Genomic DNA, 57671 nt, shown 5'->3' on the forward strand with positions numbered 1-57671 from the left:
GCCGTCGTCCTTGGTTCCGCTGCTTCGCGGCGGGATGCTCTCACCCGCCCGTCCGTTGCTGGCGGCTGCGCGGGGTGGGGGTCCCGGGGTGTCTGTCTCCGCGCGGCTGCGGGGCGTCGTCCTTGGTTTTGCCGCTTCGCGGTGGGATGCTCCCGCCCGCCCGTGCACTGGTGACCGGGCGCGGACGGTCCCGTCGCCGCGCGCCACCGCCGCGGTGGACGGCTCCACCGCCTCGTACCGTCGTACCGGTAATCCCCCCGCTCGTCAGTCGGTACGGGGCTCCTCGGGGGGCGTACGCGACAACTGCACCTGCGGGGCGGGGGGTTCGGGTGCGGGGTCGGGGGCCTCCTGGATGACGGGGAAGCGTCGGGGGGCCAGGAGCAGCAGCACGAGGAGGCACACGACCGCCGCGCCCGCCGCCCCCAGGTACACCGCGTCGACGGCCGCGTCCACCGCGCGCCGCAGCCGGTCCGTGTCCGCCACCGAGTCCGGGTCGTCGAGTGCCTCGGCCACCGTGTCGAGTGAGCCCGACCCGCCGAGGCGCGCGCTGAGCACCCCGTTGGCGACCGCCCCGAACAGCGCGGCGCCGACGGTCTGCCCGATCTGGCGGCAGAACAGTACGGAGGCGGTGGTCGTGCCGCGCTCCGCCCACCCCACGGTCGACTGCACGCCGACGATCAGGGGGAGTTGGAAGAGCCCGAGCGCGGCGCCGAGCAGCAGCATGAGCAGCGCGGGCTGCCAGGCGGAGCCGGGGTAGGGCAGGAAAGGGAAGGTGAAGAGGACGCACGCGGCGGCGCCGATGCCGAGCATCGCGGTGCGGCGGAAGCCGATGCGCCGGTAGACGTGCTGGCTGAGGGCCGCCGATACGGGCCAGCTCAGCGTCATCACGGAGAGCACGAACCCGGCGGCCACCGGCGCCAGTCCCAGTACCGACTGGGCGTACGTGGGCAGGAAGACCGTCGGCGCCACCATCACCAGGCCCAGTGCGCCGAGGGCCAGGTTCACGGCGGCGATGGTGCGCCGCCGCCACACCCAGCCCGGTATGACCGGGTCGGCGGCGCGCCGCTCGACGACCACGACCACGGCGACGCACGCCAGTCCCGCCGCGAACAGGGCGAGGGACGGCGCCGACAGCCAGCCCCAGGCGACACCGCCCTGCACGAGCGCGGTGAGAAGCACACCGCCCGCGGCGAAGACGGCGAGCGCGCCGGGCCAGTCGACGCGCCTCCACGCCCCTGCCCGGGTCTGGGGCGGCGGCGTCTCGCGCGCGGGTTCGTGGAGGTGGCGGACGATCAGCCACAGGGCGAGCGCGCCCACCGGCAGATTGATCAGGAAGATCCAGCGCCAGTCGGTGTACGCGGTGATCAGTCCGCCCACCGCGGGTCCCGCGACCGCCGAAGTCGCCCACACGGTCGACAGTTTGGCCTGTATCTTCGGCCGTTCCTCCAGCGGGTACAGGTCGGCGGCGAGGGTCTGGACGGTGCCTTGCAGGGCGCCGCCGCCCAGGCCCTGTACGACGCGGAAGGCGATCAGGGCGGCCATGTTCCAGGCGACGGCGCACAGGGCCGAGCCGAGCAGGAACAGGACGCAGCCGACGACCAGGACCGGTTTGCGGCCGAAGGTGTCGGAGAGCTTGCCGTACACCGGCAGGGTGACCGTCGCGGCGAGCAGATAGCCGGAGAACAGCCAGGAGAAGACGGAGAAGCCGCCGAGCGCGCCGACGATCTGCGGGACCGCCGTGGAGACGATGGTGGCGTCCAGGGCCGCGAGCGCCATGACGAGCATGAGCGCGGCGACGACGGCGCCGCGCCTGTCGGTGGCCTGTGCCATCCCCAAATTCCTTTCCCCCTGCACCTATTGCCTCGGGTCACTTTCTCACCGGGAGGGCTTCAGGGGGAGGGTGGAGGGCTTCTCGGCTGGTGGGGCGGGAGGTCGCGCGCCGGGAGGGTGGGGCGACCCTGAGAAACGCTCCGCCGGCGGGTGGAGAACCCCTAGGGGGTCCTCCGTACTACGGACAGGGCCACGGTGGTACCGACGGAGGACGAGACCCGCTGACCTGGTCCTTAGATTGGCTTTATGCCCGCAGGGCGGGGGCAGGGGCGCGGGGCAAGGAGACGAACCGCAGTGCCGGGGGTGGGGTTTTCCCCAGCAGAAGACTGCGCTGCGCACCAGGGCGCCGGGGGGCCTCGGCGACCAGAATCTTTCCTGTGAGTGAGCGGCGACGCGAACGGCATCGCAGCGGGCTCATCACATCACCGACATAGGAGACTTACCGTGACAACGGCTGTGACCACTCCCAGGCACGGGGGTACTGGAGGGCGTACGGCCGTGGCGGCTCGGGCACGCCAGGTCGTCAAGGCCTACGGCACCGGCGAGACCCGCGTCGTCGCCCTCGACCACGTCGACGTGGACATAGCCCGCGGCCGGTTCACCGCGATCATGGGCCCGTCCGGGTCGGGCAAGTCCACGCTCATGCACTGCCTCGCGGGCCTCGACAACGTCTCCTCCGGGCAGATCTATCTGGACGAGACCGAGATCACCGGCCTGAAGGACAAGAAGCTCACGCGGCTGCGCCGGGACCGGATCGGCTTCATCTTCCAGGCGTTCAACCTGCTGCCGACGCTGAACGCCATCGAGAACATCACGCTCCCGATGGACATAGCGGGCCGCAAGCCCGACCGCGCCTGGCTCGACCAGGTCGTGGACACCGTCGGTCTCGCCAGTCGCCTCAAGCACCGGCCGACCGAGCTGTCCGGCGGCCAGCAGCAGCGCGTCGCCGTGGCCCGCGCCCTCGCGTCCCGGCCGGAGATCATCTTCGGTGACGAGCCGACCGGAAACCTGGACTCCCGCGCCGGCGCCGAGGTCCTCGGCTTCCTGCGCCGCTCGGTGACCGAGCTGGGCCAGACCATCGTGATGGTCACCCACGACCCGGTGGCCGCCTCGTACGCGGACCGCGTGCTGTATCTCGCGGACGGCCGCATCGTCGACGAGATGTACGACCCCACCGCGGAGCAGGTCCTTGACCGCATGCTGCACTTCTCCGAGAACCACCCCCAGACCCCCGACTTCGACGCCCGGGGGCGCACGTCATGACCGTCCTCAAGACCTCGATGCGCAACTTCTTCGCGCACAAGGGACGCATGGCGCTCTCCGCGGTCGCCGTGGTCCTCTCGGTGGCCTTCGTGTGCGGCACGCTCGTCTTCTCCGACACGATGTCCGCCACCTTCGACAAGCTCTTCGCCGCGACGTCCGCCGACGTCACGGTCAAGCCGAAGAACGCCCCCGAGGCCGGCGACGAAGGCCCGAAGAACGGCAAGCCCGAATCGCTGCCCGCCTCCGCGATCGATCGGGTCCAGAAGGCCGCCGGGGTGAAGTCCGTCGAGGGCGGCGTCTCCAGCGACAGCGTCACGGTCGCCGACTCCAAGAACAAGAACATGGGCCCGACCAGCGGCGGCCCCACCCTCGCGGGCAACTGGACCAAGAACGAACTGCGGTCCATGGAGATCACCTCCGGGCACGCCCCGCGCGGCCCCACCGAGGTCATGGTCGACGCCGACACCGCCGACAAGCACGACCTGGAGCTCGGCGAGGAACTGCGCACCATCACGGCCAACGGCGACTTCAAGGCGAAGATCTCCGGCATCGCCACCTTCAAGGTCACCAACCCCGGCGCGGCCGTCTTCTACTACGACACCAAGACCGCCCAGCGTGAACTCATCGGCGCTAGCGGCCGGTTCACCCACCTGAGCGTCACCGCCGCGGACGGCGTCAGCGACGCGCAGCTGAAGCGGAACGTCACCGGGACACTGGCGGGCGACGCCGCCGCGTACAAGGTCAAGACGCAGAAGGAGAGCGCGGACGACGACCGCAAGTCCGTCGGCAGCTTCCTGGACGTCATGAAGTACGCGATGCTCGGCTTCGCCGGAATCGCCCTCCTGGTCGGCATCTTCCTGATCATCAACACCTTCTCCATGCTGGTGGCGCAGCGCACCCGTGAGATCGGCCTGATGCGCGCCATCGGCTCCAGCCGCAAGCAGGTCAACCGCTCGGTCCTGGTCGAGGCGCTGCTCCTCGGCGTCTTCGGCTCCGTCCTCGGCGTCGGCGCGGGCATCAGCCTCGCGGTCGGCCTGATGAAGCTGATGTCCGGCATGGGCATGGAACTGTCCACGAAGGACCTCACCATCGCCTGGACGACGCCCGTGGTGGGCCTCGCCCTCGGCATCGTCGTCACCGTCCTCGCCGCCTATCTCCCGGCACGCCGGGCGGGCAAGGTCTCCCCGATGGCCGCGCTGCGCGACGCGGGGACACCGGCCGACGGCAAGGCGGGCGCGGTGCGCGCTCTGATCGGCCTGGTCCTCACCGGCGCCGGTGCCTTCGGGCTCTACACCGCCGGGCAGGCGGACAAGGCCGGCGAGGGCTCGCTGTTCCTCGGCGGCGGTGTCGTCCTGACCCTCATCGGCTTCGTGGTGGTCGGACCGGTCCTCGCGTCCTTCGTCGTCCGGGTGATCAGCGTGGTGCTGCTGCGGATGTTCGGGCCCGTCGGCCGCATGGCCGAGCGCAACGCGCTGCGCAACCCGCGGCGTACGGGTGCCACCGGCGCGGCCCTGATGATCGGCCTCGCCCTGGTCGCCTGCCTCTCCGTCGTCGGCTCCTCGATGGTGGCCTCGGCCACGGACGAGCTCGACAAGTCGGTGGGCGCGGACTTCATCGTGCAGGGCGCCGGTGACAGCGAGAAGCCGCTCACCCCCCAGGCGGTGCGCGACCTGCGGAACGCGCCGCACACCGAGCACGTCACGCGGGTCAAGGATGTCCAAGTGAAGCTCACGACCCCGGCAGGCAGGACCGAGAGCGAAGCCCTGGTCGCCACGGACCCGACGTACACGCAGGATCTGCGCCGCCAGACGGTCTCCGGGAGCGTCGCCGGGGCCTACCGGGGGAACGCGATGGCGGTGGGCGAGGAGTTCGCCCGCAGGCACCACCTCAAGGTGGGCGACAAGCTGACGGTCGACTTCGACCACGGCAGGACGGCGAAGCTGACGTTGGCGGCCGTCATGTCCGACGACACCGCGTTCGACAAGGGCGCGATGTACACGAGCATCGCCACGGCCGAGCGTCATGTGTCCGCGGGGCGGATGCCGCTGGACTCGATGCTGCTCGCCTCGGCGGACAAGGGGCAGGAGGACGCGGCGTACAAGGCGCTGAAGGCCGCGGTCGCCAAGGACCCCGCCGTGCAGGTCATGAACCAGGCCGACTTCAAGGACGACCTGAAGGACCAGGTCGGCCAGATGCTCAACATGGTCTACGGCCTGCTCGGCCTCGCCATCATCGTCGCCATCCTGGGCGTGGTGAACACCCTGGCGCTCTCGGTGGTGGAGCGCACCCGCGAGATCGGCCTGATGCGGGCCATCGGCCTCTCCCGGCGGCAGCTGCGCCGCATGATCCGCATGGAGTCGGTGGTCATCGCCCTCTTCGGCGCCCTGCTGGGCCTCGGCCTCGGCATGGGCTGGGGCGCCACGGCCCAGAAGCTCCTCGCCCTGGAGGGCTTGAAGACCCTGGAGATCCCGTGGCCGACGATCCTCACGGTCTTCGTGGGCTCGGCGTTCGTGGGCCTGTTCGCGGCACTGATACCCGCGTTCCGGGCGGGCCGGATGAACGTCCTGAACGCGATAGCCACGGAGTAGTCCTCACCGGACGGGGAACGGGGGAGGACCGGGGCCGGGGGAATGTTCCCTTGGCCCCGGCCCTGATTCCCAGCCCGTCCGGCGTTTGAGGACGAGCCGCGAAGCGGCGACACGACCGCCCGGGGCCGAAGCTCCCCCGCGCCGAGGGATGCCTCGCGCCGAGGGGTGCCCGCACCCGGGGGTGCCCGCGCCCGGGGGGGCGCCCGCGTCGGGGGGTGCCCCCCGCCCCGCCGACGTACCCTGGGAGGCCCCCCGGCCCGCACACCGCGAAGGGCCGGGCCCTTCGCGTTGCCCGCATCGTTCTTAGCCCCGGACTGGATGCCTCTTCATGAGCCTGCACGGACTGCTGGACGCCGTCGTCAAGGACGCGGCCCTCGCCGAAGCGGTGAAGGCCGCGTCCGACGGCAACCGGCACCACATCGACCTCGTCGGCCCCCCGGCCGCCCGCCCCTTCGCCGTGGCGGCCCTCGCCCGTGAGGCCCGCCGCACCGTGCTAGCCGTGACGGCCACGGGCCGCGAGGCCGAGGACCTGGCGGCGGCGCTGCGCACGATCCTGCCGCCCGAGGGGATCGTGGAGTACCCCTCGTGGGAGACGCTGCCGCACGAGCGCCTCTCCCCGCGCTCGGACACCGTCGGCCGCCGCCTCGCCGTGCTGCGGCGCCTGGCGCACCCCAGCGCGCCGGAGGCAGGGGACCCGGAGACGGGACCGGTCTCCGTGGTCGTGGCGCCGGTGCGCTCCGTGCTCCAGCCGCAGGTCAAGGGGCTCGGCGACCTGGAACCCGTGGCGCTGCGCACGGGTGAGTCGGCCGACCTGAACGAGACCGTGCAGGCCCTGGCCGCGGCGGCGTACGCGCGCGTGGAGCTGGTGGAGAAGCGCGGCGAGTTCGCCGTGCGCGGCGGCATCCTCGACGTCTTCCCGCCCACCGAGGAACACCCCTTGCGGGTGGAGTTCTGGGGCGACGACGTCGAGGAGATCCGCTACTTCAAGGTCGCCGACCAGCGGTCCCTCGAGGTCGCCGAGCACGGCCTGTGGGCGCCGCCGTGCCGCGAGCTGCTGCTCACCGACCAGGTGCGGGGCCGCGCAGCCGCCCTCGCCGAACGGCACCCCGAGCTCGGCGAGCTGCTCGGCAAGATCGCCGAGGGCATCGCGGTCGAGGGCATGGAGTCCCTCGCCCCGGTCCTCGTGGACGACATGGAGCTGCTGCTCGACGTCCTGCCCGAGGGGTCGATGGCGCTGGTGTGCGACCCGGAGCGGGTGCGTACCCGCGCGGCGGACCTGGTGGCGACCAGCCAGGAGTTCCTCCAGGCCAGCTGGGCCGCGACGGCAGGTGGCGGCGAGGCGCCGATCGATGTGGGCGCGGCCTCGCTGTGGGGCATCGCGGACGTCCGCGACCGGGCCCGCGAGCTGGGCGTGATGTGGTGGTCGGTGAGCCCCTTCGCCGCCGACGAGAGCGCCGCGGACGGCGACGCGGACACCCTGAAGCTGGGCATGCACGCCCCGGAGACGTACCGGGGGGACACCGCGAAGGCCCTCGCCGACACCAAGGGCTGGCTCGCCGACGGCTGGCGCACGGTGTACGTCACCGAGGGCCACGGCCCCGCGGCCCGTACCGCGGAGGTGCTCGGCGGCGAGGGCATCGCCGCCCGCCTCGACGCCGACCTGGACGCGCTGACGCCGTCCGTGGTGCACGTGTCGTGCGGCTGCATCGACTACGGCTTCGTCGACCCCGCCCTGAAGCTCGCCGTGCTCACCGAGACCGACCTCACCGGCCAGAAGGCGGCCGGCAAGGACGGCACGCGGATGCCCGCAAGGCGCCGCAAGACCATCGACCCGCTCACCCTCGAAGCCGGCGACTACATCGTGCACGAGCAGCACGGCGTCGGCCGCTACATCGAGATGGTGCAGCGCACGGTGCAGGGCGCGACCCGCGAGTACCTGGTCGTGGAGTACGCCCCCGCCAAGCGCGGCCAGCCCGGGGACCGGCTCTACATCCCCACCGACCAGCTGGAGCAGATCACCAAGTACGTCGGCGGCGAGGCCCCCACGCTGCACCGCCTCGGCGGCGCCGACTGGACGAAGACCAAGGCGCGCGCGAAGAAGGCCGTCAAGGAGATCGCCGCCGACCTGATCAAGCTGTACAGCGCCCGGATGGCGGCGCCCGGCCACGTCTTCGGCCCCGACACCCCCTGGCAGCGCGAGCTGGAGGACGCCTTCCCCTACGTGGAGACCCCCGACCAGCTCACCACCATCGCCGAGGTCAAGGAGGACATGGAGAAGTCGGTCCCGATGGACCGGCTGATCTGCGGCGACGTCGGCTACGGCAAGACGGAGATCGCGGTCCGCGCGGCCTTCAAGGCGGTCCAGGACGGCAAGCAGGTCGCCGTCCTCGTCCCCACCACGCTCCTGGTGCAGCAGCACTTCGGTACGTTCTCCGAGCGCTACTCGCAGTTCCCCGTGAACGTGCGGGCGCTCAGCCGCTTCCAGAGCGACACCGAGTCCAAGGCGACCCTGGAAGGGCTCCGCGAGGGCTCCGTGGACGTCGTCATCGGCACCCACCGCCTGTTCTCCTCCGAGACCAAGTTCAAGGACCTCGGCCTGGTCATCGTCGACGAGGAGCAGCGGTTCGGCGTCGAGCACAAGGAGCAGCTGAAGAAGCTGCGTGCGAACGTCGACGTCCTCACCATGTCGGCGACCCCCATCCCCCGTACGCTGGAGATGGCCGTCACCGGCATCCGGGAGATGTCGACGATCACCACGCCCCCCGAGGAGCGGCACCCGGTCCTGACGTTCGTCGGGCCGTACGAGGAACGGCAGATCGGCGCTGCGGTCCGCCGTGAGCTCCTCCGCGAGGGCCAGGTCTTCTACATCCACAACCGCGTCGAGTCGATCGACCGCGCCGCGGCGAGGCTGCGCGACATCGTCCCCGAGGCGCGCGTCGCGACCGCCCACGGCCAGATGTCCGAGCAGGCCCTGGAGCAGGTGGTCGTGGACTTCTGGGAGAAGAAGTTCGACGTGCTCGTGTCGACGACGATCGTCGAGTCGGGCATCGACATCTCCAACGCCAACACGCTCATCGTGGAGCGCGGCGACAACTTCGGCCTGAGCCAGCTGCACCAGCTGCGCGGCCGGGTGGGCCGCGGCCGCGAGCGCGGCTACGCCTACTTCCTGTACCCGCCGGAGAAGCCGCTGACGGAGACCGCGCACGAGCGGCTCGCGACCATCGCCCAGCACACGGAGATGGGCGCGGGCATGTACGTGGCGATGAAGGACCTGGAGATCCGCGGCGCGGGCAACCTCCTCGGCGGCGAGCAGTCCGGGCACATCGCGGGCGTCGGCTTCGACCTGTACGTACGCATGGTGGGCGAGGCCGTGGCCGACTACCGCGCGTCCCTGGAGGGCGGCGTGGAGGAGGAGCCGCCCCTGGAGGTCAAGATCGAGCTGCCGGTGGACGCGCACGTCCCGCACGACTACGCCCCCGGCGAGCGGCTGCGTCTCCAGGCCTACCGCGCCATCGCCTCCGCGAACACCGAGGAGGACGTCAAGGCGGTCCGCGAGGAGCTCACCGACCGCTACGGCAAGCTGCCGGAGCCGGTGGAGAACCTCCTGCTCGTGGCGGGCCTGCGGATGCTGGCGCGGGCCTGCGGGGTCGGTGAGATCGTGCTCCAGGGCAACAACATCCGGTTCGCGCCCGTGGAGCTGCGGGAGTCCCAGGAGCTGCGCCTCAAGCGGCTCCACCCCGGCGTCGTCATCAAGCCGACGGGCCGGCAGGTGCTCGTGCCGCGCCCGAAGACGGCGAAGGTCGGCGGGAAGCCGCTGGTCGGCAGGGAGCTGCTCGGCTGGGTCGGGGAACTCCTGGCGTCGGTGCTCGGCCCGTGACAGGGGCCCGGCCCCGGTACCGCCTCAGGGAGTGCAGGCCGCCGCGATGGACAGGCCGTTCTCGTAGAGCTGGTGCTTGGTGATCCGGCCGTCCTCGACGGTCAGGCGCAGGGCGAAGGGGCCCTCGTAGGACTTGCCGGTGGCGCGCACGGTCCCCGACAGGTGCCCCATGAGGACGGCGTCGGGTCCTTCGACGAGGAAAGTGTCCACGGACGCCCGCGCGTTCTCCGCGACGGTGTGCCGGTTCAGGTCCGTGACCTGGGCGGCGCATTCGGCGGCGGTCGCGCGCGGGCGGATCCAGGGACACGCCGGGTTCTCGGCGAGCAGCCAGTCGACGCGGTCCGCGAACAGTGCCGTGAGCCGCTCGACGTCCCCGTTCATGCGGGCGGCGAGGAAGGCCCGGACGGTGGCGCGGGTGGCCCCGGCCTCGTCCTCGGCTCCGGATCCGGCTGCGGCCTCGGTGGGCCCGGTGACGTTCATGGTGTTCATACCGGCAGCTTGCCGCGCGGATGCGGTGGTGGTCGATTACGCCACGGGTAACACCCGTTCGGGGGAGTGGTGGCCCCGGCCGCTACCGTAGGGGCCGGTCCTGGGCGGGCCGGTCCTTGGGAGGGGAAGCTGTGAGGTTCGCGGGCACCACCACGCGAGGACGGTCGGCGGCGGAACGGGCGACGCGAGGGCGGTCGGCGCGGGGCAGGTCGGCGGGGCGGCGCGCGGTCGCCGGCGTCGCGGCCGCGCTGGTCCTGCTCGGCGGAGTGTCGGGCTGCATGAGCGACGACGACGGCAAGGACGGCGCCCGCAACGGCGGCGACACGGGCGGAGCCCCGGGTTCCGGCGCGCGGGGCGGTGCCGCGCTCGCCGCCGTGGACTCACTCACCGTCAAGGGCCGTGCCCCGAGAACGGGTTACGACCGCGCGCGGTTCGGCAGCCCCTGGGCCGACACCGACTCCAACGGGTGCGGCACCCGGGACGACATACTCAAACGGGACCTGGACGGCGTGAAGTTCCGTGGCGGCGACTGCACGGTGGTGTCGGGCACCCTGGCCCCCGACCCGTACACCGGCAAGGACGTGGCGTTCACGCGCGGCCGCAGCCGGGTCGACATCGACCACGTCGTGGCCCTCTCCGACGCCTGGCAGAAGGGCGCGGGCGGCTGGCGTCCGGGCAAGCGCATCGCCCTGGCCAACGACCCCCTCAACCTCCTCGCCGTCGACGCGGGACCCAACCGCGGCAAGGGCGACGGCGACACGGCGACGTGGCTGCCCGCGAACAAGTCCTACCGGTGCGCGTACGTCGCCCGGCAGGTCGCCGTGAAGAAGAAGTACGGGCTGTGGGTGACCGGCGCCGAGCGGGACGCGATGCGCCGGGTGCTCTCGCGCTGCCCGCAGGAGAAGCTGCCGGGCGGCGGCAGCCCGACCCAGGCACCGGGACGCTTCCGGGCGCGGTGAGGCACCGCGCCGCACGGCTGCGGCCGGTTTCCCGCCGCGATAATCGCTTTCCCCGGCGCGCCCCCCGCGATTAGCGTGCGAGCCGTGAACCTGAAGATCACCACCCTCGCCGAGCGCCCCGAACTCAACGGCCCCATGTGGGCCATGCCCGACACCTGGGCGGAGTTCGTGCAGTACGACCTCGTCGCGTGGTCGCACATGATGCGGATACCCGTGGAGTGGCCGGAGTACGTCCTTGTCGCCACGGACGAGGCGGGGCAGGTGGTGGCGCGCGCGCTCAGCGTGCCGTTCGCGCTGCGCGCACCGGGGCGCGGCGAACTGCCGGACGGCGGCTGGGACCAGGCGGTGCTGTGGGCGTTCTCGGACCTCAAGCGGGGCCGGGAGCCGGACACCGTCAGCGCGGTCGAGATCACGGTCGCCCCGGACGCGCAGGGCCGGGGCCTCTCCGGGCAGATGCTCGCGGCCCTGCGGGAGAACGCGCGCGGGCGCGGCTACGGCGAGGTCGTCGCCCCGGTGCGGCCGAACGCCAAGCACCTGGAGCCCGCCACGCCCGTCGAGGAGTACGCGCGGCGCACCCGGGACGACGGGCTTCCGCACGACCCGTGGCTGCGGGTGCACGTCCGCGCGGGCGGCGTCATCGAGAAGGTGGCGCCGGTGTCCATGACGGTGGCGGGCACGACGGCGCAGTGGCGCGACTGGACGGGGCTGCCGTTCGACGCGGAGGGCGTCGTCGAGGTGCCCGGCGCCCTGGTGCCGGTCCACTGCGAGCCCGCGCGCGGCTACGCGGTGTACGTGGAGCCCAATGTGTGGGTGCGGCACGTGCTGTGAGCCGTGAGCCGCGGACCGTCTGCCACGAGCCGCGATCCATGAGTCCGAGCCGCGGGCTGTGACGGCGCGGGCGGGGCCCCTGGTGACCAGTACGGCAACGGTTCGGTACAACCCGGGACCGGTCGTGCTGGTCGGCCTATACGCTCGTACCGCATTTGTTCGTTCTTCGGGTCTCTGGAGCAGCCATGCACGCCCACGGCTATGGGCCGCACGTACCACCGGCCCCTCCCGGCGGGTCGTATGTGACGCTGCGCGTGCTGTTCGTCGTGCTCGCGGTCGTGACGTGCGGATTCCTCGCGTGGGCGGCGATGCTGCGGCTCGCCCTGGTGACGCGCACGGTCCGGGACTGGGTGCTCCTCGCGGTCGTCGTCGCCGTGGAGGCCACCGCCGTCGTCCTCGTCGTCATCGACCCGGGCGACGAGGAGTTCACGGGCTCCGGCAACACGGGCATGGCCATCCTCGTCTCCACGCTCGTACCCGTGATCGCCTACTACCTGACCATGGACATCCGGCACTTCTCCCGGGTCGCGCGGCAGGTTCGGGCGGCGGCGTTCGCGCAGACGCAGACCCCGCCCCCGTACCAGCAGACGCAGTTCGCCGGCGGCTACGTACCGCGACAGCCCCAGCCCCAACCCCAGCAGCCGCCGCCCCAGCCTTCGTACGGCTACCCGGCGCCGCAGCCCGGCCCGCACGCGCCGCCCGCCCCCGCCCGCATCGACCAGGTCCGTGCCGAACTCGACGAGCTGAGCGACTACCTGCGCAAGCAGGAAGGCGGCAACTGACCGTGGCCGCCGCGACAGGGGGCACGGACCACCGCGTGGTCGCCGGGCGGTACGAGCTGTCGACGCTGCTCGGCCAGGGCGGCATGGGCCAGGTCTGGACGGCCTACGACCAGCGCCTCGACCGGCGGGTCGCGGTCAAGCTGCTGCGCCCGGACCGGGTCGCGGGCCCCGCGGACCGGGGCCAGGCCGAGGAGCTGCGCCGCCGCTTCGCCCGCGAGTGCCGCGTCACCGCGCAGGTCGACCACCCCGGCCTGGTCACGGTGCACGACGCGGGCAGCGACGGCGACGACCTGTACCTCGTCATGGGGTACGTCGACGGGGCCGACCTCGGTGACCACCTCGCCGCACACCGCCCCTACCCCTGGCAGTGGGCGGTCGCCGTCGCCGCGCAGCTGTGCGCGGTGCTCTCCGCGGTGCACGCCGTGCCGATCGTGCACCGCGACCTGAAGCCGCGCAACGTGATGGTGAAGCAGGACGGCACGGTCACCGTCCTCGACCTCGGTATCGCCTCGGTCATGGACACCGACACCACCCGCCTCACCCACACCGGCTCCCCGATCGGCAGCCCCTCGTACATGGCGCCCGAGCAGGCCATGGGCGGCGCCGTCGGCCCGTACACGGACCTGTACGCGCTCGGCGTCGTCCTGCACGAACTCCTCAGCGGCGACGTGCCGTTCTCCGGTTCGACCGCGCTCGGCGTGCTGCACCGCCATCTGTACGAGCCACCGGTGCCCCTGCGCGGGCTGCGCCCCGAGGTCCCCGACGCTCTCGAGTCCCTGGTCCTTCGGCTGCTCGCCAAGGACCCGCAGCACCGCCCCGCCGGCGCCCAGGACGTGTACGAGGAGCTCGCGCCGCTGCTGCCGGGGCGCGCGGTGCCCACCGGCCGCCCCCTGGACCCGACCCGCCCGTTCCTGCGCCCGGCCGCGCCCTGGCCCGACCGTGCCGCGACGCCCGCCCCGCAGCCCCGGCCGCCGGGGACCGCGCAGGGCGTCGCCGCCGCCGTCGACGAGATCAAGCGGCTGCTCGGCGAGGGCCGTGTCACCCAGGCCGTGGACATCCTCGGCGCGATCCTGCCGGACGCCGCCGCCCAGCACGGCGAGCACTCGCCCGTCGTCCGCACCCTGCGCAAGCAGTACGCGGCCACGCTCATGGACGACGGCCAGTACCGCCGTGCCCTGCCCGAGCTGCGCCGCCTCGCCGACCAGCGCGCCGCCGAGTCGGGACACGCCGATCCGCAGTCCTTGCAGTTCCGCTACGAGGCCGCGCAGTGCCTTGAGCACCTCGGCGATCCGGCGGCCGCGCTCGCCGAGTACCGGACGCTGCTCCCCTATTACGAGAACCAGTACGCGACCGCCGACATCCGCCAGTCCCTGGAGATCCGGCGCCGCATCGGCCAGCTCCTGCTCGCCCTCGGCGACCGCCCGGCCGCGCACGACATCCTGGGGCGCCTGGTCCTGGACGCCGAGCGGGTGCACGGCGTCGGCCACCCCTTCCCGGCGGAGATCCGGCGCACGCTGCACTGGCTGGGGCAGGTGCGGGGCTAGGAACGCCCAGTGCCCGAACTCCTCGCGAATCGTTGGTCGAATGGGTGGCCGAGCCGACCACCACTGCCTACCATCGATCACCGCAAGACTTTGTGCAGCGAAGCACAATCTCTCCACCGGGAGGTCCACTTGCACCGCCGCCGCAGCAGCCGTCGTCGCTCCGCGCTCATCCTCTCCGCAGCCGCCCTGGTCGCGGCCCCGCTCCTGACCGCCTGCGGCAACGACGCGCATCCCGGCGCCGCGGCCGTCGTCGGCGACCAGCGCATCACGGTCGCCCAGCTGGAGAACAGGGTGAACGAGGTGCGCTCCGCGCAGCGGGCCGCCGTCCCCGACGACACGCAGTACGGGCAGGTCATCGCCAAGAGCGGCGGCCTGGCCCGCAGCACGCTGCACACGATGGTGCTCGACAAGGTCCTGCACCGGGCGGCGCGGGACGCCGACGTGCGCGTCACGCGCAGGGAGATCCAGACCATGCGGGCGGGCCTGGAGGAGCAGGCGGGCGGCCCCAAGGCCCTGGAGACGGAGTGGCTCCAGCGCTACAGCGTCGCGCCCGGCCGCCTCGACGCCAGCATCCGCACGGAGATCGAGGCACAGAAGATCGCCCGCGCGCTCGGCGCCGACATGAACTCCGCGGAGGGCCAGAACACCTTCTGGGCCGCCATGTCCAAGGCCTCCAAGAAGCTCGACGTAGACCTGAACCCGCGCTACGGCACCTGGGACCTCAAGACGAGCAAGCGCACCGACCTGAAGACCCCCTGGGTCCGCGAGGTCACCCAGGACGGCACGGCCCCTGCCCAGACGTGAACGAGACCCCGCAAGGGCCGCGGGCGAGGCCCCGTAAGGGGCGCGGGGAACTGCGCGCGCAACCACGTCCAAGCGGCAGACGCCTCCGCGGGCGACGGGGCAGGACGCGTCCGCGGGGCGAAGCCCCGTAAGGGGCGCGGGGAACTGCGCGCGCAACCACGTCCAAGCCGCAGACGCCTCCGCGGGGCGACGGGGCAGGACGGACCCGCGGCGTCCCCCAGCCGGGCGCAGCCCCCCGCGCTGCTGACAAGGCGGGCACGCCCCCCACCCGCACGAGGCGTGGGCTACGTTCGAACCGTGAACGAGATCGAGACCACCGACGGGCCCGCCGTCGAGCCGGACGGGAACGGCCCGGGCCGAGCCGTCCTGCTCACCACCAGCCACCGGGTCGCCCCCGGCCTGCTGTCCTGGCCCGCCTGGCAGGCACTGCACGGCGCGGACGAGGTCGTGTGCGCCGACGCCACGCACCCCCAGCTCCCGTACCTGCGGGAAGCGGGCATCGACGTCAAGCAGGCCGCACCCACCGCGGAGGAACTGGTGCGCGCCTGCGCCGGGGGCCGCACGGTGCTCGTCGTCGCCACCGCCGAAGGCGACCGCCGCCTCACCGACGGCCTGGCCCGCCTCGCGGGTTCCGGCCGGGTCCCGATGCCCGACCTGGAACTGCTGCCGGGGTCGTACGACCTGCCGGGCGCCCGCCTCCTGGACCTGGTCCAGGTCATGGACCGCATCCGTGTCGAATGCCCCTGGTCCTCGCGCCAGACCCACCAGGGCCTCGCGAAGTACGCCATCGAGGAGGCGTACGAACTCGTGGAGGCCATCGAGGCCACCGGGAACAACGGGAACAACGGGAACGCCGGGACCGCCGAGGACGGAGCCTCGGACGAGCTGCGCGAGGAGCTGGGCGACGTGCTCCTGCAGGTGGTCTTCCACGCACGCATCGCGGAGGAGGCCGAGGACGGCACCGCCTTCTCCGTGGACGACGTAGCCGCGGGCATCGTCGACAAGCTCGTCCACCGCCACCCGCACGTCTTCGGCGAGGACACCGCGTCCACCCCCGAGGAGGTCAAGGAGCACTGGCTGCGCACCAAGGCCCAGGAGAAGCAGCGCACCTCCGTCACCGAGGGCGTCCCCCTCGGCCAGCCCGCTCTCGCCCTCACCGCCAAGCTGGCGTCCCGCGTCCGCACGGCGGGCCTCGACGTCCCCCTGCCCACGGGCGACGGCATCGGGTACGACCTGCTGGCCATGGCCGTCCGCGCGGAGGCCGAGGGAACGGACCCGGAGGCGGCGCTGCGGGCTGCGGCCCGGGCCTACCGGGACGCGGTACGCGAGGCCGAGGCGCCCGGGGCTTAGTACGGTTGCCCCCGGGGGATCCGGGGGCGCACTCGCGGCGCCGAACCCGGCCATGAGAAGCGGGAGTTGCGGGAGTTGCAGCCCGAGGAGGCGACGGTGTACTGCCCGATGTGCCAGGCCCGGCTGGAGGAGGACGACCGCTTCTGCACGGACTGCGAGCACGACATGAGTGTGCGGGTGTCCACGCCCGTGCCGTCAGGGCCGCTCCCGGACGACGAGCCGTACAGGGCGGCTCCGCCCGCCACGCCGCCGCCCGCCGGGTCACCGCCCGCCGGGTCACCGCCCGCCGTGGCTCCGCCCGCGTCGGAGCTCCCGCCCGGAGTGCCGTCGCAGCCCCCGACGCGGAACAGCCTCTCCGACAGCTCGGCGGGCGCGGTGATCCAGGCCGGGACCATCACGGGCCACGTCACCGTCCACACCACCCTCGCCGACGGCCGGGACCCGGCGGACAGCTGGCCCCGCGTCGGCCGGCTGCGCCGCCTCTGGTTCGGTGTGCGCCCCACGAGCCACTTCGGGGACGAGCCGAGCCTCACGCCCTACGTCGAGCGTGACTGCGACGAAGAGCTGCACACCCTCGTCGTACGGGGTCTGCACGAGGGCGGTCTTGTCGTCGTCACGGGCGGGCCGCTGTCCGGCAAGACGATGACGGCGGCGTGGGCCGCGCTGAGCGCGGGCACCGACCCCGAGCCCCGGGTGCACGCCCCGCACCCCGGCGCGGACCTGCGGGACATCGCGTCCGGCGGGCACGGCCGCGACGGCCACCGCATCCTCTGGCTCGACGATCTGGAGGGCCACCTCGGCCCCCGGGGCCTCACGGCGGCGCTCCTCTCCCGGCTCGTACAGGAGGGTGTGCTCGTCCTCGCCACGATGCGCGACACGGCGTACGACGAGCACCGCTTCGGCGGTGGCCCCGCCGCGCGGGTCCTGAGCGGCGCCCGCACCGTCGAGCTGTCCCGCCGCTGGAGCGCCGCCGAACTCGCGCGGCTCGCGGGTGCCGGCGATCCGCGCCTCGCGGCGGCCGCGGAGCGGCGCGGCAGCCGCGGGGTCACCGAGTACCTCGCCCTGGGGCCGGAGCTGTGGGACGAGTGGCGCAGGGCCCGGCGCCCGCAGACGCACCCGCAGGGCCACCTCCTGGTGCGCGCCGCCATCGACCTGGCCCGCTGCGGGATCGGCGAGGACATCCCGCTCGCCGTGCTGCGCGCGGTCGTCGAGGACTACCCCGACGAGCAGGAGGCCTCCGTCCGCGAGGGGCGACGGCACGAGTCCTTCGAGGAGGCCCTGGCCTGGGCCACCCGGCTGCGCTACGACGCTACCGGGCTGCTCGTCCCCGGGACGAAGGCCGACACCTACCGGGCCTACGGCTCCCTCGTCGCGGACGCCGTACGGTCCGGCGAGCTGGGGGAGGTATCGACCTCGGTATGGGTCCACGGGTCCGCGACGGCCGCCGCGCACGGCCTCGACGTCGCGCCCCTGGTCGACGCGTGCCGTGCCGCCCTGCTGCCCCGGGCCGCCGGGGGTGACGTCGAGGCGTGCCTCCTGCTCGGCTGGGTCGCGGTGGCGGTGGGCGATGTGTCGGAGGCGGAGGGCTGGTACCGCAGGGCCGCCGACCGCGGCAACACCCTGGGCTGCAACGAGCTGGGGCACATCCTCGCGGGCCGGGGCGCCGTCGTGGAGGCCGCCGGGTATCTGGAGAAGGCCGCCGAGGCCGGTTCGAAGGACGCGTACGTCACCCTGGGCAAGCTGTACCGCGACCGTGCCCGGCACTGGCTCACCGAGGGCGCGGAGGCGGGGGATCCGAACGCGGCGTTCCACCTGGCCGAGCTGCTGCTGCGACCGGGCCGCATGGGGAAGTCCGCCCGCTGGTACCGCGTGGCGGCCGAAACGGGCCACCGCGACGCGGCCTTCGCCCTGAACGTCCTGCGGGTAGGAATGACCTTGCCCCCGGAACAGGGGGCCGAGCCGCCTCCGGACACGGACACGGACACGGACACGCAGGGACAGGGCGAGCCCGTGTAACTTCTGGCCCGCCTGCGGCCCGGACCTGGAAGCGCGTGCGGTCCGCAGCCGGGGCCCACGACCCGTATCCGGTAGCCCGAGCCCATGGCCGGGAGCCCGCGGCCCACGACCCGTATCCGGTAGCCCGAGCCCCATAGCCGGGAGCCAGCGGCCCGCAGCCCGTGCAGCCCGCCCATGCACTCCGCGGAGAACGAGGGGACGCCCCCTCGGCACCACACGCCGGGAAGCCGCCCCCCACCCCCGGCACCACACCCGGGAAACCGCCCCGCACCACACGCCGAGGAAGCCGCCCCCCACCCCCGCCCGATACCGTCGGCACATGCACGACCAGCCACCCCCCACCTGCCCCCACACACCCCCCACCCCACCGAAGGCCCCCGCGCCAGACCTCTTCACCTGGGAGTTCGCCACCGACCCCTACCCGGCCTACGCCTGGCTGCGGGAGCACGCCCCCGTGCACAGGACCGAGTTGCCGAGCGGTGTCGAGGCCTGGCTGGTCACGCGGTACGCGGACGCGCGGGAGGCGCTGGCCGACCAGCGGCTGAGCAAGAACCCGGCGCACCACGACGAGCCCGCGCACGCCAGGGGCAGGACCGGGATCCCGGGTGAGCGCAAGGCCGAGCTGATGACGCATCTGCTCAACATCGACCCGCCGGACCACACCCGCCTGCGCCGACTGGTGTCGAAGGCGTTCACCCCGCGCCGGGTGGCCGCGTTCGCGCCGCGCGTGCAGGAGCTGACGGACCAGCTCATCGACACGTTCCTCGACAAGCACGGCGCGGAGCGCGGCGCGGCCGACCTCATCCACGAGTTCGCCTTCCCGCTCCCCATCTACGCCATCTGCGACCTGCTCGGCGTACCCCGGGAGGACCAGGACGACTTCCGGGACTGGGCGGGCATGATGATCCGGCACGGGGGAGGGCCGCGGGGCGGCGTCGCGCGCTCGGTGAAGAAGATGCGCGGCTACCTCGCCGAGCTCATCCACCGCAAGCGGGCAGAGCCCGGGGACGACCTGATCTCCGGCCTGATCCGCGCCTCCGACCACGGCGAGCACCTCACCGAGAACGAGGCCGCCGCCATGGCCTTCATCCTGCTGTTCGCCGGGTTCGAGACGACCGTGAACCTCATCGGCAACGGCATCCTCGCGCTGCTCACCCACCCCGAGCAGCGGGCCCGGCTGCAACGGTCCCTGGCCGCCGGGGAGAGCGCCCTCCTGGAGACGGGCATCGAGGAACTGCTCCGCTTCGACGGGCCCGTCGAACTGGCCACCTGGCGCTTCGCCACCGAGCCGCTGCGCGTCGGCGGCCAGGACATCGCCGTGGGCGACCCGGTCCTCGTCGTCCTCGCCGCCGCGGACCGCGACCCCGCCCGATTCGCGGAGCCCGACCTCCTCGATCTGTCCCGGCGCGACAATCAGCACCTCGGATACGGCCACGGCATCCACTACTGCCTCGGCGCCCCCCTCGCCCGCCTGGAGGGGCAGACGGCCGTGGCGACTCTGCTGCGCAGGCTGCCGGACCTCCAACTCGGCGTCGAGCCCGAGGAGTTGCGGTGGCGCGGCGGGCTCATCATGCGTGGCCTGCGGACTCTTCCGGTACGGTTCACACCGCCCGGGGCCGGGGGCCTTCCCGGCAGCTGACTGACGGCCGGTCAAAACTGTGACTTTCGCGTGATCTGCGCTGCATCGACTTGTGACTGACGTTCGACTGCGGCTACTTTCACGACGGCTCGGCACCCCAGCGCACCATGTGTCGCGGCCGCCCCTGTCGTCACGCGAAAGGCATGTGCATGCTCTCCGGTCAAGGCCGTCACCGCCGCCCCCGCCAAGCCCCGGCGATCGTCGTCGCGGCCGGCGTCACCGGATCCGCCATCGCGATCCCGCTGCTCGGCGCCACGGGCGCGAACGCCGCGGAGGCCGCGACGTGGGACAAGGTCGCGGAGTGCGAGAGCGGCAGCGCCTGGAGCGCCAAGGGCGACGGGTACTACGGCGGATTGCAGATGACGCAGGAGACCTGGGAGAACTACGGCGGCCTCGCCTACGCGCCGAGCGCCGACGAGGCGAGCCGCTCCCAGCAGATAGCCGTCGCCGACGAGGTCCTGGCCGACCAGGGCCCCGCCGCCTGGCCGAACTGCGGCCCGGCCGCGGGCCTCAGCAAGGACGATGCGGCCGCCGACGTCGACCCGGGCCTGCCGGTGGCGCCGGGCAGGTCCGCCGACTCCTCCCGCGGGGACGAGGAGGACCGGGGCGCGAAGGACTCCTCCGGCTCCACACGCTCCGACGACTCCACCGGTCCGGGAGACAGGGATCACGCCGACGGCAGGAGCGGCGATGACGCCCGGGACGGGAGAACCGGCAAGCACCGCAAGGGCGGCGGTGACACGACCGGCGAAGCCGGCACGTCGGGGCCGAGCGGTGCGAGGGAGAAGGACGAAGAGGGCGGGAAGGGCGACGAGGGCGGACGGGAGACCGGCCGGGACGGCAAGTCCGCGGGCCGCGACACCACTTCGCCGGGCTCCGGCGGCGACTCCGGCGCCGAGAGCGCCCCTTCGGGCTCCGAAGGCTCCGAGGAGCCCTCCGAGCCCTCTGATTCCCCTGAGTCCTCCGAGTCCGCCGAGGGCACCTCGGGACGCCACCGCGGTTCGAGCGCGGACGAGGCCGCGGACGGCGAGTCCGGCGCGGGCTCCGCGGGGCGGCACGCCTCCCGTGGGGCAGAACGCGGTTCACCCGGCCCCGCCGACACCTACACGGTCCGCTCCGGCGACAACCTCTCGCGCATCGCGGACCGGCACGACCTTGACGGCGGCTGGTCCTCCCTCTACGCGGAGAACAAGAAGACCGTCGGCGCCGACCCGGACCTCATCCTCCCCGGTCAGCAGCTTGACCTGAAGGAGAAGCAGGCCGCGGAGGCGGACCGGAAGTAGCCGCGACACGCCCGGAACTGACGGGCAGTTCGCGATGAATGTCCGGTTTAAAGGTGGTGAGGCGCAAGTGAGAGATGGGTCTCAGAAGCCCTGATCGTCTTTGAAATTCCGCGGTTTGCCCGTCTACGGTCGTGATCGCTCGCCACAGCGGGCCCCGCCGGTCGGTACGCCGAATCCTGCCAACGGCCGGACGGGAACAGTCGTCGCTTCGTGCGCCGAAGGCAGGAGCGGGGGACCCAAGGTAAGCGCCGGGCCCGTCCGCACCGCAGCGAGCAGCAAGCGCCGCGGGACGGACAGGAACGGCTAGGGGTGAAGTCGCACGCACGTGGTGCGACCGGGCACTCACCCGCCCGAACCCGACAGCTCACCTCGCAGGCGTCGGTGAGGGGATCCATCCATGCTGTTTTCCAGCAAGGGCAAGCACCGCCGTCCGTCCAAGGCCACTCGCGCCGCCACCGTCGTCGGTGTCACCGGCGCCGCTGTCGCCGCCCCGCTGATGGCCACGGGCACCGCGAGCGCCGCCACGGCCGACCAGTGGGACCGCGTCGCGCAGTGCGAGGCCGGCGGCAACTGGTCCATCAACACCGGCAACGGCTATTACGGCGGCTTGCAGTTCTCGGCCTCCACCTGGGCCGCGTACGGCGGCACGCAGTACGCCTCCACGGCCGACAAGGCCTCCAAGTCCCAGCAGATCGCGATCGGCGAGAAGGTCCTCGCGGGCCAGGGCAAGGGTGCCTGGCCGAGCTGCGGCGTGGGCCTGACCGGCGCCTCGTACAACGGCGGCGGTGGCGGCAACGGCGGCGGTGGCGAGCAGTCGCAGCCGCAGCACCAGACCCAGCAGGCCAAGCCGCAGCAGCAGGTCAAGCCCCAGCAGCAGCCGCGTCAGCAGGCGCAGCCCCAGCAGCAGGCGCAGCCGAAGCCGCAGAGCGCCCCGCAGGCCGCCCCGCGGACCGAGTCGAAGAAGACCGTCGAGACCCCGACCGGCAAGGTCGTGAAGAAGGGCGACGGCGAGTACAAGGTCAAGAAGGGCGACACGCTCTCCAAGATCGCCGACGCGCGCGAGGTCAAGGGCGGCTGGCAGAAGGTCTACAAGCTGAACGGCGACATCATCGACGACGCCGACTTCATCTACCCCGGCCAGCAGCTGCACCTCAGCTGACCCGGGCTCCCCGGCCCTGTCGGGCCAGGGCGCCTCGCTCCGGTCCCACGGAGCGCTTCCGTCCCCACGGTCTCCCTCGCCCCGGTGCGCGTATCCCCCGTACGCACCGGGGCGAGGTGCTGCGCGGGCACCGCCGGGGGCCGCACGGCCGGTCCTGACGGAAGCCCCCGGCTGGTCCTCGCGGAGCCCTGGGCCGGCCCACCCGGAGCCCCGAGCTACGCCTTAGGCGAAGCTACTGGCCAGTAGGGGCCTGGCTTCCGCCCTGATTACCTGGGAAATGGGCCGTCGGCCGTCCCACGGGCCGGGCGGTCGGCTGGCCGAAGCCCCCAGGCCCGTTAGGCTCAGGAGACGCAGGGCCGATGAAGACCATGCAAGCCATGCGCAAGCCCGCGCCCACAGTGGTGCACGCCGCGCGCCCCCAGCGTCACATCCCAGAAGGAGATGCTCGTGCCGTCCATCGACGTCGTCGTAGCCCGGGAAATCCTGGACTCCCGAGGCAACCCCACGGTCGAGGTCGAGGTCGGCCTCGACGACGGGTCCACCGGCCGCGCCGCGGTTCCGTCCGGCGCCTCCACCGGCGCCTTCGAGGCCATCGAACTGCGTGACGGAGACGCCAACCGCTACGGCGGCAAGGGCGTCGAGAAGGCCGTTCTCGCCGTCATCGAGCAGATCGGCCCGGAGCTCGTCGGCTACGACGCCACCGAGCAGCGCCTGATCGACCAGGCGATGTTCGACCTCGACGCCACCGACAACAAGGGCTCGCTCGGCGCGAACGCCATCCTCGGCGTCTCCCTCGCCGTCGCGCACGCCGCGTCCGAGGCCTCCGACCTCCCCCTCTTCCGCTACCTGGGCGGCCCGAACGCGCACCTGCTGCCCGTTCCGATGATGAACATCCTGAACGGCGGGTCCCACGCGGACTCCAACGTCGACATCCAGGAGTTCATGATCGCCCCGATCGGCGCGGAGTCCTTCTCCGAGGCGCTGCGCTGGGGCGCCGAGGTCTACCACACGCTGAAGAAGGTCCTGAAGACCAAGGGCCTGTCCACCGGCCTCGGCGACGAGGGCGGCTTCGCGCCGAACCTGGAGTCCAACCGCGCCGCCCTCGACCTCATCGTCGAGGCCATCAAGCAGGCCGGTTACGTCCCCGGCGAGCAGATCGCGCTCGCGCTCGACGTCGCCGCGTCGGAGTTCTACAAGGACGGCGTCTACGAGTTCGAGGGCAAGTCCCGCTCGGCCGCCGAGATGACCGACTACTACGCCGAGCTGGTCTCCGCGTACCCGCTGGTCTCCATCGAGGACCCGCTGTACGAGGACGACTGGGACGGCTGGCAGATCATCACCGAGAAGCTGGGCGAGCAGGTCCAGATCGTCGGCGACGACCTGTTCGTCACCAACCCGGAGCGCCTCCAGCGCGGCATCGACGACAGCGCCGCCAACGCCCTCCTGGTGAAGGTCAACCAGATCGGTTCGCTGACCGAGACCCTGGACGCCGTCGAGCTGGCCCAGCGCAACGGCTTCAAGTGCATGATGTCCCACCGCTCCGGCGAGACCGAGGACGTCACCATCGCCGACCTCGCCGTCGCCGTGAACTGCGGCCAGATCAAGACCGGTGCCCCGGCCCGCTCGGACCGTGTCGCCAAGTACAACCAGCTGCTCCGCATCGAGGAGATCCTCGACGACGCCGCGGTGTACGCGGGCCGCAGCGCCTTCCCCCGCTTCAAGGGTTAAGGCGCCAAGCCCTAGCCAGTCGTACGTACGTCCCCGTACCCGGTCCCGTACCGTGTGCGGGGACGTACGCGCGTACTGGGGAGGCGAGACAACATGGCCGGGAAAGTCCGGGACAAGGACCGGTTCTCCACGGCGACCCGGCTGCGGGTGTTCGGCGAGCAGACGGCCGAGCGCGTCTACCGCTCGCAGACCAGGCGCCAGGCGCGCCGCTCCCGGCTGACCGGCAGGGCCGCGCTGCTCGTCCTCGTCGTCTGCACGCTGGTGGTGGCGCTCGCGTACCCGATGCGGCAGTACGTGTCGCAGCGCGCCGAGATCGCCGAGCAGCGGCAGAAGCAGGCCGAGCACCGGGACAACGTCGAGCGCCTTCGCGACGAGAAGGCCCGCTGGCAGGACGACGCGTACGCCGAGCAGCGCATCCGGGACCGGCTGCACTACGTACGGCCGGGCGAGACCGGGTTCACCGTCATCGACCCCGCGGCCGACGACGGCCACCGCGGCGACGACGGCGCGGCCGACCGCCCCTGGTACGCCAACGTCCTGGAGGGCGTCGACAAGGCCGACCGGGCCGAGTGAACCGCGGCGGGCCGAAGCAGCACCACCGAAGGAACCGCACCGGCGGCGCCGATCGAACGGCCCACGATCGAACCGCACCGATCGAACCGCCCCGATCGGAACCGCACCGAACGAACCGCACCGAACGAACCGAAAGACAGGCATGGAAACGCCCCCGCCCCAGACCGAGTCCACCGTGCCCACGGACGCCGACATCGCCGCGTTCCAGGAGCAGCTCGGGCGCCCGCCGCGCGGCCTGCGCGCCATCGCGCACCGCTGCCCCTGCGGCAACCCGGACGTGGTGGAGACGGCGCCGCGGCTGCCCGACGGCACGCCGTTCCCGACGACGTACTACCTGAGCTGCCCGCGGGCCGCGTCCGCGATCGGCACGCTGGAAGCCAACGGCGTCATGAAGGAGATGACGGAGCGGCTGGCGGCGGACCCCGAACTCGCCGCCGCCTACCGGGCCGCGCACGAGGACTACCTCGCGCGCCGCGACGCCATCGAGGTCCTGGAGAACTTCCCCTCGGCCGGGGGCATGCCCGACCGCGTGAAGTGCCTGCACGTCCTTGTCGCCCACTCGCTGGCCGCGGGCCCCGGCGTGAACCCCCTCGGCGACGAGGCCATCGCCATGCTCCCGCAGTGGTGGCGCAAGGGCCCGTGCGTGAGCACCGCCCCGTGCGCCGGGGACCAGTAAGCCGACGCCCGCCCTCGGTGCCGAACACCGTGACGACAAGGAGAACGATGACCCGCGTGGCCGCCATCGACTGTGGCACCAACTCGATCCGCCTGCTGGTGGCGGACGCCGACCCGGCGACCGGTGAACTCGTCGACCTCGACCGCCGGATGCAGATCGTCCGCCTGGGCCAGGGCGTCGACAAGACGGGCCGCCTCGCCCCCGAGGCCCTGGAGCGCACCTTCGCGGCCTGCCGCGACTACGCGGCCGTCATCAAGGAGCACGGCGCGGAACGCCTCCGCTTCGTCGCGACCTCCGCCTCCCGCGACGCCGAGAACCGCGACGAGTTCGTACGCGGGGTCCTCGACGTCCTCGGCGTCGAACCGGAGGTGATCAGCGGCGACCAGGAGGCCGAGTTCTCCTTCACGGGCGCGACGAGGGAACTCACGGGCCGCGCCGACCTGCCGCGCCCGTACCTGGTGGTGGACATCGGCGGCGGCTCCACGGAGTTCGTCGTCGGCGACGACCAGGTGCGCGCCGCCCGCTCCGTGGACATCGGCTGCGTCCGGATGACCGAGCGGCACCTCGTGCACGACGGCGTCGTCGCCGATCCGCCCACCGCGGCGCAGATCGCCGCCGTCCGCGCGGACGTGGAGGCGGCGCTCGACCTCGCGGAGCACACGGTCCCCCTGCGCGAGGCCCGCACGCTGGTGGGCCTCGCGGGCTCGGTCACCACGGTGGCCGGGATCGCACTCGGCCTCGACGCCTACGACTCGGCGGCGATCCACCACTCCCGCATCCCCTACGAGCGGGTGGCGGAGATCGTGGACCGCCTGGTGCACTCCACGCACGCGGAGCGCTCGGCGATCTCCGTGATGCACCCGGGCCGCGTCGACGTGATCGCGGCGGGCGCCCTGGTGCTCCTCGCGATCATGGAGCGGACGGGTGCCCGCGAGGTCGTCGTGAGCGAGCACGACATCCTCGACGGGATCGCCTGGTCCATCGCCTGAGGGACACACGGCTGAGCGTCGCGAAGGACGTTTGAGCGGCTGAAAGAGGGTCGGAAAGGCTCCTCGGGCGCACCCCGGCGGGAAAGTTCGTGAAGTTCTTCACAAGGAAATCGGCCCAGTTGGGCGCGGTTTTGCGGAGTTGGGGCCGCCCCGGAGCGATCAGGTCCGCGCGGGGGCGGTCCGCCGCGTGTTCATGGCGCGTTACCGGCGTGTGAACGGGGGGCTGGTCCACCGGGCGCAGGAGGCAGGAGCGGCAGCTCACGAGGGGTTGACAACGACTCGTGGGGCGCCGTGGTTCCCCCGGGCCGCCATGACCTCCGTCACGTGGGCGGCGAAGTGTAGCAGAGGCCTCGCCCAAGCTTGTGAAGGGGCGCACGAGCGACCCCCGCCGAGGGGGTGGATACTCGATGGCATGAGCACCACGGAGCGTCCCAGGATCCTCGTAGTAGGCGGTGGGTACGTAGGCCTGTACGCAGCTCGACGCATTCTGAAGAAGATGCGCTACGGGGAGGCGACCGTCACGGTCGTCGACCCGCGCTCGTACATGACGTACCAGCCCTTCCTCCCCGAAGCCGCGGCCGGCAGCATCTCGCCTCGGCACGTCGTCGTCCCGCTGCGACGCGTGCTGCCCAAGGCGGAAGTCCTCACCGGCCGGGTCACGACCATCGACCAGGACCGCAAGGTCGCCACGATCGCGCCGCTCGTCGGCGAGGCGTACGAGCTGCCGTTCGACTACCTGGTCATCGCGATGGGCGCGGTCTCCCGCACCTTCCCGATCCCCGGCCTCGCCGAGCAGGGCATCGGCATGAAGGGCATCGAGGAGGCCATCGGCCTGCGCAACCACGTCCTCGAGCAGCTCGACAAGGCCGACTCCACGACGGACGAGGACGTCCGCCGCAAGGCGCTCACCTTCGTCTTCGTCGGCGGTGGCTTCGCCGGTGCCGAGACCATCGGTGAGGTCGAGGACATGGCCCGCGACGCGGCCAAGTACTACAAGAGCGTGAAGCGCGAGGACATGCGCTTCGTCCTCGTCGACGTCGCCGACAAGATCCTCCCCGAGGTCGGTCCCAAGCTCGGCGCCTACGGCAAGGAGCACCTGGAGGGCCGTGGCGTCGAGGTCTACCTCAAGACCGGCATGGACTCCTGCGTGGACGGCCACGTGGTCCTGAACAACGGCCTCGAGGTCGACTCGAACACCATCGTGTGGACCGCGGGTGTCAAGCCGAACCCGGCCCTCGCGCGCTTCGGCCTGCCGCTCGGCCCCCGCGGCCACGTGGACACCCGGACGACGCTCCAGGTGCAGGGCACCGACTACATCTGGGCCGCGGGCGACAACGCCCAGGTGCCGGACGTCGTCGGCCGCAAGGCGGGCAACGAGAACGCCTGGTGCCCGCCCAACGCCCAGCACGCGCTGCGCCAGGCCAAGGTCCTCGGCGACAACGTGATCTCCGGCATGCGGGGCTTCCCGCAGAAGGAGTACAGCCACGCCAACAAGGGCGCGGTCGCGGGCCTCGGCCTGCACAAGGGCGTCGCGATGATCGTCATGGGCAAGATGAAGATCAAGCTCAAGGGCCGTCTCGCCTGGTACATGCACCGCGCGTACCACGGCATGGCGATGCCGACGTTCAACCGCAAGATCCGCGTCTTCGCGGACTGGACGCTCGGCATGTTCCTCAAGCGCGAGGTCGTCTCCCTCGGTGCGATGGAGACTCCGCGCGAGGAGTTCTACGAGGCCGCGAAGCCGGCCCCGAAGCCCGCCGCCGCGGCCGCTCCGGCCGAGAAGAAGGCCGAGGAGAAGGCCAAGGCCTCCTGACGGCCTGAGACCGGTCCCGTACTCCGGTACGGCTCGCAGTACGCCGAAAGGGCTCCCGCCATCCGTGGTGCGGGGGCCCTTCCGGCGTTTCCGGCGACCCCGCCGCCCTCTCGGTGGTCACTACAGGTACTTTGCCCGTTCATGACGGGCCGACGGGACTGCGCACGACCTCCGGCGGTGTTTACGTGGTGTCGGACGTTCCGTTCCGGGATGTGATCACGGAGGTGTGCGCCATGCAGGATGCCGCACTGCGGCTGAAGAACCTCGCCGAGCAGCTCACGGGAGCCGAGCTGCCCGTGCGGGTCCGCGCCTGGGACGGTTCGGAGACCGGCCCGCCCGGCGCGCCCACCGTCGTCGTACGCCACCGCCGTGCCCTGCGCCGGCTGCTGTGGAGGCCGGGGGAGCTGGGTCTCGCCCGGGCGTGGGTGGCGGGGGACATCGATGTCGACGGCGATCTGTACGCGGTGCTCGATCTGCTCGCCGAGTTCATCTGGGAGCGCGACGAGGACGCCAGGAGCCTCACCGACAGCCTGCGCGACCCGCGGGTCAGAGCCGCGGCCCTGCCCCTGCTGCGATTCGCCGCGCCCTTCGTGCCGCCGCCCGCGCCCCCCGAGGAGACGCGCAGGCAGAGCAGGCTGCACCGGCACACCAGGGGCAGCGACAAGAAGGCCGTCAGCCGGCACTACGACGTCGGCAACGACTTCTACGAACTGGTGCTCGGCCCGTCGATGGTCTACTCGTGCGCGTACTGGGAGTCCCCGGACGCGCCCCTGGAGGACGCCCAGCGCGACAAGCTCGAACTCGTCGCCCGCAAGCTGGGCCTGCGCCCCGGCATGCGCCTGCTCGACGTCGGCTGTGGCTGGGGTTCCATGGCCGTGCACGCCGCCCGCGAGCACGGTGTGGGCGTCGTCGGCGTCACGCTCTCCCAGGAGCAGGCCGCGTACGCCAGGAAGCGCGTCGCCCAGGAAGGGCTCACCGACCGCGTCGAGATCCGCGTACAGGACTACCGCGACGTGCGCGACGGCCCCTACGACGCGATCTCCTCCATCGGCATGGCCGAGCACGTGGGCTCCGAGCGGTACCTGGAGTACGCGGGTGACCTGTACGCCCTCCTGAAGCCCGGCGGGCGCCTGTTGAACCACCAGATCGCGCGCCGCCCGCAGGCCGACGAGTCCGCGTACACGGTCGACGAGTTCATCGACGCCTACGTCTTCCCCGACGGCGAACTCGCCCCCCTCGGCACCACCGTCGCCCTCCTGGAGCGAGCGGGCTTCGAGGTCCATGACGTGGAGTCGATCCGCGAGCACTACGCCCACACCCTGCGCCACTGGGTCGCCAACCTGGAGGCCCACTGGCCCGAGGGCGTCCGCCTGGCCGGCCCCGCCCGCGCCCGCATCTGGCGCCTCTACATGGCCGCCTCCGCCTTGGCCTTCGAACACAACCGCATAGGCGTCAACCAGGTCCTGGCGATCCGCACCCCGGAGCACGGCAGGTCGGGCCTGCCGCTGAGACCCAGGGAGTGGCACGTCAGCCCGTCCGGCGTTTGAGGACGAGCCGCGAAGCGGCGACAGGGGGGCAAGGGGCGCAGCCCCATATGAAGGGGGCCCCGGGGGCGACCAGTACCCCGGGACCCCCGCTCAGCCCAGCGCAAGCGTCACTCGGACTTGATGGCCTGCAAGGGATTGAGCCGAGCCGCGCTCCGCGCGGGCCAGACGGCGGCCAGCACCCCGACCACCGCCGCGATGGCGAGGAAGATCACGATCCGGCCCACCGGCACCTGCATGGTGTACGTCTGCACGGTGCCGGAGATGGCGTCACCGGCGATCCACCCGAGGAAGAGGCCGAGCCCGACGCCGAGCACCGCGCCGAACAGCGAGATGACGACCGACTCGAGACGCACCATCTGCTTGATCTTCGCGCGGTCCAGACCGATCGCGCGGAGCATCCCGATCTCGTGCTTCCGCTCGAAGACGGACATCGCCAGGGTGTTGATGACACCGAGGACGGCGACGAGGATCGCCATGGCGAGCAGGCCGTACAGCATGTTGAGGAGCATGTTGATGGCGCCGCCGACCTCGTTGCTGATGTCGTCCTTGTCCTGGATCTTGATGGCGGGGTTGTCGCCGAGCGCCTTCACGACGGCGTCCTCGGCCTTCTCGGAGGTGCCGCCCTTCATCTTCAGGAGGACCTGCTGGTCGGCGACCTTCGACATGTGCGGAGTGACGTTGGAGGTCGGCGTGAACAGACCGTTGATCATCTCGTTCTGCTGGTAGACGCCGACGACCTTCAGCCGCACGGTCTTGTCGTCCTCGTCGAACCTCACCGGGACGGTGTCGCCCGCATCGAGGCCCTTCTTGTCGGCGAGTTCCTTGTCGATCAGGGTCGTCCTGCCCTGGAGTCCGGCCATGGAGCCGCTGGTGAAGTCGAGGTGGACGAGCTCGTCGAAGGACTTCGGGTCGACGCCGGTGATCTGGGTGGAGCGGCCGTCGGCCTCGCCGTACTCGGTGCGCAGCGCGGAGCTGGCCTCCACCTCGGGCAGCTTCGCCAGCGTGTCGTGGACCTCGGGGGTCAGGGGCTGGAAGTTCGCCATGGACAGGGCGTAGTCGGCCTTCAGGGAGTCGGTCGCCATCTTGTTGATGGCGTTGCCCATGGAGACGGCGACGACGGTCATGGCGGTGATGAGGGTCAGACCGATCATCAGGGCCGACGCGGTGGAGGCGGTGCGGCGCGGGTTGCGGACCGAGTTCAGACGGGCCAGCTTGCCGGTGACGCCGAACGGCTTCAGGAGCGGTCCCGCGGCGGCGATGAAGGGGCGGGAGAGCAGCGGCGTCAGGACGATGACGCCGACGAGGATCACCGCGGCGCCCCCGGACTTCACGTAGTTGTCCTTCATGAACATCATGACCACGCCGAGGGCCACGACCAGCGAGCCGATGGTGTTGCGGACGACCAGGCCGCGCGTCGTGGGCGTGGCGTGCACGCTGTTCATCGCGGCGACCGGCGGGATCTTCGCGGCCCTGCGCCCCGGCAGCCAGGCGGCGAGCATGGTCACGACCACGCCGATGAGCAGTGCCGTGACGATCGTCGTCGGGCCGATGACGAGGGGCCCGTCGGGCAGCGAGGCGCCGCCCGCGTTCATCAGGGACTCCAGGCCGACGGCCACGCCGATGCCGAGCGCGAAGCCCGCGACGGCGGCGACGAGGCCGACGAGGAACGCCTCGATGAGCACGGAGCGGGTGACCTGGCGGCGGGAGGCGCCGACGGCGCGCATCAGGGCGAGTTCCTTGGTGCGCTGGGCGACCAGCATCGTGAAGGTGTTGGCGATGATGAAGATGCCGACGAACAGGGCGATGCCGGCGAAGATCAGCAGCACCTGGCTCATCGAGCTGGTGTTCTGCTCGATCATGCGGTCCTGCTCGTCCTTGAGCTCGGTACCGGTCTCCGCCTCGGCGTCCTTGGGCAGGATCTTCTCGACGGACGCCTTCAGGGCGTTCTCCGAGGTGCCCGCCGCGGCCTTCACGTCGATCTCGTCGTACGCCATGTTCTTCTTGCCGAGGGCCTTGCGCGCCGTGTCGTTGTCGAACACGACCAGGCTGCCGCCCGCGATCACGCTGCCGTCGTCGGTGTCGAAGACGCCGCTGACCTTGGCGGTGCGCACCGGTCCGTCGGTGGAGTAGCGGACCGTGTCGCCCACCTCGTAGCCCGTGCGGTCGGCGGTGCGGCTGTCCAGGGCGATGTCGCGGGCCGACGTGGGGGCGGTGCCGTCGGTGAAGTCGTAGCGCGGGTCCTTGCCGTTCTTGCCCGGGAAGAAGTTGGCGCCGGTGGTGCCCCACTCGCCGCCGACCAGCTTGCCGTCCTTGTCGGCGAGCGCGGTGAAGCCGGAGACGCTGCCGAGCGCGGACTCGGCGCCGGGCAGCTTCTTCGCCTTGGCGAGCAGCCGGTCCGTCAGCGGCGGCCGCTTGCCCTCGCCGTCGTCGGAGCCGCCGTCCGGCTTGATGGCGACCGAGACGTGGTCGAAGCTCTTGGCCGACTTGTTCTTGTAGGCGGAGCCGAAGGTGTCGGTGAAGACCAGGGTGCCGGAGACGAACGCGACGCCGAGCATGACGGCGAGCACGGTCATCAACAGCCTGGCCTTGTGCGCAAGCACGTTGCGCAGGGCGGTACGGAACATGGGTGTCAGTCCAGGGTGAGGTCAGCACCCCCGAAGGGGCGCGGGGAACGGCGTCGGCGCACCGAAGGGGCGCGGGGAACGGCGCGACCGGCCACAACCAACCGCCACGTCCAAGAACAGCCCGGATGCCCCGAAGGGGCGCAAAGGGCGGCCGCGAGGCCGAAGCGGCGCGGGAGCCGCGGGGAAGCGGGAGCCGCAGGGAAGCAGGAGCCGCAGGGGGAAGGGGCCGCAGAGGGAGCAGGGGCCGCGGGGGAAGGGGCCGCAGAGGGAGCAGGGGCTGCCGCCCGCCACGGGCCGACCGGCGCTAGCTGGTCCGGCCCTTCGCGTCGAAGTCCTTCATCCGGTCGAGGACCCCCTCAGCCGTCGGCTGGTGCATCTCGTCCACGATCCGCCCGTCGGCGAGGAAGATCACGCGGTCGGCGTACGAGGCGGCCACCGGGTCGTGGGTGACCATCACGACGGTCTGGCCCAGCTCCCGCACCGAGTTGCGCAGGAAGCCGAGGACCTCGGCGCCCGAGCGCGAGTCCAGGTTCCCGGTCGGTTCGTCACCGAAGATGATCTCCGGCCGGGATGCGAGGGCACGGGCCACGGCGACGCGCTGCTGCTGGCCGCCGGACAGCTCGGTGGGCCGGTGCGAGAGGCGGCCCGCGAGGCCCACCATGGAGATGACCTGCTCCAGCCACTGCTTGTCGGGCTTGCGGCCCGCGATGTCCATGGGGAGCGTGATGTTCTCCAGGGCGGTCAGCGTGGGCAGCAGGTTGAACGCCTGGAAGATGAAGCCGATCTTGTCCCGGCGGAGCTTGGTGAGCTGCTTGTCCTTGAGGCTGGACAGCTCGGTCTCGCCGATGCGCACGGAGCCGCCGCTGAAGCTGTCCAGGCCCGCCACGCAGTGCATCAGCGTGGACTTGCCGGACCCCGAGGGGCCCATGATCGCGGTGAACTCGCCCTGCCCGAAGTCGACGGAGACCTGGTCGAGCGCGACGACCTGCGTCTCGCCCTGACCGTAGACCTTGGACAGATCCGTGGCACGCGCGGCCACGGTGGTGGCCCGGGCGGCGAAGGAAGTGGTGGTGGTCACGGGACGGTGCTCCTGTCGGGACGACGAGTGGGGGACGTACTCCATCGTCGCCGGGGAAGAGCCCCGTGGAGTCAGCCGCTGTTCCGGTTCCTGGGGGCGACTCGGGTCGGACTCGGTGGGTCCATGTCATACCTGGGGATGAGGCGCCGCCCTGCGCGAAGTAGGGGGTGGGCCCCGGACCCGGGACCCGACCCGATTCGCCCCCCACGCGCGGACGTCTCGCCCGGGACGGCTAAATCCCGTCAATTCCCTCACCTGCGAGGGGCCCGGTCGGTATGGCCCATGGCATGTACCACCGGCGCGTACCAGGTGCTGATGCTCCCTCAGACGTCAATAAAATAAGACAACGTCGGGCTGTTCTGCCGCTGTTCGGGGGATGCCTCCCGATAGGGTCGAAGCCTTGATGCGGAGCCCACGGCCTGCCCGGATGGTGGAATGCAGACACGGCGAGCTTAAACCTCGCTGCCCCTAGCGGGCGTACCGGTTCAAGTCCGGTTCCGGGCACCTCCGCCGCCCTGTTCTCCCATGGTTTCCCCCGACGGGCCGTTCATCGACCATTCAACCCGTGGTGGCTCAACTCCCCTCGGGAGCAGCGCTCTTGATGATCGCGAAGGGTGCGCCCCAGGGGTCGGACAGCATGGCGAACCGGCCGATGCCCTCGGCGTCGGAGGGCGGGATGAGGGCCGTGCCCCCGGCCTCCACGACCTTCACGTACACCGCGTCGCAGTCGGCCACCTCGAAGTAGGGATGCCACTCCGGCCGCGAGCCCTCCGCCAGATTCTCCTCGGGCAGCGCGAGGAGACCGCCGTGGCTGTGCTCCTCGCCGCCGCCCGCCGGGGTCAGCACGGTGTACGTCAGCTCGGGGCTCATCGGGACGTCCGTGCACTGCCAGGAGAACACCGCGCGGTAGAACGCCTTCGCCGCGTCGGCGTCCGTGGTGTACAGCTCGGTCCAGGTCAGTGAGATGGGTGCGTTCACCAGTTGTACGCCCCTGATGTCGGCGGGCTGCCAGACGGCGAAGTCCGCGCCCGCCGGGTCGGTGAACTGCGCCATGCGCCCGAAGCCGAACACATCGCCCGGCGGCACCCGGACGCTGCCGCCCGCCTGCTCGACGGCCTTGGCGGTGGCGTCCGCGTCCGGCGTGTGGAAGTACAGCGTCCAGGCGGCGGACGCGCCCTCCTCGGTCAGCGAACCGATCCCGGCCACGGCCTTGTCGTCCTGGAGGAAGAATCCGTACCCGCCGTCGGGTCCCGCCGGCTGGTGGTGCCAGCCGAAGGCGGCGGTGTAGAAGGACACCGCCGCGTCGGTGTCCGGAGCACCCAGGTCCAGCCAGTTCGGAACGCCCGGGACGAAGTCGGTGGAAAGCATGGTCTGCCCTGCCCTTCGGGGGTTGGCGGCCGGGGCCGCCGCGCCGGGGCGGGGGCGGGCCGAGGTCCGTGCCGGGCCCGGGCTCGGCGCCAGGACCCTGGTGTTCGTACGGCTTTCTCAGCATGGCAGCAGCCACTGACAACCGCGTCCGCGCGCGGGCGCCCCGTTGACACCCGCCCGGAGCGGCTCGACACTCCCGTGAATGCGGACGACTGTCGCGATCGTCGGAGCCGGGCCCGCGGGCCTGCTGCTCGCCCGTCTCCTGGACGCGGAGGGCATCGAGTCCGTCGTCCTGGAGAGCCGCGACCGCGCCCACGTGGAGCGGCGCCAGCGCGCCGGGATCCTGGAGCAGGGGACGGCCGACGCCCTGCGCGCGGCCGGCGCGGGGGCCCGCATGGACCGCGAGGGCCTGCGGCACACCGGCATCGAGCTGCGCTTCGACCGGCGCAGGCACCGCGTCGACCTCTCCGCGCTCACCGGCGGCCGGTCGGTGTACGTCCACGCCCAGACCGAGGTGTGCAAGGACCTGATCGCCCTGCGGCTGCGCACCGGCGGCCCGCTGCTCTTCGGCGCCCGCGCCCTGGCCGTCGAGGACGCCGACACCGACCGGCCCCGGGTGCGCTACCGCCACGGGGGCCGCGACGAGGTCCTGGAGTGTTCCTACGTCGCCGGGTGCGACGGCTACTGGGGGGTCTCGCGCGCCGCGGTACCGCCCGCGCTCACCCGGACCTACGAGCGCTCCTGGCCCTACGCCTGGCTGGGGATACTCGCCGATGTGCCGCCCTCGCACCACGAGCTGGTGTACGCCCGCCACGACCGCGGCTTCGCCCTGCTGAGCATGCGCCCGGCGGGCGGCGGGACCGGCGGCGCACCCGTCTCCCGCCTCTACCTCCAGGTGCCCCCGGGCACCGACGCCGCCTCCTGGGGCGACGCGGACATCTGGGACGAGCTGGAGAGGCGGGTGGAGACCGACGGCGGCCGGCGGCTCGCGCGCGGGGCGATCACGGCCAAGGCCGTCACCCCGATGCGCTCCTACGTCCACGAGCCGATGCGGCACGGCCGGCTCTTCCTCGCCGGGGACGCCGCCCACATCGTGCCGCCCACCGGCGCCAAGGGCCTCAACCTCGCCGTCGGCGACGTCGTCACCCTCGCCCGTGCCCTCGTCGCGCACCGCGACACGGGCGACCCGGCGGGCATCGACGCCTACTCGGCGGACTGCCTGCGCCGCGTCTGGCAGGCCGAGCACTTCTCGTACACGATGACGGACCTGCTGCACCGCCACCCCGACGCGAGCCCCTTCGACGACCGGCTGCGCCGTGCCCGCCTCGACCGGATCACCGGCTGCCGGGCGGCCGCGACCGACTTCGCGGAGGGCTACACCGGGATCCCGTTCCCCCGCGACGCCTGAGCCGGGAAGGAACACAGGAGCCGCGGCGCGCGTTATTTCCACAGATGGGGAAAGATCCTCCCTGAGCACTAGGGCCGGATCTTTGCCAGCCCATTACTCTTGTACCAAAGCCGCGCACGGTGGCCATGGAGGAGTGAGATGAGGAGCAGTAACCCGGTCTTCTCGCGACGGGGGTTCAGCCGCGACAACGGCCACGCGGGCTTCAACGCGCAGCCGCAGGCCGGGGGAGCCGCCGTCGGGACGCAGCAGGCCAATCCGTACGCGCAGGGCAACCCGTACGCGGGCGCGGGCCAGCAGGCCCCCACCAACCCCTACGCCAACAACCCCTACGCCCAGCAGGCCCCGCAGGGCGCCCCGCCGCAGACCCCGGTGACCACCGGCCGCATGACGATGGACGACGTCGTCATGCGTACGGCCACCACGCTCGGCACGCTCGTCGTGACGGCGGCGCTCGCCTGGGCCCTGCTCCCGGTGGACGACGCCAACATCAGCAAGTCGTACGGCATCGCCATCGGCGCCGGTCTGATCGCGATGATCCTCGGCTTCGTGCAGGCCTTCAAGCGCAAGGCCTCGCCGCCGCTGATCCTGGCGTACGCCGCCCTCGAGGGTGTCTTCCTCGGCGTCGTCTCCAGCGTCGTCGACAACCGCATCGCGAGCGGCGCCGCCATGCAGGCGGTGCTCGGCACGATGGCCGTCTTCCTCGGCGTCCTCGTGGCGTACAAGGCGGGCTGGATCCGCGTCAACCGCCGCTTCTACGGCTTCGTGATGGCGGCCGCCCTCGGCTTCATCCTGCTGATGGGCGTGAACCTGCTGTTCGCGGCCTTCGGCGGCGGTGACGGTCTGGGCTTCCGCAGCGGTGGCCTCGGCATCATGTTCGGCATCATCGGCATCCTGCTCGGTGCCTGCTTCCTGGCCCTGGACTTCAAGCAGGTCGAGGACGGCATCGCGTACGGCGCCCCGCGCGAGGAGGCCTGGCTCGCCGCCTTCGGCCTCACGATGACGCTGGTGTGGATCTACATGGAGTTCCTGCGGATCATCGCGATCCTCCAGGGCAACGACTGACGGCCGCCCCGGGCGGCTGACGTCCCGGAACACGGCCGAAGGGCCCGCGGAAACCGTTCCGCGGGCCCTTCGCCGTCGCTGAGGCAGGTCCGAGCTGCGGGGGAACAGGGGTCGGGGTCAGAGCAGCTTGCGTGCGGCACGACGGAGGTCGTACTCGTGGATGATCGCTTTGGCGTGGCCGTACGCGAGGTCGTGTTCGCCGCGGAGCCAGCTGACCTTCTCCTCGAAGCGGAAGAGAGAGGGGCCCTCGTCGACGGTGCGGAGCCAGTCGGACACTTCTCGACCTGTGCAATGGGGGATGCGAGCGAGCAGATTGCGGTGGGTCTCCTGGGAGAAGACTTGGGACATCGGCGCCTCCGGACGCGTTCGATGTGGTCCGTCCTTCACGACACCGTGCCTGAGCGTTCGGCTGTTGGCAACAGTCCCGGCTCGGCGCGTAGGGTCGCACAGTGCTCGATACGACGCCTTTGATCACGGCAGTTGACCGTTTCGCGGACCGGCTGCGCGCCGCCCCGCAGTCCCGGCTGCAACGCGGCGCGGCGGCCGAAGCGCTGGCCCTCGCCAGGGATCTGGCGGTGCGTGCGCAGGAGCGGGAGGCCCCGGGAGCGGAACCGCACCGGATGCCCGACGCGGGCATGTTCGCCGCCGCCGACCAGATCACCGTCGCGGGGCGGGACTTGGCGGTCGTCCTGCGCGACGAGAGCGACCTGGCGGAGGCGGTGCGCCTGGTGGAGGAGGCGGTGGGGCGGGCCGGGGTCTGACCCGCCGGGCCGGGGCGCCGACCCGCTGGACCAGGGTGCTGACCCGCTGGACCAGGGTGCTGACCCGCTGGGCCGGGGCGCCGACCCGTTAGACCGAGGCGATGACTCGGTCGGCCAGTATGTAGACGTTCTCGCTGCCGCACGCGAACGTCAGTGCGTACGCGCCCGAGATGCCGGAGCCGCCGAGCAGGACCGGTGCCTTGCCGTCGCGCAGGGCGGCGGCGAGGAGCTCCGCGGTCTCGCGGTGGCCCGGGGTCATGCACAGCGTGGTGCCGTCCGCGAAGACGTAGACGTCCAGGGTGCCGAGCGGGCCCGGGCGGACGTCGGCGAGCGCGGTGCGGGCGTCGGCCAGCTCCTCCAGGCAGGCCACGGTGCGCTCGTGGTCGCCGTGCCCGGTGCTCTGCACGGGGACGAAGTCGGGGTGGGAGGGGTGGCGGCGGCGGGCCGCGGCCAGCTCGGGGGAGTCCGCTGCGAACTCGTCCAGGACACCGCCCTGGTCGGTGAACGGCTCGACGACCGGCTCCAGGCTGTCGGACTCCAGGCCCACGAGGTCCGCCTGGCGCGGCAGGAACAGCTCGTCCGCCATGCCGTCGGGCAGCCCGCTCAGGAGCGAGGGCGCGTCGGCGATGTCCCGCGCCTCCTGGGCGGCCCAGAACGCGCGCGCCTCGGCCAGCTCGCGCTCCCGCTCCTCGGCGAGGGCCTCGGCGACCGCCGTGCGTATCTCCTCGGTGTCCACCGCGGTGCGGGCGGCGGGTACGGAGGCGTGGCCGGCCACCGCGCCCCGGCTCTCGGCGAGTTCGGTGCGCAGGTCGGTGATCTGCTTCCGCAGGCCCCGCACGGAGTGCAGGGCGGCGGCGCCCGCGGCCGTGGCAGCGGCCGCGGAGAGCAGCAAGGCAAGATGCATGGCGCTCACTGACGTACTCCCGGTTTCAAGTCGACCCCCGACTTCCTACATCAGCTTGAAGCCTGCACCATCCCGCTGTCAGTGCATTACGTCACGAACCGGACAGGACTTTCGGCCCGGTGTCCGGCCGTCGAACCGCGCTGACCTGGTCATATGCCAGGCCTCCCGGAGATTGTCACATCCTGGGGGAGATTGGGTCACGAACGAGCGGCGGGACCTGAGCGGCCGTCGTGTCCCGAGGTGTGAGACGGACGGCCACTCAGGGTGCCGGGTGGGGCACGGTCGGGTCAGCTCAGGCGCTCGATGACCATCGCCATGCCCTGACCACCGCCGACGCACATCGTCTCGAGACCGAACTGCTTGTCGTGGAACTGGAGGCCGTTGATCAGCGTGCCCGTGATGCGGGCGCCGGTCATGCCGAAGGGGTGGCCGACGGCGATCGCGCCGCCGTTGACGTTCAGCTTCTCCAGCGGGATGCCGAGGTCCCGGTAGGAGGGGATCACCTGGGCGGCGAAGGCCTCGTTGATCTCGGCGAGGTCGATGTCGTCGATGGTGAGCCCGGCCCGCTTCAGCGCCTGCTTGCTGGCCTCGACCGGGCCGTATCCCATGATCTCCGGGGAGAGCCCGGAGACGCCGGTAGAGACGATCCGGGCCAGCGGGGTCAGGCCGAGCTCGCGGGCCTTGGTGTCGCTCATGATCACCAGGGCGGCGGCGCCGTCGTTGAGGGGGCAGCAGTTGCCCGCGGTGACCAGGCCGTCGGGGCGGAAGACGGGCTTGAGGCCCGCGACGCCCTCCAGCGTGACGCCCGCGCGGGGGCCGTCGTCCTTGCTGACGACGGTGCCGTCGGGGGTGGTGACCGGGGTGATCTCGCGCTCCCAGAAGCCGTTCTTGAGGGCTTCCTCGGCGAGGTTCTGCGAGCGGACGCCGAACTCGTCCATGTCCTGGCGGGTGATGCCCTTCAGGCGGGCGAGGTTCTCGGCGGTCTGGCCCATCGCGATGTACGGGTCGGGCAGCGAGCCGTCCTCGCGCGGGTCGTGCCAGTCGGCGCCCTCGGACCCGGCCACGGCGGCGGTGCGGGCCTCGGCGTCGGCGAACAGGGGGTTGTGGGTGTCGGGCAGGCCGTCGCTCGACCCCTTGCCGAAGCGCGAGACCATCTCGACGCCGGCCGAGATGAAGACGTCGCCCTCGCCCGCCTTGATGGCGTGCAGGGCCATGCGGGACGTCTGCAACGACGAGGAGCAGTAGCGCGTGACGGTGCAGCCCGGGAGGTGGTCCATGCCCATCTGCACGGCCACGATCCGGCCGAGGTTGTGGCCCTGCTCGCCGCCGGGCAGGCCGCAGCCGAGCATCAGGTCGTCGATGTCCCCCGGGTCGAGCTCCGGCACCTTCGCCAGGGCTGCCTGGATGATCGTGGCGGTCAGGTCGTCCGGGCGCAGCTCCTTCAGGGAGCCCTTGCCCGCACGGCCGATGGGGGAACGGGCGGCGGAGACGATCACGGCTTCGGGCATCACGGGCTCCTACTGGCGGGGGCGCCCTCGGCAGGGCGGGACTCCCTGGAAGTTACCTGCCCGTAATGGGGTGGGTCATCGGGTGGGGGCTGTGACGCGGACCGCATTTCTAAGCGGATGCTCAGGGCAGGGGCTCGGGGGGTCGCCCCCGGGTGCCCCCGTCGGGGGTGCGGGGTGCCCCGTCGGGGGCGGGGGATTGCGCGGGGTGCCCCCCGTCGGGGTGCGGGGAACTGTGCGCGGGGCCCCGTCAGGGGCGCGGGGAACTGCGCGCGCAACCCAGGAAAAGCGGCAGACGCGTCTGCCGGGTCGGTGAGCAGACGCGTCTGCGGGTGTGTGGGGGCTGGCCGCGCAGTTCCCCGCGCCCCTTGCGGGGCTCCCCCCAGGCGGGGCTCCCCCCCTGACGGGGCTCCCCCCCAGCCGGGGCTCCCCCCGGCGGGGGTCAGCTGATCGGTGACGGGTTCGGTTCCTGGATGCGGCGACGGCGGCGGCGCTTGAGCAGGGCCCACGGCCCCCTGGGGCCCGTGGGCATGGCGCCGGTGACCTCCGTGCCGCCCTCCGCCGCCGCCTGGGCCGCCGCCCGGGCCACGGGCAGGAACCCCTCGCGCCGGGAGACATCCGGACGCTCTTCCTCCGGCCACAGGCCGAGCGCCGCGCACAGCGTGGGCAGCAGGGCCATCGCCGCGGTGGCGTACCCCTCCGCCGAGGGGTGGTAGTTGTCGGGTCCGAACAGCTCCCGGGGGTTCGCGAGGAACTCGGGCGCGAGCAGGTCGCCGAGCGACACCGTACGGCCGCCCTGCTCGACCACGCCGATCGTCTGGGCGGCGGCGAGCTGCCGCGAGACGCGCCGGGCGAGCCACCGCAGCGGCTGGTAGACGGGCTCGATGGTGCCGAGGTCGGGACACGTCCCGACCACCACCTCCGCCCCGGCGGTCCGCAGCCTGCGCACCGCCGCGGACAGCATCCGCACCGACCGCGTCGGGGGCATCCGGTGCGTGACGTCGTTCGCCCCGATCATCACCACGCACACATCGGGCACCCAGCCTGTCTCGTCGGACAGGACCAGCGACACCTGCCGCTCCAGGTCGTCCGACATCGCCCCGGGCAGCGCCACCACCCGCACGTCCACCGGCCGCTCCGCCACCGCGGCGAGCCCGGAGGCGAGCAGCGCCGCCGGGGTCTGCTGCACCCGGCGCACGCCCTGCCCCGCGGCCGTGGAGTCCCCGAGCACCGCGAACCGCAGCGGCTCGCCGTCACCCGAGCGGTCCGCGAGCGGCGTGCCGTAGCGCCCGTCCGCCCGTGGCGGTGCCCCGAACCCGCCGTTGCCGACCGACCGCTTGGCCAGCTGCACCTCGGCGAGGACGAGCCCTACCGTGGCCGCGCCGAGCAGCCCGATGCTCCCGCCGCCGTACGCCGCGCCCGCGGCGATGCGCCGCGCCACCCTCGCCCTCGACACCCCGTGGTCACCTCAGCAAAGTCGTCCTGAGCCGTACATCGTCGTCCTGAGCCGTACATCGTCGTCCTGAGCCGACATCGGGGCGCACATCCGGCGTACGCCCCGTACACCCACTCATTGCCCCGTCGGACGGGGCGGCCAATCGCAACGGGAGGTGAACCGACGAGATGGAGCCGTAGTCTGACCGCACCCATATATCTCGTACGACGTCCCTTCCCGGGACATCCACGACATCGCAGCCCGGAGACACGGAGACAACGGTGCATTTCCACGACTCGATGATCAGCCTCGTCGGCAACACCCCGCTGGTGCGGCTCAACAACGTGACCAAGGGCCTGAAGGCCACGGTCCTTGCCAAGGTCGAGTACTTCAACCCGGGCGGCTCCGTGAAGGACCGCATCGCGCTGCGCATGATCGAAGCCGCCGAGGAGAGCGGCGCGCTCGTCCCCGGCGGCACGATCGTCGAGCCGACCAGCGGCAACACCGGCGTCGGCCTTGCCATCGTGGCCCAGCAGAAGGGCTACAAGTGCGTCTTCGTCTGCCCGGACAAGGTGTCCACGGACAAGATCAATGTGCTGCGCGCGTACGGCGCCGAGGTGGTCGTCTGTCCGACCGCCGTCGACCCCGAGCACCCGGACTCGTACTACAACGTCTCCGACCGGCTCGTACGGGAGATCCCCGACGCCTGGAAGCCGGATCAGTACTCCAACCCCAACAATCCCCTGTCGCACTATCACTCCACCGGCCCCGAGCTGTGGGCGCAGACGGAGGGCAGGATCACCCACTTCGTCACCGGCATCGGCACCGGCGGCACGATCTCCGGGACCGGCGGGTACCTGAAGGAGATCTCCGGCGGCAAGGTCACCGTGGTCGGGGCCGACCCGGAGGGGTCGGTGTACTCCGGGGGCTCGGGGCGGCCGTACCTCGTCGAGGGCGTCGGTGAGGATTTCTGGCCGACGGCCTACGACCGGAACATCACGGACGACATCGTCGCGGTCTCGGACAAGGACTCCTTCCAGATGACCCGCCGCCTCGCCAAGGAGGAGGGGCTGCTCGTCGGCGGGTCCTGCGGCATGGCGGTCGTCGCGGCCCTGCGGGTGGCCGAGGGGCTCGGGCCCGACGACGTGGTCGTCGTCCTGCTGCCGGACTCCGGCCGCGGCTACATGAGCAAGATCTTCAGCGACGAGTGGATGAACGACTACGGCTTCCTGGAGGAGGCCGGTGACCAGCCGCGCGTCGGTGACGTGCTGCGCCGCAAGGAGGGCGGCGAGCTGCCGTCCCTGGTCCACATGCACCCCGAGGAGACCGTCGGCGAGGCCATCGAGGTCCTTCGTGAGTACGGGGTCTCGCAGATGCCCATCGTGAAGCCGGGCGCCGGGCACCCCGACGTCATGGCCGCCGAGGTCATCGGCTCCGTCGTGGAGCGGGAGCTGCTCGACGCCCTCTTCGCCCAGCGGGCCTCGCTCGGCGACCCCCTCGAGAAGCACATGTCAGACCCGCTGCCGCAGGTCGGCTCCGGGGAGCCCGTGGGGGACCTGATGTCCGTTCTCGGCGGCGCCGACGCGGCGATCGTCCTGGTCGAGGGCAAGCCCACCGGGGTGGTGAGCCGCCAGGACCTGCTGGCGTTCCTGGCCGCGCAGCAGGGCGGGGCCCCGCAGGCGGGGCGCTGACGCTGCCCCGGCCCCGGGGGGTCCCGTAGGGGGGCGTCGGTTCAAGCCCGGACTTCGCGGGCGCGGGGGTCCGGGCAGGAACTTCGCGGAAGCGGTACGAAGGTGACACGTCCGCGCAGTACCGGCTTAACACTCGCCTGGGAGCGTTGCGGGTGTCGGCGTCAGGAACTTCCGGAGCGGCTCCCGGACCTCCCCGGCGCCCTGGACGCGGATGCCCGGCCCTGACCCGGCCCGCGCCCCTCGCGGGGACCGCCGCCGTCCCGCCCTCCGGGGGTTTCCCCCTCCGTAGGTGTCGGCGGTCCCCGCGCCCGCTCTGCGGGGCTGAGGGCCGCGCCACCCGGCGGACCGGGACCTCGCGGACGAGCCCCGGAAGGGGCGGTGCGGGGGAGTCGGGGGCGAGATCGGGTCAGTCGTCCCAGGTGGGGGACTTGCGGTCGCGGGGGCGGAGGAGGGAGAGGATTCCCGCGCCCCGGGCGGCATGCACCGCGTTGACGCCGACGATGCCGAACCAGGTGACGAACAGACCCGAGAGCCCCGCGTTGACCACACCGATCGCGGACAGCGGGATCGCGAGGATCAGCGAGACGATCCCGAAGCCGAACCGCTCGCCCCAGGAATCCACCCCGCTGTCGGGAGTGCGGGCACCACGCGCCACGACCATCTGTTGCTCCGCCATGTGCCGGCGCATGCGCCGGTCGATCGTGCCGTCCAGGCGCTGCTCGACCTTTTCCAGGAAGGAGTCGACCAGAGCGGACTCGTACTCTTCGCCGAGGTCCTTGCGCGCGTGCAAGGCGGCGTCGAGTTCCTTCTTGAGTTCGGCGTCATGAGGGGCTTCCATAGGCCGTACGGTACGCAGCCCCCGCCCCGCCCCACACTGGGGCTAACCCCCCATTGTGGCCTGGGCCGAACCCCCCACCCCCAGGTCAGGGCGGTCCCGGGGAAGCGTCACTTCGGTGACCGGCCCAGCAGCCGCAGCGCCTCCTCCAAGGGTGCGGAGCCGTCCGGTACCGCGAGGGCGGGGCCGAAGGCGGAGCCCGGTGCGCGGTACTCGGGGTCCGCCGGTACCAGGCGGGCGACCACGAGGGCGGCACCCCGGACCTCGTCGCTCAGGCGCAGGTCCACCCCGAGCGTGACCGCGACGTCCCAGGCGTGCACCACGTAGTCGATGAAGTGGAAGGCGATCGCCTGGAGACCGGGGAAGGTCCGGCCGAGATCCGGGAGGACGAACTCCCGCTCCGTGACGCCCGGTTCGGCGAAGGCGTCCAGAACCTCCGTCGCGGCCTCCCGGTGCACCCGGGCCGGTTCGCTCACGTCCTCCGGTTCGCGCCAGTGCGCGGCCTCCTGCCCCGCGCCGTGCGCGGCCGCCGTGAAACCGCGGTGCTGCGCGGCCATGTGTGCCACGAGCTTGCGCAGGTCCCAGCCCACGCAGGGGGTGTCACGCTGCCAGTCGTCGTCCTTCGCCAGATCCACGACGCGCACGGCTTCGAGGACGGCGATCCGATCGAGCTCGACGAAGTCCGTTCCGGTTGTTGTCATGAGCCGAGTATAAAACTATCCGAACGGTCGTGCACAGTTAGTTCGTCGCTTTTCTCAGCTTGGCCCATATCCGACGCTTCAGAACGGGGGCGACGGCCTCTTCAGGACGGGGGTACCAGCCTGGGATCCACCGCTGTGGCGCGCAGCCGCGTTCCGATGCCCGCGCGGGCCCGACGGTAGGGGGTGTCGTCGTCATCGTGCAGTACGGAGATCATGTTGGCCGTCTCCATCAACGCGACGAGCTCGAAGGCGAGCTGACCGGGGTCCGTGTCGGGGAGCAGTTCGCCGACGGTGCGGGCCTCCTTGACGGTGCTCTCCACATGGGCCGTCCAGTCGCGCTGGGAGCGCACGACGGCGTCGTGCACCGGGCCGGAGCGGGCGTCGAACTCGGCGATGACCTCGTAGAAGAAGCAGCCACCAGGGAAGACCCGGCCGCGCGAGTACTCCAGCCAGAGCTCGCAGAGCTGCCACACCCGGCCGACGCCCGCCGGGGTCGCGAGGGCGGGGAGTACGACCTGCTCGGTGAAGATGCGGGCGGCCTCGCGCACGGTGGCCAGTTGCAGCTCCTGCTTGGAGCCGAACAGGGCGAACACCCCGCTCTTGCTCAGGTCGAGTTCGGTGGCGAGCCGTCCGGTGGACAGCGCCTCGAGCCCCTCGACGGAGGCGATGTCCACAGTGCGGCGCAGCACCAACTGCCGGGTTCTGTTGCCCCGTTCGATTCTGCCGTCGGGCCGAGACATGGTGGGCGTCCTCCTGGTGCAGGGACGTGTGGTCGGCGACCACGGTGTGGGACCGGTGTGTGAGCGGGGAAGGGCCCGTGCCCCGGCACCGTGTGGACGGAGGCGTGGCGGTGGGCTCTTCGGTGCTCAGGGCTACCAGTCTGCCAGGCGGAAGATCGCCACTGCCCCTTCGCGGGTGCGGACCCCGGCCGCGGCGGCATCGGCTGACGTGGCGGTATCGGCTTCAGTGGCCCGCCCTGTCCAGGCGGGCCCGGCCGCCGTTCGCGGAGGGGTGGGCGAGCACGGGCGGTGCGGTGGAGCCGCGGGGGAGGCCGACGGCGCTGACCAGGACGACGAGGAGCCAGGCCGCGATGCCGAAGACGAAGGTGAGGGTGAACTGGCTCTCGGCGGGCAGGGCGGGCACCCCTGCCGGCAGTCCTTCGAGGGTCTTGGCCGTCATCAGCGTTGTGATCACCGCGCTGCCGATCGCGCTGCCGCCGGAGCGGGAGATCGAGTTGATGCCGTTGGCGATGCCGGTCTTCTCCGGCGGGACCCCGCTGACGATGAGGGCGGGCATCGCCGCGTAGGCGAAGCTGATCGCGGTGCCGTTGACGGCGCTGGCGGCGATCACCGAGGCGGTCGTGTCGTGGGCCACGGCCAGCCAGGTGGAGCCGAGGGCGCCGAGCACCCCGCTCAGCCCCAGGACCAGTCGCGGCCCGTAGCGCTTGACGAGGATGCCGCCGAGCGGGGCGGCCACGAGCGCGAAGGCCGTACCCGGCAGCAGGTACTGGACCGCGGCCCGCAACGCGGAGGCGCCGAACCCGTACCCGGCCACCGACGCGGGGATCTGGGCGAGGAAGGACAGCGCGATGAACTGGGCGAACATCACGAACCCGACGAGCAGTCCGGCCACGTTGGTGCTCAGCACCGGACGCAGGACGAACGTCGGCAGGTCGATCATGGGCTCGCGCACCCGCTTCTCGACCATCCACCAGGCGACCGCCGCGAGCACCGCCGCGGCGAAGCAGCCGAGTGTGCGGCCCGACGCCCAGCCCCACTCCCGCCCCTGGGAGACGGGCAGCAGCAGGAGCGCCAGGGAGGCGCTGAAGGTGAGCGCGCCGAGCAGGTCGGTACGGCCACCCGGGCCGTCACGGTCCGCCGGCACCCAGAGCACCGACGCGACCAGGACGACGGCGGCGAGGCCGACCGAGAGCCAGAACACCCGCCGGTAGTCGGCGTCGGCGCCCTGGGTCAGCAGACCCGAGAGCACGAGGGCCAGCCCGCTGCCGATCCCCAGCATTCCGCTGACCAGGGCCATGGCGCCGGCGAGTCGTTCCGAGGGAACCTCCCTGCGCAGGATGGCCAGGGCGAGCGGGAAGATCGCCGTGGCGCTGCCCTGGAGCACACGGGCCACGATGAGCAGCGGCAGCGACTGCGTCAGGGCCGCGAGGAGCGAACCGGCCAGCAGGACGACGATCACCGCCACGAGGACGCGTTTTTGGCCGTGTTGGTCACCGAGGCGGCTGAGCAGCGGGGTGAAGACGGCCGCCGACAGCAGTGTGGCCGTGTTGACCCAGCTCACGGCGGAGGCCGAGCTGTGCAGCGAGGTCTGGATCAGACCGAGGATCGGCACGAGCAGCGTCTGCATCATGGACACGACCATCGCGGCGGCGGAGAGGCTCACCAGGAGGGCCGTCCGGCCCGCGGGCGCACGGGACGCGGCGGACGGAGCGGGCTGAGCAGGTAGGGGCATGTCGGAACCCTTCGCTCCTGGGGGGCGGCTTTCGGGGGGTGAGCTGCCCGGGTGGCGGCGCAGGTGCGATGCGTGCGATGTAGCTGATCCGCTAGATATTAGCACGGTCGGTCGTATTAATATGCCCTTCAGTGTGGTAAACAATATGCACGGTCGTGCTCCTTGTCGGAGCGGGCGGCCATCTCGCACCCACGTGAGAAGGGAAGGCCGCACACGTGACGCGCAACGAGAGCGAACTTCGCCACAAGCCGGATGAGCCGGGCAGGGCGGACATGGCCGAGCGCCTCGATCCGTACTGCCTCAAGGAAGGGGAGGGGGAGCTCCTCTCCGGCCACCCCTGGCGGCGGTTCGTGGCACTGGGGGACAGCGTGGTGGAGGGGCTCGGCGATGCCGTGCCGGGCTACCTCGACGAGCCCTGGGTCGACAGGCTCGCCGACGCCCTGCGACAGCACGCGGGCGACCTCGTCTTCCGTAACCTGGGAAGGCGCAACACCCGCGCCGCCCTGGTCCGGTCGACCCAACTGGACAAGGCGCTGGCGTTCGAGCCGGACCTCGCGCTCGTCGCCTGTGGTGGGTACGACACCCTGGTCGCCCGATTCGACGAGCACCGGGTCGCGTCCGAGATACGGGCCATCGTCGGCGCGTTGCAGGACCGCGGCAGCACGGTGATCACCGTAAGCATGATCGACAGTTCGCGTTCACCACAGCTGCCGCCCGCCGTCCGGGAGCGGTTCGCGCGGCGCCTGCGGGCCCTGTCCGACGCCACCTCGGTGATCGCCCGCGACCTGGGCACGCTGCACATCGATCTGTTCGACCACCCGGTCGGTGACGCGGACAACCTGCTGAGCGCCGACGGCAGGCACGCCAACCGGCGCGGTCACGCCATCGCCGCCGCCGAGGCGGTGCGCGCCGTCGGCGCCCATCTGGCCCGGCCCGAGCTGAGGAACGGTGCGGCATGACGACGACCCCCGAGCGGACGCACACCGCTCCCTCCATACGTGACCGGATGACCCTCGCGAGCATCCTGACCGGGGGCTGGCTGGCCCAGGGCTGCTACGCGCTGGCCAAGTCGGGCATCCCGGACCTGCTCGCCGACGGGCCCCGCCCGGCCGGCGACCTCGCCGCCGCGGCCGGCGCCGACACCCGCGCGGTCCGCCGTCTGCTGCGCGTCCTGGCCGCCGTCGGCCTCTTCGTCGAACCCGAGCCGGGAGTCTTCGCGCTCACGCCGGCCGGACGGCTGCTGTGCACCGACACCGTACGGTCGAGCCGATCGGCCGCGATCATGTTCGGCGAGGAGGTGTACCACTCCTTCGGCGAGATCACCCACACCCTGCGCACCGGACAGCCGGCGTTCGACTCGCTGTACGGCATGCCGTTCTACGACTACCTCGACAGCGACCCGGAGACGGCCGCCGTGTTCACCGCGGCGATGGGCACCGCGCCGGTGCCCGCCGCGCTGAACAGCGTGGACCTCACGGGCGTCGGCACCCTCGTGGACGTGGGCGGCGGCGACGGCAGCCTGCTCGCCAAGGTGCTGCCCCGGCACCCCGGGATGCGCGGGGTCCTGACCGAGCTGCCGGAGGCCCTCGAAGGGGCCAGGGAGCGACTGGGCACGCTGGGTCTGGCCGACCGGACCGACTTCACCGCGGGCAGCTTCTTCGACGCCCTGCCCCCGGGCGGCGACGTCTACACGCTCTCCCGGGTGCTGCACAACTGGAACGACGACCGGGCCGTGCAGATCCTGCGCCGGGTCCGCGAGGCCATGCCCGAGCACGGCAGGCTGCTCGTCCTCGAACGACTGGAGAGGCCGGTGTCCGAGGGCGCGACGCTCTCCCGGCAGGCCGCCCAGGGCCGCCTCGTCGACCTGCTGATGCTGGTGATGATGGAGGGCTGGGACCGATCCGAGGAGGAGTACCGGGGCCTGCTCGACGCCGCCGGCTTCACGGTCCGGGCCGTGCATCCCGCCCCGTTGCAGTCCGACCGCGCCGAACACGTCATCGAGGCCGTACCGGCCGCACGGGGCGGCGCGGCGGCGGGGGCGGCACGATGAGCGCGCCCGCGATCGGCGCGGCGCCCGCACGGGCCGCCGCCGCGGCGGACCGGCTGCTCGTGCTCAGTGTCGGCTCCCGGCCGGAGTTCCACGCCACCGTGCGCACCGCGCTGAGTGACGCGGGCGACGGCCCGGGACACGGTGACGGCTGGCCGGACCTCTACCAGGAGGTCGCCCGCCGCGCGCACCGCTTCCTGGCCCGCACGCTGGAGGGCGACGAGACCACGGTCGTGACGGTCGGCACGCTCCCCGAGGCCGCTGCCGCCCTGCGTGCGGCGGCCACGGGTGCCACGACCGCCACGCTCGCGCTGCTCCTGGTGGACGCGCGGGCGGCCGGGCTGAGCACCGACCCGCTCGCGGACACCATGGACGCGGCACTGGAGGAGTTCCTCGACTCGCTTCCCGCGGAGGTGTCGGCCGACCTGTCGGCGTACACCGTGCACGTCTACGACGAACTCGACCGGTCGCCGGTCAGGCTCGCCCGGTCGTACGCGCTCAAGCAACTGCCCGAGGAGCCGTGGCTCCTCGCGGCGGACGTCATCTGCGCCTTCGCGGACCAGACCCAGTTCCGGCACGTCGCGCAGGTCATCCGCGCCGGGTCCGCGCCCCGGCGCGTGCTGGCCCAGTGGCTGCACTCCTTCCTCACCGCCCGCGCCGAGGACACCTGGGGACTGCACTACTACACCGGTTCCATCGTGACCGGGCTGATCGGCGAGCTGGAGCGGACCGCGGAGCGGTCCGGGAACCCGGTCCTGCGCGGCCCGAGCGAGCACGGCCTGGCCTGCGGGGCGATGGCGCGCTGGCAACTGGACGAGGCGCCGTTCCTCATGGTCGTCACCAACGGCATGGTGGACGAGTTCAAGGGCACGCTGGCCAATCTGCGCGAGACGCACGCCCGCGGCTTCATCGTCTGCGCCGACCCCGACCCGGGCGGCTGGTTCCCCTTCCAGGGCACCGTCCACCAGGGCGAGGACGCCCGCGAGGTGTTCCGGGCCCGCGGCCTGCACACCTTCCACCTGGACGATCCCGGCCGCCTGGCCGAGGACCTCGTCGCCGCGCAGCAGGCCTACGACGCCGACGAGGGCCCGGTCGTCCTGCTGGCCACCGCGGCCGTCCTGGACACGCCCGCCACCGGCACCGGGCCCGCACCGGCCCCCGCCCCGGCCGCCCGCGCCCAGGTCACCGAGAGCGCCATCGAGCCGGTGCTGCGCATGGTCAACGAGGAGCCCGCCAGGCTGCTGTGGCAGTGCGGCAGGCTGGACGCGGAGGAGCGCGCGCTCACCTACGGCCTCGCGCGGACGGCCGGCATCGCGCTCGCCGACTCGCTGACCCGACCCGGCACGGTGAGCCGCTACCACGAGGGTGCCCACGTGCCCGAGTACCTGGGCACCCTCGGCATGATGGGCTGCTCGGCGCGGGTGCACGCCTTCCTGCACCACGAGGGGCGGCTGCGCGGCAGGGCGGAACAGGCGCTGTTCATGCTCAAGAGCAAGATCGCCGAGCTGTCCACGCCGTTCACACCGCGCGACCTGGCGCGCCAGTTGCGGATCGTCCAGGTCACGCACACCCCGGAGCACATGGCGCCGTTCACCGACCACCCGGTGGTCGCCGACGCCCGCGGCTTCCTGCGGGCCCTGCACAACGGCCTCGCGGTCGACCCCGAGGTGGTGGCGGACCGCCGCGCGGCCATCGCCGCCACCCGGGACAGCGCCTCCGACGTGTTGCACCAACTGCCGCTGCGGCCCATGAGCCCGAACTACTTCTTCCACCAACTGGGTGACCTGCTGACCGAGTTGATCACCCGGCACGGCTACACCTACACCGGTCTGTACGACGTGGGCCGCGGCGGCATCTCGGCCGTACGGAACCTGCCGCGCACCGGGCCCGGATTCTCCGGCTGGTACGGCCGGGCCCTGATGGGCGACGCCCTCCAGGCGGTGCCCGCGGTCGCCCTGACCCGGGACGACAACGTCCTGGCCTTCGTCGGTGACGGCGCCAACGCCCTCGTACCCGACATCGTGCCGACCCTGGTGCAACAGGCGGTGCAGTACGGCAGGCGCCCGGCCGGCAACGTCAGCGTCTTCCGGCTGATCGACGGCGGCCACTCCGTCATCCGTACGTACCGCGAGACCCGGACCGCGGTGGCGGCGGACCGGCAGACGCAGGTGCTGCATCTCCAGCAACCGGAGTGGACGTGCGACTACGGGCCGCTGACCGTCTCCCACCACCACCTCACCGACGTGCCCAGGGACGCGTTGCGCGAGCGGCTGCTGCGGCGCGGCACCGTCGACCTGTACTCGGTGGAGCTCGCGCACAACAACGAGGGCGACGGCATGAGCCCGGCCGGCGCGCTCGGCTGGCAGCGGGACGAATTGGCCGAACTCACCTTCACCGTGGCCCGCACGGCGCGGCGCAAGGCCGAGCGCAAAGCCCGCTGATGCAGCCGCGACGGTGCAGACGGTGCAGACGGTGACGACGGTGACGATGACGACGATGACGACACGGACAGGATGACCATGGACCAGGCCACGGCTCTGACCGGCAAGGCTCTGAACACCCTCTGCGCCGTGAGCCCCTGGCTGGCGGGCGAAGCGGCGTACCGGATCTTCCGGCTCCCGCTCAAACGCGTCACCGTCCGCGACGAGGAACGCCTGCTGATCGACCAGGCGCACGTCGAGAAGGTCCGCGTGGGCGGCGAGACGGTCGTCACCTACCGCTGGGGCAGTGGGGAGCGGCCGGTGCTGCTCGCCCACGGCTGGCAGTCGCGCGGCACCTGCTTCGCGCGCTTCGTGCCGGGGCTGCTCGACGCGGGGTACAGCCCCGTCGCCTACGACGCGCCCGCCCACGGCGACGCGACCGGCGGCACCACCCATGTGCTCGCCTTCCGTGACGTCATCGCCCATCTGGCCGCCGAGCACGGCGAGTTCGAGGCCGTCATCAGCCACTCGGTCGGTGTCATGGCCGCCGTGCTCGCGCTCCGGTCCGGGGTCTCGGCGCGGCGTCTCGTCGCGATCAGCCAGGTGGGCGAGTTCACCTTCCTCTTCGACCAGTTCAGCGGACAGCTCGCCCTGCGGCCACGGCTGCGCCAGGAGCTGCGGCAGCGGATAGAGAGCCGTATCTTCCCCGGCGAGAAGGACATCTGGCGGCGTTTCTCCACCACGCACGAGCCCGAAGGCATCACAGCGCCGATCCTGATCTTCCACGACGAGGGGGACCGGATGGCGGGCGTGGACCAGGCACGGCGGATGGCCGAGGTCTTCGGCGACCAGGCGCGCCTGGTCGTCACCCAGGGGCTCGGCCACCGCAGGATCCTGGACGATCCCGGCGTGGTCCAGGGCACGCTGGACTTCGTGACGGCCGCGCAGAGCGGCCCGGCCGAGACCTCGGTGGCCGGTCGGTGAGCGGGCTGCTCGCGGGCCGGCGGGTGCTGGTCACCGGCGTACTCCTCGACTCCTCGATCGCCTTCCACACGGCCCGCCTCGCCCAGGAGGAGGGCGCCGAGGTGCTGCTCACCGGCTTCGGACGCCTCAGCCTGGTGGAGCGCGTCGCCAGGCGGCTGCCCAAGCCCGCCCCGGTGATCGAACTGGACGTGACCGACGAGGAGCACCTGGCGCGGCTGCCCGAGCGGATCGGCGAGCACACCGACGGGCTCGACGGCATCGTGCACTCCATCGCCTTCGCGCCCCCGGACGCGCTCGGCGGTACGTTCCTCGACACGCCCTGGTCCTCCGTCGCGACGGCGGTCGAGGTGTCGGCGTACTCGCTGAAGTCGCTGACGCGAAGCTGCCTTCCGCTGTTCGGCCCGCGCGGCGGCTCGGTGGTGGGGCTGACCTTCGACTCGACGGTGGCCTGGCCCGCGTACGACTGGATGGGCGTGGCCAAGGCGGCGCTGGAGTCGACGTCCCGCTACCTCGCGCGCGATGTGGGCCCCCGGGGGATCCGCTGCAACCTGGTGGCGGCGGGGCCGATCCGGACGATGGCGGCCACGTCCATCCCCGGCTTCTCCAGGTTCCGGGACATCTGGGCCGAACGGGCCCCACTCGGTTGGGACGTGACCGATCCCGAGCCGACCGGACGCGCCGTGGTGGCCCTCCTGTCCGACTGGTTTCCCAGGACCACCGGTGAGGTGGTGCACGTGGACGGAGGGGTGCACGCGATGGGGGACTAGACCGCGCCTCCGTCTGCTTCGGGGCCCGGTGCGCGGTGGCGCACCGGGCCCCGGGCGTGTTCCGGAGCCCCGAGCGGGCGTGTTCCGGAACCCCGAGTGGGCATGTTCCGGAATCCCGAGTGGGCGTGGTCAGGCGTCCGGAGCCGAGGACTGGGCGTGGATGAACGCGGCGAGGCGCCGGACGCCCTCCTGGATCCGCTCCGGGTCCAACGCGCTGCACGACAGCCTCAGTTGACGGCTCCCGCCGCCGTCGAGGAAGAAGCTGTCCATCGGTGTCCACAGCACACCGAAGTCACGCGCCGAGCGCTCCAGGGCTTTGACGTCGGCGATGAACGGCACGTTGAGGACCAGGAAGAAGCCGCCGTCGGGCCGGTTCCAGGACAGGCCGAGGCGGTCGCGCCCGGCGGCCGGGAAGGACCTCTCCAGGGCGTCGAGGAGGGTGTTCATGTTCGCCGCGTAGTGGTCGGTGGCGGCGGTGTTCGCCTCCCGCAGCCGACAGCCCGACTCGACCAGGATGCCGCCGATGACGGCCTGGCTGATGGCCGAGGTGTTGACCGTGGTCATGCTCTTGATCTTCGAGAGGCCGTCGGCGAGCAGACCTCGGGAGCCGTCGGGCGCGAGTACCTCCTGGTCGGCCACCACATAGCCGACCCGGGCCGCGGGCAGCGCCGTCTTGGAGAACGAGCCCAGATAGACCACACGGCGGCCACCGAGCGCCTTGAGCGTCGGTGGAGTGCCGCCGGTGCGGGAGAAGAACCCGTACGGATTGTCCTCGAGCAGCAGCACGTCCTCCCGCGCGGCCACGTCGAGGAGTTGGCGGCGCCGGTCCAGGGGCATGCTCGTCCCGGACGGGTTGGCGAAGTCCGGCACGAGATACAGCGCCCTCGGCCGCCCGCCCGCCGCGCGCACCGCCGCCGCTGCGGCCGCCACCGCGTCGGGCTCCGGCCCCTCGGGGCCCTCCGGCACCGCGTGGATCCTGAGGTCCAGGAGCCGGGCGGCGCCGGTGATGCCGACGTAGGCCGGTGTGCTGATCAGCAGGGTGTCCTCGGGCGCGGCGAACAGGGCACGCAGGACGAGCAGCATGGCCTCCTGGGCGCCGGTGGTGACTACGACCGCTTCGGCGGGTACGTCGATGCCCTCGTCGTTGTGCAGGGCGCGGGCGATCAGCTCGTGGATGACGCCGTTGGTGCGCCCGTACTGGAAGAGCTGGGTGCGCACCCGGTCCCGCGACCACCCCAGCTCCCGCTCCAGGTAGTCGGTGTAGGCGCGCAGATGACGGGAGAGGTCCTCGGGCTCGAAGTCGCCCTCCCAGGGGCGGCCGGGGGCGAAGGACAGGGCTTCGGGGAAACGCGAGACGACTTCGTTGAGGAAGTTCATCGCGTCGAGGACGGGGTCGGTGAGGCTGGCGTGCAGCCCCTGGAGCACCGGGTCCGGGGCCGGTGCGGCCAGGGTGACTGGTGTGGCGGGTGCGGCCAGGGTGGCCGGTGGGGCTGACGGCGCGGTGGTGAAGGCGCCGCGCAGGAACGCGGCCGCCTCCTCCTGGGCCCGGCGACCGGCGTCCAGGGTCCCGGCCATCGCGAAGAAGCCGTGGATCATGCCGGGGTAGCGGGTCAGCGTCACGGGCACGCCCTCGTCCCGCAGGCGCGCGGCGTACTGCTCGCCCTCGTCGCGCAGGGGGTCGTGTTCGGCGGTGATGACCAGGGCCGGCGGGAGACCGCTGAGGTCCTTGGCCCGCAGCGGCGAGGCGAGCGGGTCGCGGCCGTCCTCGGGCCTGTCGAGATAGTGGTCCCAGTACCAGGTGACGGACTTGTCGTTGAAGAACGCCGGATCCGTGTTCTCCCGCCGGGACGGCGTGTCGGCGTCGCGGTCGGTGTTGGGGTAGACGAGCAGCTGGGCCACCGGACGCGGGCCCTGCCGGTCCCGGGCCAGCAGGGTCACCGCGGCGGACAGGTTGCCCCCGGCGCTGTCGCCGCCGACGGCGATCCGGTTGGGGTCGGCCGCGTGCAGCGGTCCGGGCCTGCCGGACTGCGCGGCCACCCAGGCAAGGCCGGCGTAGGAGTCCTCGACGGCCGCCGGGAACCGGTGCTCGGGAGCGAGTCGGTAGCCCACCGACACCGTGACGCATCCGACGGCGTTGGTGAGGGTGCGGCAGATCGCGTCGCAGGTGTCGATGGTGCCGAGCGTCCAGCCGCCGCCGAAGAGATAGACGAGGACCGGCAGCGGGCCGTCGGCCGCGGGCCGGTAGACCCGGGCGGGAAGTGGTCCGTCCGGTCCCGGAATCACCAGGTCGGTGACCTCGTGGACCGCTTCGGGCGTCCCCGAGCCCGCGCGGATCGAGGCCAGGTCGGCCTCCCGTGCTTCCTCCAGGCTCATGGTGTAGAGGGGGCGGGCGCCGTGCGCGGCGCTCTGGGCTCGGAGGGCTTGCACCTGTGGATCGAGGGAATCGAGTGCCATGGGAAACACGGTCTCCAGCTCGGTCAGGGGACGTCGGGCAGCAACTCGGGGTCGGTGGCGGCGCTGCGCAGCCGGTTCAGGATCGCGTTCGAGGCGTGGCCGTAGGCGCTGTCGTCCCCGCTGAGCAGGGATTCGCCGTTGGCGGTCTCCATGAAGGCGGTCAGCTCGAACGCCAACTGGCGCCTGTCGGTCTCCGGACGGATCTGGCCTGCCTCGCGCGCGTCCTCGATCAACTGCTCGATGAAGCCGCGCCAGTTGGCCCGGGCCGCGGCGACCTCGTCGCGGACGGGCCCGGGGCGGGCGTCCAGCTCCACGGAGACGGAGTAGAAGAAGCAGCCGCCGGGGAAGACGCGGGTCCGTGAGTACTCGAGCCACCTCTCGCACAGGTGCCGGATCTTCGCGACCCCGTCGGGGCCCCGGCGGGAGGGGATCACGACACGGCTCAGGAAGATCGCGATCGCGGCGCGCACGGTCGCGCGCTGGAGCTCTTCCTTGGACCCGAACAGGGAGAAGACGCCGCTCTTGCTCAGCTCCAGCTCGTCGGCGAGCTGACCGAGCGACAGGCCTTCCAGACCGCGCACGGAGGCCACGTCGACGGCGTGGCGCAGGATCACCTGCCGGGTCTGGTTGCCTCGCGCGATACGGCCGTCCGTACGCTTCCTGACCTTGCTGGCTGCGGTGTTGTCGGCTCCCATGTCACATCCCCGGGTTCTGGCGGTGGTGGTCGCCGAGCCGCGGCCACAGAAATTTCCGCACGACCGTTCAGTATCCGCACGGTCGTATGGTTGAGATGCTATCTTACGAGCGATCGACCACAGGGAGCGCGACGGGGGTACCTCGTGAGTCGTCCGGCGTTACACGAGTTCGAACAGGCGGCACGTGCCCGCCTGTCCAGTCATGTGTGGGATTTCATCGCGGGAGGCAGTGGCACGGAGTCGATGATCTCGGCCAACCGCCACACGCTCGACCGCATCAGACTCCGCCCGCGCGTCCTGAGGGACGTGTCCCGGGTGGACACCGGCACCACGCTGCTCGGGGACCAGGTCCGCGCACCCGTGGGCATCGCTCCCATGGCCTATCACCAACTGGTCCATCCCGAGGGTGAGGTGGCCGCGGCCCGTGCCGCGGGGAAGGCCGGGGTGCCGCTGACGGTGAGCATGTTCGCCAGCCGCACGCTGGCGGACATCGCCGCGGCCGCCACCGGGCCGCTGTGGTTGCAGCTCTACTGGCTGCGCCGGCGCGATGCGCTCCTCGACCTGGTCCGGCGCGCGGAGGAAGCGGAATTCCGTGCCCTGGTCCTCACCGTGGACGCGCCGCGGATGGCCCGGCGCCCGAAAGACGTGCGCAACGGCTTCGCCATCCCGGACGGCATCCGGGCCGTCAACATCGACGAGACGCTCATGTCCACCTCGTACGGC

The 57671-nt window shown here is 72.1% G+C and carries 44 protein-coding genes, 1 tRNA gene and 1 riboswitch (1 of these 46 running past the window's edge); of the genes, 30 read left to right on the top strand and 15 right to left on the bottom strand.

Going from position 1 to position 57671, the window contains the following annotated elements; all coding sequences use genetic code 11:
• Window positions 1-264: 264 nt before the first annotated feature.
• Complete coding sequence (locus ACH4DX_RS23130; protein ID WP_398156494.1) at window positions 265-1830, bottom strand: MFS transporter; 1566 nt, start codon at window positions 1828-1830, stop codon at window positions 265-267.
• Between the two features lie 444 nt (window positions 1831-2274).
• Here ACH4DX_RS23130 and ACH4DX_RS23135 point away from each other — a divergent pair, with 444 nt between their 5' ends.
• From ACH4DX_RS23135 to mfd, 3 genes are all read left to right on the top strand, one after another.
• Entirely contained in the window at window positions 2275-3093 is an 819-nt protein-coding gene (locus ACH4DX_RS23135) for an ABC transporter ATP-binding protein (RefSeq protein WP_398156495.1), read from the top strand.
• A complete protein-coding gene (locus ACH4DX_RS23140; RefSeq protein ID WP_398156496.1) occupies window positions 3090-5681 on the top strand; it encodes an ABC transporter permease in 2592 nt (863 codons plus the stop codon). The genes ACH4DX_RS23135 and ACH4DX_RS23140 overlap by 4 nt, the downstream gene beginning before the upstream one ends.
• Window positions 5682-6009: 328 nt before the next feature.
• On the top strand, window positions 6010-9558 hold the full coding sequence (mfd, locus tag ACH4DX_RS23145; protein WP_398156497.1) for a transcription-repair coupling factor: 3549 nt from the start codon (window positions 6010-6012) through the stop codon (window positions 9556-9558).
• Between the two features lie 24 nt (window positions 9559-9582).
• Here mfd and ACH4DX_RS23150 read toward each other — a convergent pair whose 3' ends face one another.
• Window positions 9583-10038, bottom strand: coding sequence for a nuclear transport factor 2 family protein (locus ACH4DX_RS23150; RefSeq protein ID WP_398156599.1), 456 nt, complete (start codon window positions 10036-10038; stop codon window positions 9583-9585).
• A 287-nt stretch (window positions 10039-10325) separates the two neighbouring features.
• Between ACH4DX_RS23150 and ACH4DX_RS23155 the strand changes: the two genes are divergently transcribed.
• The 16 genes from ACH4DX_RS23155 to ACH4DX_RS23230 all read left to right on the top strand — a co-directional run bounded on the left by ACH4DX_RS23155 (window position 10326) and on the right by ACH4DX_RS23230 (window position 29737).
• Window positions 10326-11006 carry an HNH endonuclease family protein gene (locus ACH4DX_RS23155; protein WP_398156498.1) on the top strand — a complete coding sequence of 227 codons (681 nt, stop codon included), beginning with the start codon at window positions 10326-10328 and terminating at the stop codon, window positions 11004-11006.
• Between the two features lie 84 nt (window positions 11007-11090).
• Window positions 11091-11834 carry an N-acetyltransferase gene (locus ACH4DX_RS23160; protein WP_398156499.1) on the top strand — a complete coding sequence of 248 codons (744 nt, stop codon included), beginning with the start codon at window positions 11091-11093 and terminating at the stop codon, window positions 11832-11834.
• A 185-nt stretch (window positions 11835-12019) separates the two neighbouring features.
• Window positions 12020-12616, top strand: coding sequence for a hypothetical protein (locus ACH4DX_RS23165; RefSeq protein ID WP_398156500.1), 597 nt, complete (start codon window positions 12020-12022; stop codon window positions 12614-12616).
• A gap of 2 nt (window positions 12617-12618) precedes the next feature.
• Window positions 12619-14160 carry a protein kinase gene (locus tag ACH4DX_RS23170; RefSeq protein ID WP_398156501.1) on the top strand — a complete coding sequence of 514 codons (1542 nt, stop codon included), beginning with the start codon at window positions 12619-12621 and terminating at the stop codon, window positions 14158-14160.
• A gap of 129 nt (window positions 14161-14289) precedes the next feature.
• A complete protein-coding gene (locus ACH4DX_RS23175) occupies window positions 14290-14964 on the top strand; it encodes a SurA N-terminal domain-containing protein (protein ID WP_398156502.1) in 675 nt (224 codons plus the stop codon).
• A 297-nt stretch (window positions 14965-15261) separates the two neighbouring features.
• Window positions 15262-16314, top strand: a complete 1053-nt coding sequence (locus ACH4DX_RS23180) for a nucleoside triphosphate pyrophosphohydrolase (RefSeq protein WP_398156503.1) — start codon at window positions 15262-15264, stop codon at window positions 16312-16314.
• Window positions 16315-16380: 66 nt separating this feature from the next.
• Window positions 16381-18330, top strand: a complete 1950-nt coding sequence (locus ACH4DX_RS23185) for a tetratricopeptide repeat protein (RefSeq protein WP_398156504.1) — start codon at window positions 16381-16383, stop codon at window positions 18328-18330.
• Window positions 18331-18649: 319 nt separating this feature from the next.
• Complete coding sequence (locus tag ACH4DX_RS23190) at window positions 18650-19969, top strand: cytochrome P450 (RefSeq protein ID WP_398156505.1); 1320 nt, start codon at window positions 18650-18652, stop codon at window positions 19967-19969.
• Between the two features lie 149 nt (window positions 19970-20118).
• Window positions 20119-21252, top strand: a complete 1134-nt coding sequence (locus tag ACH4DX_RS23195) for a transglycosylase family protein (RefSeq protein ID WP_398156506.1) — start codon at window positions 20119-20121, stop codon at window positions 21250-21252.
• Between the two features lie 203 nt (window positions 21253-21455).
• A riboswitch (cyclic di-AMP (ydaO/yuaA leader) is annotated at window positions 21456-21645 on the top strand.
• Between the two features lie 4 nt (window positions 21646-21649).
• Window positions 21650-22411 carry a transglycosylase family protein gene (locus ACH4DX_RS23200; protein WP_398156507.1) on the top strand — a complete coding sequence of 254 codons (762 nt, stop codon included), beginning with the start codon at window positions 21650-21652 and terminating at the stop codon, window positions 22409-22411.
• A gap of 441 nt (window positions 22412-22852) precedes the next feature.
• Window positions 22853-24139: a phosphopyruvate hydratase gene (gene eno, locus ACH4DX_RS23205; protein ID WP_398122812.1), complete on the top strand. Its 1287-nt coding sequence runs from the start codon at window positions 22853-22855 to the stop codon at window positions 24137-24139.
• Between the two features lie 93 nt (window positions 24140-24232).
• Window positions 24233-24712 carry a septum formation initiator family protein gene (locus tag ACH4DX_RS23210; protein ID WP_398122813.1) on the top strand — a complete coding sequence of 160 codons (480 nt, stop codon included), beginning with the start codon at window positions 24233-24235 and terminating at the stop codon, window positions 24710-24712.
• A gap of 142 nt (window positions 24713-24854) precedes the next feature.
• Window positions 24855-25388, top strand: coding sequence for a DUF501 domain-containing protein (locus ACH4DX_RS23215; protein ID WP_398156508.1), 534 nt, complete (start codon window positions 24855-24857; stop codon window positions 25386-25388).
• Window positions 25389-25435: 47 nt separating this feature from the next.
• Window positions 25436-26377, top strand: coding sequence for an exopolyphosphatase (locus ACH4DX_RS23220; RefSeq protein ID WP_398156509.1), 942 nt, complete (start codon window positions 25436-25438; stop codon window positions 26375-26377).
• 412 nt (window positions 26378-26789) lie between these two features.
• Entirely contained in the window at window positions 26790-28190 is a 1401-nt protein-coding gene (locus ACH4DX_RS23225) for an NAD(P)/FAD-dependent oxidoreductase (RefSeq protein ID WP_398122816.1), read from the top strand.
• Between the two features lie 233 nt (window positions 28191-28423).
• Window positions 28424-29737: a class I SAM-dependent methyltransferase gene (locus ACH4DX_RS23230; RefSeq protein ID WP_398156510.1), complete on the top strand. Its 1314-nt coding sequence runs from the start codon at window positions 28424-28426 to the stop codon at window positions 29735-29737.
• A 107-nt stretch (window positions 29738-29844) separates the two neighbouring features.
• Here the strand turns inward: ACH4DX_RS23230 and ACH4DX_RS23235 are convergent, their stop codons facing one another.
• Together ACH4DX_RS23235 and ACH4DX_RS23240 are read right to left on the bottom strand one after the other, a co-directional pair.
• A complete protein-coding gene (locus ACH4DX_RS23235) occupies window positions 29845-32361 on the bottom strand; it encodes an ABC transporter permease (protein WP_398156511.1) in 2517 nt (838 codons plus the stop codon).
• Window positions 32362-32665: 304 nt separating this feature from the next.
• Window positions 32666-33439: an ABC transporter ATP-binding protein gene (locus ACH4DX_RS23240; protein ID WP_398122819.1), complete on the bottom strand. Its 774-nt coding sequence runs from the start codon at window positions 33437-33439 to the stop codon at window positions 32666-32668.
• A 421-nt stretch (window positions 33440-33860) separates the two neighbouring features.
• On the opposite strand from ACH4DX_RS23240, the gene ACH4DX_RS23245 reads away from it, so the two are divergent.
• A tRNA-Leu gene (locus ACH4DX_RS23245) sits at window positions 33861-33943 on the top strand.
• A gap of 69 nt (window positions 33944-34012) precedes the next feature.
• Here ACH4DX_RS23245 and ACH4DX_RS23250 read toward each other — a convergent pair.
• Complete coding sequence (locus ACH4DX_RS23250) at window positions 34013-34807, bottom strand: VOC family protein (protein ID WP_398156512.1); 795 nt, start codon at window positions 34805-34807, stop codon at window positions 34013-34015.
• Between the two features lie 202 nt (window positions 34808-35009).
• Between ACH4DX_RS23250 and ACH4DX_RS23255 the strand changes: the two genes are divergently transcribed.
• Both ACH4DX_RS23255 and ACH4DX_RS23260 read left to right on the top strand, forming a co-directional pair.
• Window positions 35010-36215 carry a 4-hydroxybenzoate 3-monooxygenase gene (locus tag ACH4DX_RS23255; protein WP_398156513.1) on the top strand — a complete coding sequence of 402 codons (1206 nt, stop codon included), beginning with the start codon at window positions 35010-35012 and terminating at the stop codon, window positions 36213-36215.
• 138 nt (window positions 36216-36353) lie between these two features.
• The gene (locus ACH4DX_RS23260) at window positions 36354-37277 is read left to right on the top strand and encodes a Bax inhibitor-1/YccA family protein (protein ID WP_398122822.1); all 924 of its coding nucleotides are present in this window, start codon (window positions 36354-36356) and stop codon (window positions 37275-37277) included.
• Window positions 37278-37394: 117 nt separating this feature from the next.
• On the opposite strand, the gene ACH4DX_RS23265 is transcribed toward ACH4DX_RS23260, so the two are convergent.
• Window positions 37395-37625, bottom strand: a complete 231-nt coding sequence (locus ACH4DX_RS23265; protein ID WP_030563726.1) for a DUF4287 domain-containing protein — start codon at window positions 37623-37625, stop codon at window positions 37395-37397.
• Between the two features lie 101 nt (window positions 37626-37726).
• Between ACH4DX_RS23265 and ACH4DX_RS23270 the strand changes: the two genes are divergently transcribed.
• Window positions 37727-38038, top strand: coding sequence for a hypothetical protein (locus tag ACH4DX_RS23270; RefSeq protein WP_398122823.1), 312 nt, complete (start codon window positions 37727-37729; stop codon window positions 38036-38038).
• An 88-nt stretch (window positions 38039-38126) separates the two neighbouring features.
• Here ACH4DX_RS23270 and ACH4DX_RS23275 read toward each other — a convergent pair whose 3' ends face one another.
• From ACH4DX_RS23275 to ACH4DX_RS23285, 3 genes are all read right to left on the bottom strand, one after another.
• Window positions 38127-38942, bottom strand: coding sequence for a hypothetical protein (locus ACH4DX_RS23275; protein WP_398156514.1), 816 nt, complete (start codon window positions 38940-38942; stop codon window positions 38127-38129).
• 287 nt (window positions 38943-39229) lie between these two features.
• Window positions 39230-40450 (bottom strand): acetyl-CoA C-acetyltransferase, encoded by a 1221-nt coding sequence (locus tag ACH4DX_RS23280; protein ID WP_398122825.1) that lies wholly within the window; start codon window positions 40448-40450, stop codon window positions 39230-39232.
• A 439-nt stretch (window positions 40451-40889) separates the two neighbouring features.
• Window positions 40890-41888 carry an SGNH/GDSL hydrolase family protein gene (locus ACH4DX_RS23285; RefSeq protein ID WP_398122891.1) on the bottom strand — a complete coding sequence of 333 codons (999 nt, stop codon included), beginning with the start codon at window positions 41886-41888 and terminating at the stop codon, window positions 40890-40892.
• Between the two features lie 275 nt (window positions 41889-42163).
• Between ACH4DX_RS23285 and ACH4DX_RS23290 the strand changes: the two genes are divergently transcribed.
• Complete coding sequence (locus tag ACH4DX_RS23290) at window positions 42164-43573, top strand: cystathionine beta-synthase (protein WP_398156515.1); 1410 nt, start codon at window positions 42164-42166, stop codon at window positions 43571-43573.
• Window positions 43574-43979: 406 nt separating this feature from the next.
• Here ACH4DX_RS23290 and ACH4DX_RS23295 read toward each other — a convergent pair whose 3' ends face one another.
• The 4 genes from ACH4DX_RS23295 to ACH4DX_RS23310 form a co-directional block, all read right to left on the bottom strand.
• A complete protein-coding gene (locus tag ACH4DX_RS23295; RefSeq protein ID WP_398122827.1) occupies window positions 43980-44411 on the bottom strand; it encodes a hypothetical protein in 432 nt (143 codons plus the stop codon).
• 107 nt (window positions 44412-44518) lie between these two features.
• Window positions 44519-45109 (bottom strand): TIGR03086 family metal-binding protein, encoded by a 591-nt coding sequence (locus ACH4DX_RS23300; RefSeq protein WP_398156516.1) that lies wholly within the window; start codon window positions 45107-45109, stop codon window positions 44519-44521.
• 101 nt (window positions 45110-45210) lie between these two features.
• Entirely contained in the window at window positions 45211-45849 is a 639-nt protein-coding gene (locus ACH4DX_RS23305; RefSeq protein ID WP_398156517.1) for a TetR/AcrR family transcriptional regulator, read from the bottom strand.
• 223 nt (window positions 45850-46072) lie between these two features.
• The gene (locus ACH4DX_RS23310; protein WP_398156518.1) at window positions 46073-47581 is read right to left on the bottom strand and encodes an MFS transporter; all 1509 of its coding nucleotides are present in this window, start codon (window positions 47579-47581) and stop codon (window positions 46073-46075) included.
• 215 nt (window positions 47582-47796) lie between these two features.
• On the opposite strand from ACH4DX_RS23310, the gene ACH4DX_RS23315 reads away from it, so the two are divergent.
• From ACH4DX_RS23315 to fabI, 5 genes are all read left to right on the top strand, one after another.
• On the top strand, window positions 47797-48540 hold the full coding sequence (locus ACH4DX_RS23315) for an SGNH/GDSL hydrolase family protein (protein WP_398156519.1): 744 nt from the start codon (window positions 47797-47799) through the stop codon (window positions 48538-48540).
• Window positions 48537-49631, top strand: coding sequence for a methyltransferase (locus ACH4DX_RS23320; RefSeq protein ID WP_398122832.1), 1095 nt, complete (start codon window positions 48537-48539; stop codon window positions 49629-49631). Before ACH4DX_RS23315 ends, ACH4DX_RS23320 begins: the two co-directional genes overlap by 4 nt.
• Window positions 49628-52069, top strand: coding sequence for a hypothetical protein (locus tag ACH4DX_RS23325; RefSeq protein WP_398156520.1), 2442 nt, complete (start codon window positions 49628-49630; stop codon window positions 52067-52069). Before ACH4DX_RS23320 ends, ACH4DX_RS23325 begins: the two co-directional genes overlap by 4 nt.
• 72 nt (window positions 52070-52141) lie before the next feature.
• Complete coding sequence (locus ACH4DX_RS23330; RefSeq protein ID WP_398156521.1) at window positions 52142-53032, top strand: alpha/beta hydrolase; 891 nt, start codon at window positions 52142-52144, stop codon at window positions 53030-53032.
• On the top strand, window positions 53029-53799 hold the full coding sequence (fabI, locus tag ACH4DX_RS23335; RefSeq protein WP_398122835.1) for an enoyl-ACP reductase FabI: 771 nt from the start codon (window positions 53029-53031) through the stop codon (window positions 53797-53799). Before ACH4DX_RS23330 ends, fabI begins: the two co-directional genes overlap by 4 nt.
• 129 nt (window positions 53800-53928) lie before the next feature.
• Here the strand turns inward: fabI and ACH4DX_RS23340 are convergent, their stop codons facing one another.
• Window positions 53929-56253: an aminotransferase class I/II-fold pyridoxal phosphate-dependent enzyme gene (locus ACH4DX_RS23340; protein WP_398156522.1), complete on the bottom strand. Its 2325-nt coding sequence runs from the start codon at window positions 56251-56253 to the stop codon at window positions 53929-53931.
• 23 nt (window positions 56254-56276) lie between these two features.
• Window positions 56277-56948, bottom strand: a complete 672-nt coding sequence (locus ACH4DX_RS23345; RefSeq protein ID WP_398122837.1) for a TetR/AcrR family transcriptional regulator — start codon at window positions 56946-56948, stop codon at window positions 56277-56279.
• Window positions 56949-57092: 144 nt separating this feature from the next.
• Here ACH4DX_RS23345 and ACH4DX_RS23350 point away from each other — a divergent pair, with 144 nt between their 5' ends.
• Window positions 57093-57671, top strand: the 5' portion of a protein-coding gene (locus tag ACH4DX_RS23350; protein WP_398156523.1) for an alpha-hydroxy acid oxidase. The gene runs 510 nt beyond the window's last position; only the first 579 of its 1089 coding nucleotides appear in the window; it begins with the start codon at window positions 57093-57095; its stop codon lies off the right edge, out of view.

The organism is Streptomyces sp. NPDC017940 (assembly GCF_044328435.1).
In the GTDB taxonomy this organism is placed as follows: Bacteria; Actinomycetota; Actinomycetes; order Streptomycetales; family Streptomycetaceae; genus Streptomyces.

Coding starts and splice junctions, on each gene's coding strand:
- ACH4DX_RS23130 (WP_398156494.1), bottom strand. CDS start 1,830: ATGGCACAGGCCACCGACAGGCGCGGCGCCGTCGTCGCCGCGCTCATG.
- ACH4DX_RS23215 (WP_398156508.1), top strand. CDS start 24,855: ATGGAAACGCCCCCGCCCCAGACCGAGTCCACCGTGCCCACGGACGCC.
- ACH4DX_RS23225 (WP_398122816.1), top strand. CDS start 26,790: ATGAGCACCACGGAGCGTCCCAGGATCCTCGTAGTAGGCGGTGGGTAC.
- ACH4DX_RS23345 (WP_398122837.1), bottom strand. CDS start 56,948: ATGGGAGCCGACAACACCGCAGCCAGCAAGGTCAGGAAGCGTACGGAC.
- ACH4DX_RS23280 (WP_398122825.1), bottom strand. CDS start 40,450: ATGCCCGAAGCCGTGATCGTCTCCGCCGCCCGTTCCCCCATCGGCCGT.
- ACH4DX_RS23265 (WP_030563726.1), bottom strand. CDS start 37,625: ATGTCCCAAGTCTTCTCCCAGGAGACCCACCGCAATCTGCTCGCTCGC.
- ACH4DX_RS23330 (WP_398156521.1), top strand. CDS start 52,142: ATGACCATGGACCAGGCCACGGCTCTGACCGGCAAGGCTCTGAACACC.
- ACH4DX_RS23220 (WP_398156509.1), top strand. CDS start 25,436: ATGACCCGCGTGGCCGCCATCGACTGTGGCACCAACTCGATCCGCCTG.
- ACH4DX_RS23340 (WP_398156522.1), bottom strand. CDS start 56,253: ATGGCACTCGATTCCCTCGATCCACAGGTGCAAGCCCTCCGAGCCCAG.
- ACH4DX_RS23230 (WP_398156510.1), top strand. CDS start 28,424: ATGCAGGATGCCGCACTGCGGCTGAAGAACCTCGCCGAGCAGCTCACG.
- ACH4DX_RS23140 (WP_398156496.1), top strand. CDS start 3,090: ATGACCGTCCTCAAGACCTCGATGCGCAACTTCTTCGCGCACAAGGGA.
- ACH4DX_RS23320 (WP_398122832.1), top strand. CDS start 48,537: ATGACGACGACCCCCGAGCGGACGCACACCGCTCCCTCCATACGTGAC.
- ACH4DX_RS23200 (WP_398156507.1), top strand. CDS start 21,650: ATGCTGTTTTCCAGCAAGGGCAAGCACCGCCGTCCGTCCAAGGCCACT.
- ACH4DX_RS23325 (WP_398156520.1), top strand. CDS start 49,628: ATGAGCGCGCCCGCGATCGGCGCGGCGCCCGCACGGGCCGCCGCCGCG.
- mfd (WP_398156497.1), top strand. CDS start 6,010: ATGAGCCTGCACGGACTGCTGGACGCCGTCGTCAAGGACGCGGCCCTC.
- ACH4DX_RS23260 (WP_398122822.1), top strand. CDS start 36,354: ATGAGGAGCAGTAACCCGGTCTTCTCGCGACGGGGGTTCAGCCGCGAC.
- ACH4DX_RS23195 (WP_398156506.1), top strand. CDS start 20,119: ATGCTCTCCGGTCAAGGCCGTCACCGCCGCCCCCGCCAAGCCCCGGCG.
- eno (WP_398122812.1), top strand. CDS start 22,853: ATGCTCGTGCCGTCCATCGACGTCGTCGTAGCCCGGGAAATCCTGGAC.
- ACH4DX_RS23150 (WP_398156599.1), bottom strand. CDS start 10,038: ATGAACGTCACCGGGCCCACCGAGGCCGCAGCCGGATCCGGAGCCGAG.
- ACH4DX_RS23210 (WP_398122813.1), top strand. CDS start 24,233: ATGGCCGGGAAAGTCCGGGACAAGGACCGGTTCTCCACGGCGACCCGG.
- ACH4DX_RS23275 (WP_398156514.1), bottom strand. CDS start 38,942: ATGCATCTTGCCTTGCTGCTCTCCGCGGCCGCTGCCACGGCCGCGGGC.
- ACH4DX_RS23155 (WP_398156498.1), top strand. CDS start 10,326: ATGAGCGACGACGACGGCAAGGACGGCGCCCGCAACGGCGGCGACACG.
- ACH4DX_RS23190 (WP_398156505.1), top strand. CDS start 18,650: ATGCACGACCAGCCACCCCCCACCTGCCCCCACACACCCCCCACCCCA.
- ACH4DX_RS23310 (WP_398156518.1), bottom strand. CDS start 47,581: ATGCCCCTACCTGCTCAGCCCGCTCCGTCCGCCGCGTCCCGTGCGCCC.
- ACH4DX_RS23305 (WP_398156517.1), bottom strand. CDS start 45,849: ATGTCTCGGCCCGACGGCAGAATCGAACGGGGCAACAGAACCCGGCAG.
- ACH4DX_RS23255 (WP_398156513.1), top strand. CDS start 35,010: ATGCGGACGACTGTCGCGATCGTCGGAGCCGGGCCCGCGGGCCTGCTG.
- ACH4DX_RS23300 (WP_398156516.1), bottom strand. CDS start 45,109: ATGACAACAACCGGAACGGACTTCGTCGAGCTCGATCGGATCGCCGTC.
- ACH4DX_RS23295 (WP_398122827.1), bottom strand. CDS start 44,411: ATGGAAGCCCCTCATGACGCCGAACTCAAGAAGGAACTCGACGCCGCC.
- ACH4DX_RS23235 (WP_398156511.1), bottom strand. CDS start 32,361: ATGTTCCGTACCGCCCTGCGCAACGTGCTTGCGCACAAGGCCAGGCTG.
- ACH4DX_RS23165 (WP_398156500.1), top strand. CDS start 12,020: ATGCACGCCCACGGCTATGGGCCGCACGTACCACCGGCCCCTCCCGGC.
- ACH4DX_RS23250 (WP_398156512.1), bottom strand. CDS start 34,807: ATGCTTTCCACCGACTTCGTCCCGGGCGTTCCGAACTGGCTGGACCTG.